This is a genomic window from Pseudomonas sp. LF020 (genome assembly GCF_053456425.1).
This window is the reverse complement of the sequence record NZ_JBRFIX010000008.1, coordinates 55,068-112,738: the sequence shown is the minus strand read 5'-3', so window position 1 is coordinate 112,738 and position 57,671 is coordinate 55,068. Positions and strand designations below refer to the sequence as shown.

General features: G+C 60.8%; 50 protein-coding genes (1 of these 50 only partly in view). 35 read left to right on the top strand and 15 right to left on the bottom strand.

Annotated elements, in window-relative coordinates; translation table 11 throughout:
• Positions 1 to 87 precede the first annotated feature (87 nt).
• On the top strand, positions 88 to 1,143 hold the full coding sequence (locus ACU680_RS19420) for an AraC family transcriptional regulator (protein WP_448180279.1): 1,056 nt from the start codon (positions 88 to 90) through the stop codon (positions 1,141 to 1,143).
• Here the strand turns inward: ACU680_RS19420 and ACU680_RS19415 are convergent.
• On the bottom strand, positions 1,100 to 2,554 hold the full coding sequence (locus ACU680_RS19415) for a TrkH family potassium uptake protein (protein WP_123589074.1): 1,455 nt from the start codon (positions 2,552 to 2,554) through the stop codon (positions 1,100 to 1,102). The genes ACU680_RS19420 and ACU680_RS19415 overlap by 44 nt on opposite strands.
• 121 nt (positions 2,555 to 2,675) lie before the next feature.
• On the opposite strand from ACU680_RS19415, the gene ACU680_RS19410 reads away from it, so the two are divergent.
• The gene (locus tag ACU680_RS19410; RefSeq protein WP_448180278.1) at positions 2,676 to 3,242 is read left to right on the top strand and encodes a nitroreductase family protein; all 567 of its coding nucleotides are present in this window, start codon (positions 2,676 to 2,678) and stop codon (positions 3,240 to 3,242) included.
• A gap of 191 nt (positions 3,243 to 3,433) precedes the next feature.
• Here ACU680_RS19410 and ACU680_RS19405 read toward each other — a convergent pair whose 3' ends face one another.
• The 6 genes from ACU680_RS19405 to ACU680_RS19380 all read right to left on the bottom strand — a co-directional run bounded on the left by ACU680_RS19405 (position 3,434) and on the right by ACU680_RS19380 (position 7,943).
• On the bottom strand, positions 3,434 to 4,774 hold the full coding sequence (locus ACU680_RS19405) for a sensor histidine kinase (protein ID WP_448180277.1): 1,341 nt from the start codon (positions 4,772 to 4,774) through the stop codon (positions 3,434 to 3,436).
• 170 nt (positions 4,775 to 4,944) lie between these two features.
• Positions 4,945 to 5,394, bottom strand: coding sequence for a hypothetical protein (locus tag ACU680_RS19400; RefSeq protein WP_007966022.1), 450 nt, complete (start codon positions 5,392 to 5,394; stop codon positions 4,945 to 4,947).
• Positions 5,395 to 5,670: 276 nt separating this feature from the next.
• Positions 5,671 to 6,348 carry a response regulator transcription factor gene (locus tag ACU680_RS19395; protein WP_007966021.1) on the bottom strand — a complete coding sequence of 226 codons (678 nt, stop codon included), beginning with the start codon at positions 6,346 to 6,348 and terminating at the stop codon, positions 5,671 to 5,673.
• A gap of 7 nt (positions 6,349 to 6,355) precedes the next feature.
• Positions 6,356 to 6,766 (bottom strand): SH3 domain-containing protein, encoded by a 411-nt coding sequence (locus tag ACU680_RS19390; RefSeq protein ID WP_041073068.1) that lies wholly within the window; start codon positions 6,764 to 6,766, stop codon positions 6,356 to 6,358.
• Between the two features lie 279 nt (positions 6,767 to 7,045).
• Positions 7,046 to 7,345: a YciI family protein gene (locus ACU680_RS19385; protein ID WP_367083773.1), complete on the bottom strand. Its 300-nt coding sequence runs from the start codon at positions 7,343 to 7,345 to the stop codon at positions 7,046 to 7,048.
• Position 7,346: 1 nt separating this feature from the next.
• The gene (locus ACU680_RS19380; protein WP_027613975.1) at positions 7,347 to 7,943 is read right to left on the bottom strand and encodes a septation protein A; all 597 of its coding nucleotides are present in this window, start codon (positions 7,941 to 7,943) and stop codon (positions 7,347 to 7,349) included.
• Between the two features lie 87 nt (positions 7,944 to 8,030).
• Between ACU680_RS19380 and ACU680_RS19375 the strand changes: the two genes are divergently transcribed.
• From ACU680_RS19375 to rluB, 6 genes are all read left to right on the top strand, one after another.
• The gene (locus tag ACU680_RS19375) at positions 8,031 to 8,894 is read left to right on the top strand and encodes a PHP domain-containing protein (RefSeq protein ID WP_448180276.1); all 864 of its coding nucleotides are present in this window, start codon (positions 8,031 to 8,033) and stop codon (positions 8,892 to 8,894) included.
• Between the two features lie 13 nt (positions 8,895 to 8,907).
• Positions 8,908 to 9,537: an L-threonylcarbamoyladenylate synthase gene (locus tag ACU680_RS19370; RefSeq protein WP_007966016.1), complete on the top strand. Its 630-nt coding sequence runs from the start codon at positions 8,908 to 8,910 to the stop codon at positions 9,535 to 9,537.
• Positions 9,538 to 10,359 (top strand): segregation and condensation protein A, encoded by an 822-nt coding sequence (locus ACU680_RS19365; protein WP_007966015.1) that lies wholly within the window; start codon positions 9,538 to 9,540, stop codon positions 10,357 to 10,359.
• A gap of 11 nt (positions 10,360 to 10,370) precedes the next feature.
• Entirely contained in the window at positions 10,371 to 11,342 is a 972-nt protein-coding gene (scpB, locus tag ACU680_RS19360; protein WP_448180275.1) for an SMC-Scp complex subunit ScpB, read from the top strand.
• Between the two features lie 145 nt (positions 11,343 to 11,487).
• Entirely contained in the window at positions 11,488 to 11,679 is a 192-nt protein-coding gene (locus tag ACU680_RS19355) for a DUF1289 domain-containing protein (protein WP_448180274.1), read from the top strand.
• A gap of 142 nt (positions 11,680 to 11,821) precedes the next feature.
• Positions 11,822 to 13,042 (top strand): 23S rRNA pseudouridine(2605) synthase RluB, encoded by a 1,221-nt coding sequence (gene rluB / locus ACU680_RS19350; protein WP_007966012.1) that lies wholly within the window; start codon positions 11,822 to 11,824, stop codon positions 13,040 to 13,042.
• Positions 13,043 to 13,274: 232 nt separating this feature from the next.
• Here rluB and ACU680_RS19345 read toward each other — a convergent pair whose 3' ends face one another.
• Together ACU680_RS19345 and ACU680_RS19340 are read right to left on the bottom strand one after the other, a co-directional pair.
• Positions 13,275 to 14,240 (bottom strand): M29 family metallopeptidase, encoded by a 966-nt coding sequence (locus tag ACU680_RS19345; RefSeq protein ID WP_027613969.1) that lies wholly within the window; start codon positions 14,238 to 14,240, stop codon positions 13,275 to 13,277.
• 71 nt (positions 14,241 to 14,311) lie between these two features.
• Positions 14,312 to 14,449, bottom strand: a complete 138-nt coding sequence (locus ACU680_RS19340) for a hypothetical protein (protein WP_003222780.1) — start codon at positions 14,447 to 14,449, stop codon at positions 14,312 to 14,314.
• Positions 14,450 to 15,341: 892 nt separating this feature from the next.
• Between ACU680_RS19340 and ACU680_RS19335 the strand changes: the two genes are divergently transcribed.
• From ACU680_RS19335 to ACU680_RS19325, 3 genes are all read left to right on the top strand, one after another.
• Complete coding sequence (locus tag ACU680_RS19335; protein WP_448180273.1) at positions 15,342 to 16,760, top strand: amino acid permease; 1,419 nt, start codon at positions 15,342 to 15,344, stop codon at positions 16,758 to 16,760.
• A gap of 183 nt (positions 16,761 to 16,943) precedes the next feature.
• Complete coding sequence (gene arfB, locus ACU680_RS19330) at positions 16,944 to 17,357, top strand: alternative ribosome rescue aminoacyl-tRNA hydrolase ArfB (protein ID WP_007965520.1); 414 nt, start codon at positions 16,944 to 16,946, stop codon at positions 17,355 to 17,357.
• Between the two features lie 231 nt (positions 17,358 to 17,588).
• Positions 17,589 to 18,890, top strand: coding sequence for a hypothetical protein (locus tag ACU680_RS19325; RefSeq protein WP_448180272.1), 1,302 nt, complete (start codon positions 17,589 to 17,591; stop codon positions 18,888 to 18,890).
• A gap of 63 nt (positions 18,891 to 18,953) precedes the next feature.
• Here ACU680_RS19325 and ACU680_RS19320 read toward each other — a convergent pair whose 3' ends face one another.
• The 6 genes from ACU680_RS19320 to phhA form a co-directional block, all read right to left on the bottom strand.
• The gene (locus ACU680_RS19320; protein WP_448180271.1) at positions 18,954 to 20,153 is read right to left on the bottom strand and encodes an MFS transporter; all 1,200 of its coding nucleotides are present in this window, start codon (positions 20,151 to 20,153) and stop codon (positions 18,954 to 18,956) included.
• Positions 20,154 to 20,255: 102 nt separating this feature from the next.
• Positions 20,256 to 20,438 (bottom strand): hypothetical protein, encoded by a 183-nt coding sequence (locus ACU680_RS19315; RefSeq protein ID WP_007965516.1) that lies wholly within the window; start codon positions 20,436 to 20,438, stop codon positions 20,256 to 20,258.
• A 69-nt stretch (positions 20,439 to 20,507) separates the two neighbouring features.
• On the bottom strand, positions 20,508 to 20,639 hold the full coding sequence (locus ACU680_RS19310) for a hypothetical protein (protein ID WP_367083791.1): 132 nt from the start codon (positions 20,637 to 20,639) through the stop codon (positions 20,508 to 20,510).
• Positions 20,640 to 20,890: 251 nt separating this feature from the next.
• Positions 20,891 to 22,084, bottom strand: a complete 1,194-nt coding sequence (locus tag ACU680_RS19305; RefSeq protein ID WP_448180270.1) for an amino acid aminotransferase — start codon at positions 22,082 to 22,084, stop codon at positions 20,891 to 20,893.
• On the bottom strand, positions 22,084 to 22,440 hold the full coding sequence (locus tag ACU680_RS19300) for a 4a-hydroxytetrahydrobiopterin dehydratase (protein WP_003222798.1): 357 nt from the start codon (positions 22,438 to 22,440) through the stop codon (positions 22,084 to 22,086). The genes ACU680_RS19305 and ACU680_RS19300 overlap by 1 nt, the downstream gene beginning before the upstream one ends.
• Before the next feature lie 118 nt (positions 22,441 to 22,558).
• Positions 22,559 to 23,350 carry a phenylalanine 4-monooxygenase gene (gene phhA / locus ACU680_RS19295; protein ID WP_007965510.1) on the bottom strand — a complete coding sequence of 264 codons (792 nt, stop codon included), beginning with the start codon at positions 23,348 to 23,350 and terminating at the stop codon, positions 22,559 to 22,561.
• A 390-nt stretch (positions 23,351 to 23,740) separates the two neighbouring features.
• On the opposite strand from phhA, the gene ACU680_RS19290 reads away from it, so the two are divergent.
• From ACU680_RS19290 to ACU680_RS19175, 24 genes are all read left to right on the top strand, one after another.
• Positions 23,741 to 25,303 (top strand): sigma-54-dependent transcriptional regulator, encoded by a 1,563-nt coding sequence (locus ACU680_RS19290; protein WP_448180269.1) that lies wholly within the window; start codon positions 23,741 to 23,743, stop codon positions 25,301 to 25,303.
• Positions 25,304 to 25,654: 351 nt separating this feature from the next.
• Positions 25,655 to 26,395, top strand: a complete 741-nt coding sequence (locus tag ACU680_RS19285; RefSeq protein WP_007965507.1) for a flagellar basal body rod protein FlgF — start codon at positions 25,655 to 25,657, stop codon at positions 26,393 to 26,395.
• A 45-nt stretch (positions 26,396 to 26,440) separates the two neighbouring features.
• Complete coding sequence (gene flgG / locus ACU680_RS19280; RefSeq protein WP_003222804.1) at positions 26,441 to 27,226, top strand: flagellar basal-body rod protein FlgG; 786 nt, start codon at positions 26,441 to 26,443, stop codon at positions 27,224 to 27,226.
• 51 nt (positions 27,227 to 27,277) lie between these two features.
• Entirely contained in the window at positions 27,278 to 27,973 is a 696-nt protein-coding gene (gene flgH / locus ACU680_RS19275; protein ID WP_007965503.1) for a flagellar basal body L-ring protein FlgH, read from the top strand.
• 27 nt (positions 27,974 to 28,000) lie between these two features.
• Positions 28,001 to 29,089: a flagellar basal body P-ring protein FlgI gene (locus tag ACU680_RS19270; RefSeq protein WP_150113624.1), complete on the top strand. Its 1,089-nt coding sequence runs from the start codon at positions 28,001 to 28,003 to the stop codon at positions 29,087 to 29,089.
• A gap of 11 nt (positions 29,090 to 29,100) precedes the next feature.
• Positions 29,101 to 30,387, top strand: coding sequence for a flagellar assembly peptidoglycan hydrolase FlgJ (flgJ, locus tag ACU680_RS19265; RefSeq protein WP_007965499.1), 1,287 nt, complete (start codon positions 29,101 to 29,103; stop codon positions 30,385 to 30,387).
• Positions 30,388 to 30,408: 21 nt separating this feature from the next.
• Positions 30,409 to 32,454 carry a flagellar hook-associated protein FlgK gene (gene flgK / locus ACU680_RS19260; RefSeq protein WP_367083802.1) on the top strand — a complete coding sequence of 682 codons (2,046 nt, stop codon included), beginning with the start codon at positions 30,409 to 30,411 and terminating at the stop codon, positions 32,452 to 32,454.
• 13 nt (positions 32,455 to 32,467) lie between these two features.
• On the top strand, positions 32,468 to 34,039 hold the full coding sequence (locus ACU680_RS19255; RefSeq protein WP_367083804.1) for a flagellar hook-associated protein 3: 1,572 nt from the start codon (positions 32,468 to 32,470) through the stop codon (positions 34,037 to 34,039).
• Positions 34,040 to 34,147: 108 nt separating this feature from the next.
• Positions 34,148 to 37,750 (top strand): glycosyltransferase, encoded by a 3,603-nt coding sequence (locus ACU680_RS19250; RefSeq protein ID WP_448180268.1) that lies wholly within the window; start codon positions 34,148 to 34,150, stop codon positions 37,748 to 37,750.
• 231 nt (positions 37,751 to 37,981) lie between these two features.
• Entirely contained in the window at positions 37,982 to 42,271 is a 4,290-nt protein-coding gene (locus tag ACU680_RS19245; protein WP_448180267.1) for a beta strand repeat-containing protein, read from the top strand.
• A gap of 255 nt (positions 42,272 to 42,526) precedes the next feature.
• Positions 42,527 to 43,300: a glucose-1-phosphate cytidylyltransferase gene (gene rfbF / locus ACU680_RS19240; RefSeq protein ID WP_007966191.1), complete on the top strand. Its 774-nt coding sequence runs from the start codon at positions 42,527 to 42,529 to the stop codon at positions 43,298 to 43,300.
• Positions 43,282 to 44,364, top strand: a complete 1,083-nt coding sequence (gene rfbG / locus ACU680_RS19235; protein WP_400762114.1) for a CDP-glucose 4,6-dehydratase — start codon at positions 43,282 to 43,284, stop codon at positions 44,362 to 44,364. The genes rfbF and rfbG overlap by 19 nt, the downstream gene beginning before the upstream one ends.
• Positions 44,361 to 44,921, top strand: coding sequence for a dTDP-4-dehydrorhamnose 3,5-epimerase (gene rfbC, locus ACU680_RS19230; protein ID WP_448180266.1), 561 nt, complete (start codon positions 44,361 to 44,363; stop codon positions 44,919 to 44,921). Before rfbG ends, rfbC begins: the two co-directional genes overlap by 4 nt.
• Entirely contained in the window at positions 44,918 to 46,144 is a 1,227-nt protein-coding gene (locus ACU680_RS19225; RefSeq protein WP_448180265.1) for a methyltransferase domain-containing protein, read from the top strand. The genes rfbC and ACU680_RS19225 overlap by 4 nt, the downstream gene beginning before the upstream one ends.
• A complete protein-coding gene (locus ACU680_RS19220) occupies positions 46,141 to 46,998 on the top strand; it encodes an NAD-dependent epimerase/dehydratase family protein (protein WP_448180264.1) in 858 nt (285 codons plus the stop codon). Before ACU680_RS19225 ends, ACU680_RS19220 begins: the two co-directional genes overlap by 4 nt.
• 65 nt (positions 46,999 to 47,063) lie before the next feature.
• A complete protein-coding gene (locus ACU680_RS19215) occupies positions 47,064 to 47,798 on the top strand; it encodes a cephalosporin hydroxylase family protein (protein WP_448180263.1) in 735 nt (244 codons plus the stop codon).
• Between the two features lie 55 nt (positions 47,799 to 47,853).
• Positions 47,854 to 50,769 (top strand): glycosyltransferase family 2 protein, encoded by a 2,916-nt coding sequence (locus ACU680_RS19210; protein ID WP_367083818.1) that lies wholly within the window; start codon positions 47,854 to 47,856, stop codon positions 50,767 to 50,769.
• A 30-nt stretch (positions 50,770 to 50,799) separates the two neighbouring features.
• On the top strand, positions 50,800 to 51,801 hold the full coding sequence (gene pseB / locus ACU680_RS19205; RefSeq protein WP_367083820.1) for a UDP-N-acetylglucosamine 4,6-dehydratase (inverting): 1,002 nt from the start codon (positions 50,800 to 50,802) through the stop codon (positions 51,799 to 51,801).
• Positions 51,798 to 52,955: a UDP-4-amino-4,6-dideoxy-N-acetyl-beta-L-altrosamine transaminase gene (pseC, locus tag ACU680_RS19200; RefSeq protein ID WP_448180262.1), complete on the top strand. Its 1,158-nt coding sequence runs from the start codon at positions 51,798 to 51,800 to the stop codon at positions 52,953 to 52,955. The genes pseB and pseC overlap by 4 nt, the downstream gene beginning before the upstream one ends.
• A gap of 31 nt (positions 52,956 to 52,986) precedes the next feature.
• Complete coding sequence (locus ACU680_RS19195; RefSeq protein WP_367083823.1) at positions 52,987 to 53,607, top strand: pseudaminic acid biosynthesis-associated methylase; 621 nt, start codon at positions 52,987 to 52,989, stop codon at positions 53,605 to 53,607.
• Positions 53,604 to 54,299: a pseudaminic acid cytidylyltransferase gene (pseF, locus tag ACU680_RS19190; RefSeq protein WP_448180261.1), complete on the top strand. Its 696-nt coding sequence runs from the start codon at positions 53,604 to 53,606 to the stop codon at positions 54,297 to 54,299. Before ACU680_RS19195 ends, pseF begins: the two co-directional genes overlap by 4 nt.
• Positions 54,296 to 55,801, top strand: coding sequence for a UDP-2,4-diacetamido-2,4,6-trideoxy-beta-L-altropyranose hydrolase (gene pseG / locus ACU680_RS19185; protein ID WP_448180260.1), 1,506 nt, complete (start codon positions 54,296 to 54,298; stop codon positions 55,799 to 55,801). The genes pseF and pseG overlap by 4 nt, the downstream gene beginning before the upstream one ends.
• Complete coding sequence (gene pseI, locus ACU680_RS19180) at positions 55,794 to 56,846, top strand: pseudaminic acid synthase (RefSeq protein ID WP_448180259.1); 1,053 nt, start codon at positions 55,794 to 55,796, stop codon at positions 56,844 to 56,846. Before pseG ends, pseI begins: the two co-directional genes overlap by 8 nt.
• A 226-nt stretch (positions 56,847 to 57,072) precedes the next feature.
• On the top strand, positions 57,073 to 57,671 hold the 5' portion of the coding sequence (locus tag ACU680_RS19175) for a ketoacyl-ACP synthase III (protein ID WP_400762094.1). 328 nt of this gene lie beyond the right edge of the window; the window shows 599 of its 927 coding nt (coding positions 1-599); the start codon lies at positions 57,073 to 57,075; the stop codon falls past the right edge of the window.

The following is a 57,671-nucleotide window of genomic DNA, read 5'->3' as shown; positions in this document are numbered from 1 at the left end:
GCATCAGCCAGTGACAATGGGCGCCACTTTAGTATCCTTCGCAAATCGGGTCGTAACATGCGATCCATCATGTAAAAGAATAACGCCATGAGCGAACGAACGACTTCTGCAAGCTGGGCGATGGGGATTGTCAAAGCATTGGAGATGGACGGCCTGGATTGCCGGGTACTGTTCAAGCAACTGGGGCTCGATTACGCCGCCCTGGATGATCCGGATGCGCGCTTCCCGCAAGATTCCATGACCCGGCTCTGGCAACGGGCGGTCGAGCTGTCCGGCAACCCGGCGATCGGCCTGAACATGGGCAAAGTAGTGCGTCCGGCCTCATTCCACGTTGCCGGCTACGCCTTGATGTCGAGCAACACCCTGGCCGAAGGCTTTCAACGCCTGGTGCGTTATCAGCGGATCATCGCCGAGAGCGCCGACCTGAGTTTTCGTCTGCTCGAAGAAGGCTACGCACTGATTCTGACCGTGCATGGCGATCACCTGCCGCCGACCCGGCAGAGCGCCGAAGCCTCGCTGGCCTGCGCGCTGGGTCTGTGCGGCTGGCTCACCGGACGCACCCTGCATCCGGTCAAAGTGCTGTTTCAGGGTGACGAGCCCGCCGATCTGCAACCTTACCGACAAGCCTTCCACGCGCCGCTGATGTTCAACGCGCCGTACGATGCGCTGATTTTCGAACGGGCCGACATGGAAGCACCGCTCCCCACCGCCAACGAAGCGATGGCGCTGCTGCACGACCGGTTTGCCGGGGAATACCTGGCGCGCTTTTCCGAAAGCCGCGTGACCCACAAGGCGCGCCAGGTGTTGTGCCGTTTACTGCCGCAGGGCGAGCCCAAGCGCGATACGGTGGCGCAGACCCTGCATCTGTCGCAGCGCACCTTGCAGCGCCGGTTGCAGGAGGAGGGCACCAGTTTTCAGCAGTTGCTCGACGACACTCGCCGCGAACTGGCCGAGCAGTACCTGGCGCAGCCGAGCATGACCTTGCTGGAGATTGCCTATCTGTTGGGTTTTGCCGATCCGAGCAACTTCTTCCGCGCGTTCCGTCGCTGGTTCGACACCACGCCCGGCGATTACCGGGCGCGACTGTTGCAGGCGCCGATCAATGACGCCAAAAGGCCGGAATACACAGCACAAACACCGTAATGATCTCCAGTCGGCCAAGCAGCATGCCGAACGACAGGATCCACTTGGCCGCATCCGGCAGGGTGGCGAAGTTGCCTGCCGGGCCGATGGTTTCGCCCAGACCCGGGCCGACGCCGGACACGGTGCTGGCGGCGCCGGTCAGTGCGGTCATCCAGTCCACGCCGAGCAGCGACAGCAGCAAGGCGATCACGCAAATCGTGATGGCGAAGAAGAACGAAAAGGTCAGGATCGAACGCACGATCTCCTCATCGAGACGGTGACCGTTGTACTTCTGCTTGATCACCGCGCGCGGGTGAATCAGCTGGTTAAGGTTGGCCTTGAGCAGGATGTAGGCGACCTGGAAACGGAAGATCTTGATCCCGCCCGCCGTCGAGCCGGAGCAGCCGCCGACAAAGCCCAGATAGAAAAACAGCATCAGCGAGAAGTTGCCCCACAGGCTGTAGTCGCCGAGGGCAAAACCGGTGGTGGTGACCACCGAGGTCACGTTCAGCGCCACGTGCCGCAGCGCTTCCAGCCAATGCAGTTTGGTGGTCCACCAATACCAGGTGCCGAGCACCAGCCAGGTCACCAGCAACATGCCGAGCAAACCCTGCACCTGCTGATCCTTGATCAGCGCCTTGCGATTGCCGCGCATGGTCGCGACGTACAGGGTGAACGGCAGGCTGCCGAGGATCATGATCACCACCGCCACCCAGTGCACCGCCGGTTGCGTCCACTTCGCCAGCGACTGGTCGGAGGTGGAGAAACCGCCGGTGGAGATCGCCGACATCGCGTGGTTGATCGCATCGAACGGGCTCATCCCGGCCCACCAGAACGCCAGGCTGCCGAGGATGGTGATGCCGACGTAGGCCGCCACGATCAGACGCGCCACCATGTGCGAGCGCGGCATGACCTTTTCCGAGCGGTCGGACGATTCGGTCTGGAACAGGCGCATGCCACCGATGCGCAGCAACGGCAGAATCGCCACCGCCATGCCGATGAAGCCGATCCCGCCGAGCCAGTGCAGCAGCGAGCGCCACATCAGAATCCCCGGCGACATGGTGTCGAGCCCGCTGAGCACGGTCGAGCCGGTGGCGGTGATACCGGACATGCTTTCGAAGAATGAATCGGTGTAGCTGATGTGCTGGGTCAGCAAAAACGGCAGTGCGGCGAAAATACACACCACCAGCCAGCTGCTGACGGTTAGCAGATACATGTCGCGCGGGCGCAGGTGGATGTGTTCGGGGCGGCCGGGGATTACCAGTGCAAGGCCGGCGACGAAGGTAATCATGCTCGCCCAGAGAAACGACGGCAAATCGCCGGTGCGCTCGAAAATCACCAGGGTGGCCATGGGCACAACCATGGCGATGGCCAGGGTGATCAGGAAGATGCCGATGATGAAACCAATGATCCGTAAGGTCGGCAACGCCATGAAGTCCGCTCGGGCTGATGTAGGAAGGGCGCCATTCTACCCGTGGGGCAGGGCATGTAAACCGGCACCCTGTTGCCGGATACCGCTAGAATAGCCGCACATTTTTCTCAGGAGGTGGCCGATGCAGGCTCTCGACGCTTTGCTCAACCGTGTTTCCGTTCCACGCCTGGTCGAACCGGCCCCTACTGCCGAGCAGCGCGAAGCTCTGTTTGGTGCAGCCCTGCGCGCCCCTGATCACGGCCACTTGCAGCCGTACCGTTTCCTCACCGTCGAAGGCGCGGCGCGCGAGCAAATGGGCGAGTTGCTGGCCGAAGCGGCGCAGATGCAGGAAGGCGAAGTCACTGAAGCGATGATCGACAAGGCGCGCAACGGCCCGCTGCGGGCACCGCTAGTGGTGGTGGTGATCGCGAAACTGCAGGAGCACGTCAAATATCCGAAGGCCGAGCAGTTGCTGGCGGCGGGGTGTGCGGCCCACGGGATTCTGCTGGCGGCGTATGCGCAGGGGATTGGTGCGGTGTGGCGTACTGGTGAACTGGCGTATTCGAAACATGTGGCCCAAGGGTTGGGGCTGGCGGAAGGCGAAGAGGTGATCGCGTTCCTGTACCTCGGCACGCCACAGAAGGAGCCGCGTGTGGCCGAGAAGGTTGATCTGGCCGAATTCGTCAGCGCCTGGCCGTCCAAGGCTTGAAGATCAAAAGCCCCTCACCCTAACCCTCTCCCGGAGGGAGAGGGGACTGATTGGGGAATGCTCCAGGGATGCGCCGAGCGGAGCGATCTTCGCTGAATCCATAGTCGACACGGCTTGCCAGGTCGATGCAATTCGCATAACACCTCGGTCGGCTCCCTCTCCCTCCGGGAGAGGGCTGGGGTGAGGGGCCTTTAAGGCTGGACAATTGCCCCAGGTACCAACGGCAATTCCAGACTGGCGACAAACCCGCCCTCGGGATGATTGGCCAGCAGCAGACTCCCGCCATGCCGCTCCGCCGCGCGTCTGGCAATCGCCAGGCCCAACCCATGTCCCGCCGCCGTCTGCCCCGGCGCCCGGTAGAACGGCTCGCCCAACTGGCTCAGATGCTCGGCCTGCACGCCCGGCCCATGGTCGCGCACACTCACCACAATCCGCTCGCCCTGACGTGTGGCCTGCATTTCGATTGCCTGCCCCACCGGGTTGAAGCGTTGGGCGTTGCGCAAAAGGTTATCGACGGCGCGCTCGATCATGGTCGGCCAGCCGGTCAGATTCAGCTGCGGCTCGGCATTCAGTTGCACGGTCTGCTCCGGTGAGCCGAGCTGGGCGTCCTTTTGCAAGGTGCCGAGCAGGGCGTTCAGGTCTACTTCTTCCGCACTGGCGTTGTCGGCATCGACCCGCGCCAGCACCAGAATCTCGCTGATCAGCGCTTCCAGGCGATCACATTCGCGGGTCAGGCGCGGCCAGAGTTTTTCGCGTTCCTGCGGGCTGGCGCGCTCGGCCAGTGCCAGAGCAATGCGCAGTCGCGCCAGCGGTGAGCGCAACTCGTGGGACACATCGCGCAGCAACTGACGCTGGCTGCCGATCAGGCTTTGCAGGCGCGCGCCCATGCGGTTGAAGTCGTTGGCCAGCACGCCGAACTCATCGCGGCGGTTGGCCAGTTTCGCCAGGCTGTTCTGTTGATAGGTGGTCTGCCCCAGATCATGCACCGCGCCGCGCAAACGGCTGAGCGGGCGGGTGATGGAGAAGGTCACCAACAGGCTGAACAGGGTCAGCACCACCAGCGCGATGCCCAGCGCACTCAGCGGCCAGAGCAGACTTTCGCGGTGCCAGGCGTCGAGTTCCGGGTGCGGGATGCGGAAGATGAACAGGTAGGTGTCGCCGGTTTTGTCGCTGGTGAACTCGTCGGTCAGGCGCCGCCAGGGCAGGCGTCGGTCATCGTTGTTCTGCCGGGCCTCAAACGCCGCGGCGCGGCGCGGGAAGGTGCCGCGCACCACCGGGTCGCCGCTTTCGTTCAGCACCTGGACGTCAATGTGATATTGGCGCTTGCGCTGTTCGAGGATGTCCTGCGCGGCGTCTTCGCCCTGGGCTTCGTAGGTTTGTGTCCATTCGGCGGCCAGGGTGTTGAGGCCCGGATGGCGGCTGAGGATCCACGCGTCCTGATTGAGCATGTGCCCGAGCAAGATCGACAGCCCCGCCACCAGAGCGATGGCCAGCCAGAAGCTCGCGAGAATACGCCAGAACAATGAACGCACAGAAAATCCTCAATCAAACGCGTAACCCCTGTAGGAGCTGCGGCACGCTGCGATCTTTTGATCTTATTTTTCAGAAGCAAAATCAAAAGATCGCAGCGTGCCGCGGCTCCTACAGAGGGCGGATGTGAACAGGCCCGACGGGGTTAGCCGTCGGGCCTGTGATTAGAACATTATTGCGCCTTTTGCGGCTGCTGCGCTTTCCACGCCTTGAACTCGGCCCATTCGGCGCGGCGTTCAGCCTGTTTTTTCTGGATCTCGTCGAATTTCTTCTGTTGATCCGGTTTCAGCAGGTTACGTACGTCAGCTTCGGCTTTCTTGTGGTTGGCGGCCATCTCGTCTTTCATGGCTTTCTGGTCAGCCGGCGAGAGTTTTTCCAGGTACTTCTCGACTACCTGGCGACGCTCGTGCATCTGCTCGCCCATGATCTTGCGGATCTGATCGCGCTGTTCGCGGGACAGGTCGAGTTGGCTGTACGGGCCTTTGCCGTGCATGCCGTGCATCTGACCGCCGTGGCGTGCACCGTCCATCGGGCCACCCATCGGGCCGCCATCCTGTGGCACAGCCATGGCGACGGTTGGCAGAGCGGCAGCGAACATCAGAGCGATAAGAGTCTTGCGCATGGTGTATCTCCTTGTCTCGTTCCCGGTACGTTCCGGATGAGTTCAGATTACGGAGATCAAGGTCAGCGGCGGTCAGCCCAAAGTAAAGCTTGGGTAAAGACGCTTCGGTCCTGACCTGACAAATATCACTGGCACTCCACCTGTGGCGAGGGAGCTTGCTCCCGCTGGACTGCGCAGCAGTCTCTCTTTTTTGATTTGAAAAACGAGGGCCGCTTCGCTGCCCAGCGGGAGCAAGCTCCCTCGCCACATATAGCATTCAGGCAGGTCTTTCCCGATTTACAGGCTGTAGTAGTAACCACGGCTGCGCAGGGCGACAATTCGTGGGCGGCCGTCGGGGTGGGGGCCGATCTTCTTGCGCAGGTTGCTGACGTGCATGTCGAGGCTGCGGTCGTACAGGGTCAGCTTGCGGCCGAGGGCCAATTGCGCCAGTTCCTGTTTGTCCAACGGCTCGCCGGGCTGCTTGAGCAGTGCTTCGAGCAGGCGGCTTTCGGAAACGGTGAGGGTCAGTTCTTTCTCGTCGATGCTGACCACGCCACGCACCGGGCTGAAGCTCAGGTCGCCGAGTTCGAGCTGGGTCGACACAGCGGCCGGATGGCTGCGGCGCAGCACGGCGCGCAGGCGCGCGGTGAGTTCACGCGGATCGCAGGGTTTGGCCAGGTAATCGTCGGCGCCCAATTCCAGACCGAGAATGCGATCCAGCGGTTCGCCGCGTGCCGAGAGCATCAGCACCGGCAGATCGGCGTGTTCGCTGCGCAATTGCTTGAGCAGTTCCAGACCGCTGCCATCGGGCAGCATCACGTCCAGCACCACCGCCGCCGGGGCGGATTCGGCCAGCGCTTTGCGCGCGCTCTGGCCATCGTGGCAGGCGCGTACCTGGAAGCCTTCCTGGCTCAACCAGCTACTCAGGAGTTCGCACAACTCCTGGTCATCATCAATCAGTAACAGCTCGCTCATGACTCACTCAATTTAGCCATTGCCGACGTTTTCGGCTTGCTCCACTGGCAAAGATACCGCACAGCAGCGCCAATAGCGCTACCCCGGCGCCGGTGACGAACCATTGCTGCTGTTCGGTCAACAGTCGTGGCAAGGGACTTGCCTGGGCTTCCTTGAGTTGCAGCTTCAGGCGCTGGTTCTCCTGACGCAACCGGGCGAGCTGGGCGCTTTCGCGGGTGTTGTCGGCATTTTGCAGTTGTTTGCTCAGTTCTTCCCGCTGCTGCTCGCTGGCCTTCAGGCGCTGCTGCAGTTCGGTAATCTGACTGCCGGCACTTAACGACAATGGCGTGGAGCTGCCGCTTTCGGTGGTTTCCTCACCATGGGCGGGTGCCATGATCGTCAACGTGACCCACATCAGACACAACGGACCTTTGCGCATTGCGATTCCTGCTTGCAAATGGATATTGGGCAGGTTGTCGGCAGGCAAACGAGAATAATGAGCGATTGAGAGTGGGGAGAAGCGGGAAGGTTCAGTGTCAGAGGCAATGTCGAGCGTGGTGAGTTGAACAATTTGAGCTTGGGGAGTCATTGTGGCGAGGGAGCTTGCTCCCGCTGGGGCGCGAAGCGCCCCCCGCTTTCCAGCTCATAGGCAATGAGACTGCTGCGCAGTCCAGCGGGAGCAAGCTCCCTCGCCACAAAGTCCCTCGATATTCCTTGGTTACGGCAAGACTTGCTTGAACGGCTTGACGGTCACATTGGCGTACACGCCGGCGGCGATGTACGGATCGGCGTCGGCCCAGGCTTGGGCGGCGCTCAGGGAGTCGAATTCGGCGACGATCAGGCTGCCGGTGAAACCCGCAGCGCCCGGATCATTGCTGTCGACCGCCGGGTGCGGGCCGGCCAGTACGATGCGGCCTTCGCCCTTGAGCACTTGCAGGCGTTCGAGGTGGGCCGGGCGCGCGGCGAGGCGGGCTTCGAGCGAGTTGGCGACGTCGGTGGCAATGATTGCGTAGAGCATGTCAGTCCTCGGTTTTTGGCGTTGTGGTATCGGCGTCATGCAGATGGCGAGACAGGTAGATGCCCTGACCGACCAGGAACAGCACGGTCATGCCCAGGCTGCCGAACACCTTGAAGTCGACCCAGATGCTCTGGAAGGTGAAGGCCACGAACAGGTTGGCGGCGCCGCAGAACAGGAAGAAGGCGATCCAGGCGATGTTCAGGCGGGTCCAGACCGGATCCGGCAGGGTCAGCGCGTGGCCCATGATGCGTTTGATCAGCAGGCGGTCACCGATGAAGTGGCTGCCGATGAAGGCCAGGGCGAACAGCCAGTTGACCACCGGGGCTTTCCATTTGAGGAAGGTCTCGCTGTGGAAGGCCAAGGTCAGGCTGCCGAACACCAGGCAGGCGATCAGGGTCAGCCATTGGCTCTTTTCCAGCTTGCGCTGTTTGATGAACAACGCGCCGTAGACCACCAGGGAGCTGATGATCAGCATCGCCGTGGCGCTGTAAATACCGCCTACAGTGACCTCGTGGCCGGCGATGTCGACAACCCGTGGATCAAGTTTGTAAACGATGAAGAACAGCAGAAGCGGGATGAAATCGATGAATTGTTTCACAGTGAGAGCCAGAAGCTGGATGTGGCGGCATAATAACAAACATATGGGCGCGCGATAGCGCCAGCTGATTTGAGGTTACAACTCCCCGTGAATGTTGATTTGCACTGCCACAGCACGGCCTCCGATGGCGCCCTGGCGCCGGCGGTTCTGGTTGCGCGTGCGTTTGAAAACGGCGTGCGAGTCCTGGCGTTGACCGATCATGACACCCTTGAAGGTCTCGCCGAAGCACGCACGGCTGCCGAGGCGCTGGGCATGCAACTGGTCAATGGCGTCGAGCTGTCCTGCACCTGGGGCGGCGCGACCATTCATGTGCTGGGCTATGGTTTCGACGTCAACGCCGCGCCATTGGTCGAAGCCATCGCCAAATTGCACGATGGTCGCTGGCTGCGGTCGGAAGAAATAAGCCGCAAGCTTGGCCTCAAAGGTATGCCCGGTGCCCTCGAAGGCGCCCGGCAGATCCAGCAGGAACTGGGCGACAGCGGCAACGCCCCGGCCCGTCCGCATTTCGCCGACTGGATGGTGCGTGAAGGTTTTGTAAAGGATCGCGCCGAAGCATTCCGCAAATGGCTCGGCGCCGGCAAGCTGGGTGACGTCAAACAGCACTGGCCGACCCTGGAAGACACCGTCGGCACCCTGCGTGCCGCCGGGGCGTGGGTCAGTCTGGCGCATCCATGGCACTACGATTTCACCCGCAGCAAGCGCCGAAAGCTGATTGCCGACTATATTCAAGCGGGCGGGCATGCAATCGAAGTGGTCAATGGCCATCAGCCCGCGGAACAGGTCGGCAGCCTGGCAATCCTTGCCCGCGAGTTCGGTCTGCTGGTCAGCGCCGGCAGTGATTTCCATGGCCCTGGAGGCTGGTCCGAGATTGGCCAGTACCGGCCGGTTCCCGAGGACCTTCCACCCCTGTGGTGTCGGTTCAAACATGACACAGTTATTGCCGCCGTCTGAACAGGTAGAAAACGTGAGTCAATTTTTCCAGATCCATCCGGAAAACCCGCAAGCGCGCCTGATCAAACAGGCGGTCGAGATCATCCGCAAAGGCGGGGTGGTGATTTATCCCACGGACTCTTCCTACGCCATCGGTTGCCAGATCGGCGACAAGACTGCGATCGAGCGCGTGCGCCGTCTGCGTCAGCTCGACGAGAAGCACAATTTTGCGCTGATCTGCAGCGACCTGTCGCAACTGGGCAACTACGCCAAGATCGACACCGGCACCTTCCGCATTCTCAAGGCGCATCTGCCGGGGCCTTACACTTTTATCCTCAACGCCACCCGTGAAGTGCCGCGCCTGTTGCTGCATCCGAAGAAACGCACCATCGGCCTGCGGGTGCCGAGCCATCCGATTGCCCTGGCGTTGCTGGCCGAACTCGGCGAGCCGCTGATGAGCGTGACCCTGATCATGCCCGGCGATGAAGATCCGCTCAGTGACCCGTACGAAATGCGTCAATTGCTTGAACATCAGGTGGACCTGATCATCGACGGCGGTTTCGGCGGGATCAAGGCGTCCACCGTGATTGACCTGACCGGCGACGACCCGGAAGTGATCCGCGTCGGTTGCGGCGACCCCGCGCCGTTCATGGTCGAGGCCTGAATGTCCGCAGTGGAAACCGTTGTCGATCCCCAGGCCGGCGCCCAGCAGGAACTGCCGTTTGCCATGGTCTATGGCCAGGCGGTCACGGAAATGCCGCTGGACCTGTACATCCCGCCGGATGCGCTGGAAGTGTTTCTCGAAGCCTTCGAAGGCCCGCTTGACCTGCTGCTGTACCTGATCCGCAAACAGAACATCAACATCCTCGACATCCCGGTAGCGGAAATCACCCGCCAGTACATGGGCTATGTCGAGTTGATGCAGTCGGTGCGCCTGGAACTGGCCGCCGAATACCTGGTAATGGCCGCGATGCTGGCCGAGATCAAGTCACGGATGCTCCTGCCGCGCGCCGAAACCGTCGAAGACGAAGAGGACGACCCGCGCGCCGAACTGATCCGCCGCCTGCAGGAATACGAGCGCTTCAAGGCTGCCGCCGAAGGCATCGACGGCCTGAGCCGGGTCGGTCGCGACGTCGTGGTGCCCAAGCTTGACGCCCCGGAAGCCCGGGCGCGCAAGCTGCTGCCGGACGTGGCGCTGGAAGAGATTTTGATGTCCATGGCCGAAGTGCTGCGCCGGGGCGATATGTTCGAGAGCCATCAGGTCAGCCGCGAGGCACTGTCGACTCGCGAGCGCATGAGCGATGTGCTGGAACGGCTCAAGGGCGGTGGTTTTGTGCCGTTCGTCGAGCTGTTCACCGCCGAGGAAGGTCGCCTCGGCGTGGTGGTGACCTTTATGGCAATCCTTGAGCTGGTCAAGGAATCCTTGGTCGAGCTGGTGCAGAATGAGCCGTTCGCCGCGATCCACGTGCGAGCCCGAGCCGAATAACGAGTCGAAACATGAACCTGACTGAACCCCGCGAGCTGGCGCCCCTGCTTGAAGCCTTTCTGTTGGCCTCGGGAAAACCGCAATCGCTTGAACGTCTCTACGAACTGTTCGAAGAGGGCGAGCGCCCCGAACCGCCGGTCTTCAAGAAAGCCCTGAGCCTGCTGGCCAAGTCCTGCGAGGGCCGCGCGTTCGAGCTCAAGGAAGTCGCCTCCGGCTACCGCTTGCAGATCCGCGAGAAGTTTTCGCCGTGGGTCGGGCGTTTGTGGGAAGAACGCCCGCAGCGCTATTCCCGTGCGCTGCTGGAAACCATGGCGCTGATCGCCTATCGCCAGCCGATCACTCGCGGCGAGATCGAAGACGTGCGGGGCGTGGCGGTCAACACCAACATCGTCAAGACGCTGATCGAGCGCGAGTGGATCCGCATCGTCGGTTACCGCGACGTGCCGGGCAAACCGGCGATGTTCGCCACCACCAAGGCGTTTCTCGATCATTTCAACCTGAAGAACCTCGAAGACCTGCCGCCGCTGGCCGAACTGCGCGAGATGGAAACCGAGCCAGTCCTCGATTTCGACGACGCGCCAGTGCCGCAGGGCCTGCAGGAACAGGCCGACGCCAGTGCCGAACCGGAAGAGCCGAAGGAGGAAACCAGTTTCCATACGCTGTTGCTGGAACTGGACAGCATGGAGGAGGGGATCAAGACCGACTTCGATGACTTGCTGCGGGATGCTGCTGATGGCGAAGCGCAGCCGCCTGAGCCTGAAACCGAGACCGTCGAGCCGACGAGTGAACTTGAACCTGAGGCCGAGCCTGAAGCCGAACCTGAAGAAGACCTTCTTGGCGTCGCCGAAGCCCGGGCAAAACTCCTGGCCGCTGTCGCCGCGCTCGAACAACCGGCGCCCGAGCCCGAGCTGAGCGAAGAAGAAGCCGAAGCCCGCGCGCTGGCGGAAGCCATCGAAGCCGAACGCCGCGAGTTCGAGGACTGACAATCAAATTTTCTGAACACTGACAAACCCTGTGGGAGCGGGCTTGCCCGCGATTGCGGTGCATCAGACACAAATATGCTGGCTGACGCTCCGTCATCGCGGGCAAGCCCGCTCCCACAGGGATCAATGTGTTCTGGAGAAAGGTATGAGCTCGACAAAAGCCCCCTGCATCAGCCTCTGCAAATTCACCGACGACATCTGCCTCGGCTGTGGCCGCAGCAAGCGCGAGATCCGTGCCTGGAAGAAACTCGACAAGGACGACAAGCGCACGGTACTGGCCGAAGCTGCGCTGCGCCTGATCAAACTCGGTGGCGCCGGTCGGCGGAAAAAGAAATAAGTCGCCCACCATCAGCTAGTCTCTGATGCGCGATGGCGCACATCCGCGTATGATTCGCGACCCTTCGGCGATCCCTTCGCCCGAAAACCAGATTTCAATGCTTCAGGCGCCGCCTGAACAGACCACACCGGGAGGTGCCCAGATGAGTGACATCAATCAGCAAGACGACCAGGAAATCGGCCCAGCAGGCGAAAAACTGCAGAAAGTCCTCGCCCGTATCGGCGTCGGCTCGCGCCGTGACGTCGAAGCCTGGATCAGCCAGGGCCGGATCAAGGTCAATGGCAAAGACGCCACCCTCGGCCTGCGCGTCGACATGCACGACGCCATCACCATCGATGGCAAGGTGATCAAGCGCGAAGAGGCTGCCGAGTCGGTGCGGCGCGTGATCATGTACAACAAGCCCGATGGCGAGATCTGCACCCGTGACGACCCGGAAGGCCGTCCGACCGTGTTCGACAAGCTGCCGCGTCCGAAAGAAGGTCGCTGGATCAACATCGGTCGTCTCGACATCAACACCACCGGTCTGCTGATGTTCACCACCGACGGTGAGCTGGCCAACCGCCTGATGCACCCGTCCTACGAGATGGACCGTGAGTACGCCGTGCGTGTACGCGGTGAAGTCGACGACGAAATGATCGAGCGCCTGAAGGCCGGCGTGGTACTGGAAGACGGCCCGGCGCGTTTCACCGATATTCAGCAGGCGCCGGGTGGCGAAGGCTTCAACCACTGGTATCACTGCGTGGTGATGGAAGGCCGTAACCGTGAGGTTCGTCGTCTGTGGGAATCCCAGGGCCTGGTGGTCAGCCGTCTGAAGCGCGTGCGTTTCGGTCCGGTGTTCCTCAACTCCGACCTGCCGATGGGCCGCTGGCGCGAAATGAGCCAGTACGAAGTCGACGTGCTCAGCGCCGAAGTCGGTCTGACCCCGGTGGCGATGCCGCAACTCAACGCCAAGAGCAAGGACAAGCTGGAGCGCATGCAGCGCAAATCGTCGCGGCCGATGGCCAAGACCGAGCGCGTGCGTACCCTGCGTCCAGCCGCTGGCGCGCCGACCGGCCCACGCCCGAGCCGTGAGCCGCAGATCGAAGGCGAGCGTCCTGGCCGCAAGCCGGTTGCCCGTGATGGCGAACGCGCACCGCGTCCGGCCAACGGTCGTACCGAGCGTGGCGAAGGTCGTGCGCCTGCCGGTCGTGGTACGCCAGTGGCGGATCGTCCTGCCGACACCAGCAACAAGCGTCCGGCCAAGCCTGCAGCCAAGCGCCCAGGTATCAAACTGGTCGACGGTGACAAGCCATCGGGCAAGCGCCGTGGCGCCCCGGCCGGCTCCGGTCAGCGCCCGGGTTTTGGTCGCAAGAAGCCGGAATAAGGCAGCTGTGAGCTTTGAGCGGCAAGCTTCGAGCTAACACAAAAACGCCAACCGCAGGGTTGGCGTTTTTTTTCGTCTGGCGAAAGGTATGTGGTGCTTTTGAGGGCCTCATCGCTGGCAAGCCAGCTCCCACATGGATCTGCGGTGTTCACAGGATTTATGCAGCGCAACAAAAACCTGTGGGAGCTGGCTTGCCAGCGATGACGCCAATGCAGCCACCTAATATGCAGGATCAGAACACAAACCGCCCGTCAAACACCGGCTTGTCATCCAGCGCCAAAACGCCGCCAGAAAAGATCAGGTCCAGGTGATGACTGCCTTTCGCGCCACCGCCGAGGCCCAGGTGCAGGCCGCAATGGCGCTCCTCGAAGCCGGCGTTGCGCGCGTACAGATCTTTCACCCCTTCGTTGGTACCAATCCCCAGCTCCTCAATGCGCCGGTTCGACGGGTTGGCGTCCAGGTACTTGTTGAAATCATGCTCCAGCCCCGGCACGTCGGTGGCGATGCGGCTGATGGTCGAGTTCTCGATCCACAGTTCCAGTGGCGATTCGAGCACACCGTACTTGCGCGCAAACGGGATGGTGCTGAGGAACGTACCCTTGAATTTCACATGGCCGTTGATGGCTTCGCTGTGGGTGGCGATTTCGCCGGGGGCCAGGTCGAAGTTGCCGACGCCGTTGATGTCGGTCCACTTCTTGATGCTGCTCAGCGGTGTTTCGAACCGCGAACCATGTTCGTCGGTAAAGCTTAGTGTGGTGGCCTGGGACATGCGCTGGATCAGGTGACTGTTGAGCCCGGCGATACGCTGCGGGGTGACGCTGAAGGTGTCGTAGAAATAGTCGCCGTAATCCTTGAACAGCAGCGACTTCTTCCAGTTTTCCGCCATCACGCCTTGCAAGGCGCGAACGAACTCCGGGCCGTCGGGGCGCGGGTTGGGCAGGGTGGAAGAGTCGTAGAAGAAAATGTACAGATCGCTGTCGGCAATCGCTGCGGTCAGCGTGGCGGTGCTTTCCAGGTCCAGGCGACGGGCACTGAACGTGAAGCGGGGATGATCGCCGGCCTGTTCGGCGATGGCGCCGGTCAGGGCTTCGTAATCGGCAGTGTGGCCGAGCAGTACCTTCGCCGAGTCGAGCCCGGCAAGGGCAGGGTGATGTTCGAGGTAGTAAAGGAAATGCGAGATCGCGCGGGGCTTATCCATGAGTCCTCCCTGACTGACCGTGAAGAAAGCGGCAGGCACGACCGGCCGGATCGTGCCTGCCCGGGGATGTCTTACAGAGGCCACATCGCCGTGCCGAACGGAACCACCGCGTCGGCTTGCATCATTTCCACGGCGGCCTCATGGGTCGGTGCTTCGAACCATTCGTCCAGTTGCAGTTCGGTGTCCAGGTCTTTTTCCAGTGCTTGCATGGTCGATCTCCTAGATGACTTTCACGGTTATGACTGGCCGGTCGAGTTGGCCGGCAAGACGTGAAGAACCTAGTTCAGGGTGTTTTGTAATGCAAAAAATTATTTATTTAAAATTTAAATAAACTTTTTATTCTGTTTTTAAGCGGCGGATTTCTTATTTGAAAACAAAAAACTAAGCGGCAACTTTCATTAGCAAGCTTGCTACCGTCAATTTGCAGACGTCCTACAGAATTTTCCGAAATGGAAAATCTGCGTTACGCCTCGTAAAGAAAAGTTTACGAAAATCACGATGAAGCCCAGTGGATTTACCCCCTTGCCGACGCTGTAAGGAAAACCTGCCGAAGCCCGGCTGCAAAGGCGTCGCGCAGGGCTCTGGCGCGCTTGTTTCAGCGCCGTTTGCAAGGTGAGATGCGCCTCATGCCTGTCGTGCAGGTACATAACAAGAAGGAGGCGCAATGAACGCCGAGATTGATCTTCACTTCTCTCCGTGGGGCGGTTTTTCGCACGTCCCCGTCGATGGCCTGCAAAGGCCTGACTCAATTTTTGCAGCCGCCCGGACATCTCGAGGCGGACCCACGCAATCCCGGCAAGCGCCACGCTGATCCAGCGGGGTCTGGCAGCAGGGGGTTAGCGGTGTACAATGCGCCGCGTTTTAACTGTGACCCTCTGCGTAATCGCAAAACCTCAAGGCCATCCGCCTTGTTCACTCCGCCGCGTCACAAGCGTGTCGGGTTCGATTTCGTCACAGATAAAAACAAACAGGTGACGCATGACCGTTGTAAGAAAGCTGAATTCCTGGTGCTTGCGCTGGGGTTTGATCGGGGTTGTCTGAAATCGCAACCTTGCAGCAACGTCTACTGAACATCATCAAACCTTGCGTGAGACCTTTTTCATGAGTGGACAACCCTCGCAATCAGGCGAGCTGAAACGCGGCCTGAAAAATCGCCACATTCAACTGATCGCCCTCGGTGGCGCGATCGGTACCGGATTGTTCCTCGGCTCGGCCGGGGTGCTGAAATCCGCCGGCCCGTCGATGATCCTCGGCTATGCCATCTGCGGCTTCATCGCCTTCATGATCATGCGCCAGCTCGGCGAGATGATCGTCGAAGAGCCGGTGGCCGGTTCCTTCAGCCATTTCGCGCACAAGTACTGGGGCGGTTTTGCCGGTTTCCTGTCGGGCTGGAACTGCTGGATTCTGTACATTCTGGTGGGCATGTCAGAGCTGACCGCGGTCGGCAAGTACATCCACTACTGGGCGCCGGACATCCCGACCTGGGTCACCGCTGCCGCCTTCTTCGTGCTGATCAACGCGATCAACCTGGCCAACGTCAAAGTCTTCGGTGAAGCCGAGTTCTGGTTCGCGATCATCAAGGTCGTGGCGATCGTCGGCATGATTGCGCTGGGCAGCTACCTGCTGGTCAGCGGCCATGGCGGCCCGCAGGCCTCGGTCAGCAACCTGTGGTCGCACGGCGGGTTCTTCCCCAACGGCGTCAGCGGTCTGGTGATGGCGATGGCGATCATCATGTTTTCCTTCGGTGGCCTGGAAATGCTCGGTTTCACCGCCGCTGAAGCCGACAAGCCGAAGACCGTGATCCCGAAAGCGATCAATCAGGTGATCTACCGCATCCTGATTTTCTACATCGGCGCGCTGGTGATCCTGCTGTCGCTGACCCCATGGGACAGCCTGCTGGCGACGCTCAACGCGTCCGGCGATTCGTACAGCGGCAGCCCGTTCGTGCAGGTGTTCTCGATGCTCGGCAGCAACACCGCCGCGCACATCCTCAACTTCGTGGTGCTGACCGCGGCGCTGTCGGTGTACAACAGCGGCACTTACTGCAACAGCCGCATGCTGCTGGGCATGGCCGAGCAGGGCGATGCGCCGAAAGGTCTGGCGAAGATCGACAAGCGCGGCGTGCCGGTGCGTTCGATCCTGGCGTCGGCAGCGGTCACGCTGGTGGCGGTGCTGCTCAACTATCTGATCCCGCAGCAGGCGCTGGAACTGCTGATGTCGCTGGTGGTTGCAACGCTGGTAATCAACTGGGCGATGATCAGCTTCTCGCACTTCAAGTTCCGTCAGCACATGAACAGGACGCAGCAGACGCCACTGTTCAAGGCGCTGTGGTACCCGTACGGCAACTACATCTGTCTGGCGTTCGTCGCGTTCATCCTTGGTGTGATGCTGCTGATCCCGGGCATCCAGATCTCGGTGTACGCGATTCCGGTGTGGGTCGTGTTCATGTGGGTCTGCTACGTGATCAAGAACAAGCGCGGTGCGCAGCAGGCGCTGCACGCGGCGAGTGCCTCCAAGTAAGCGCTGAGGCAACAAACGACAAACCCGGCCAATGTGCCGGGTTTTTTATTGCCCCTGTAGGAGCTGCCGAAGGCTGCGATCTTTTGATCTTGATCTTTAAAACAGATCAAAAGATCGCAGCCTTCGGCAGCTCCTACAGGGTTGATGGCGTATCCTGCGGGTTCTGATTACGGATGCTTTTCCATGCTGGTGATTTCCAACAACGTGCATCTGCCGGATGCCGAGATCGAATTGACGGCCATTCGCGCGCAAGGCGCCGGTGGACAGAACGTCAACAAGGTCTCCAGCGCCGTGCACCTGCGCTTCGACATTCCGGCCTCGTCCTTGCCCGAGTTCTACAAGGAGCGGCTGCTGGCGCTGCGTGACAGTCGCATCACCAGCGATGGCGTGCTGATCATCAAGGCTCAGCAATACCGCACGCAGGAAGCCAACCGTGCCGATGCGCTGGAGCGTCTGGTCGAGCTGATCCTCAGCGCCACCAAGGTCGAAAAGAAGCGCCGCCCGACCAAGCCGACCCTCGGCTCGAAGAAGCGCCGGCTCGAATCCAAGACCAAGCGCGGCAACATCAAGGCTGGTCGTGGCAAGGTGGATTTTTAAGGTTTGGCGTCCTGAAAGTGTTCCATTCCATCAGGAGCGGGCATTGTATCCATTGCGCACCACTCAACTTAAATGAGTTCCCGAATGTTGAAGTACACGTGCACATAAGAAAATCAATCAACTTTTGTTTTCTTATAACTAATCGGTCTACCAGACTGTCATATCTGACAGGTGTGCCGGATTGCTATTGCACGTTTACTGAGCTCTCTTTTCTTGATTGAGCAAAAGCAAATGAGCAACTTAATTGATGGGCGTGGTGCTCCTGATACTGATTTTGGTGTGCGCAGCGAGGTTGTTTTATATGGAGAACAAGGTCAGAGGCTTCAAGCTCGGGTCGTCACTCTCCTCTCAAATCCGAACAGGATTCTCTGCGGCGCAACTGACGAGGCGCGGCAAGAAACTTACCTGTCCATGCTTGATGAGGAAGGACGTATCGACAAAAGCTTCGGCAATTCGGGTAGTGTTGTTTTTAAACTCTCGGAATTTTTTCCTGGGTGGGATTTGGCGCAGCCCTATAGCGTGAAATTTGATAGTGTTCATAGTAAGTATGTGTTGGGGTTCTTCGCTCGTAAAGACGGCTTTAATCGTGCTACCGGCCTGGCTCGATTCGATTTGAATGGGGAGTTCGATGAAGGGTTTGGCAGCAAAGGCATCATGCTGTGGTTTCCAGATTTGAAGGAGGTTGTTCCTGCAAGTTCAGATGTTCCGAAGGTGAAGCAACTTCTGGCGGATAAGGGGCGCGACTACCACGGAACTATGGAATTATTGGACGATGGCGGCGTTTTGCTTCTGACCACGCTTGACTACAGAGGATCTTTTGATAGAGCTTATGTGGTCAAGTTAAAAAATAACGGTAGTTTGGACGTAGTGTTCGGTAATCGCGGGTATGTACTTGTTTTTCGAGGTTCATCTGCTTCGGTCATAGGGCAGGATATGTTTCGTCAAGGTGTTGGTTATGTTGTCGCCGCTTCAGAAGGCCTTCGTGATAAAAGTTGGTTTGTTGGTCGGTATGATGCCCGTGGTGATCTTGACTCCAGTTTTGGGGTCGAAGGATATTATGATGGAGTCCCTTCGGTTAAAAACGTCATTCTGAAACGCGACGATCGTTCTCAGTTTTATATTGTAGGTACTTCGGATAATGGAGTTCCGCAGTATCTATATCTCCAGCTTCAACGTCGCGGGCTCGAAGGCGAGGAAGATCCACTTTTTGGCAAACAAGGATGGGGAGGATATATCAAAGATTATTTCAGCGATATCTATATAACCAAAGCAGCCCTCTATAATTTGAAATCAACCGCCGTGGTAGCAGGTTATGCTTATTTGAGTGGCGGGTCGGATAGCCAGGCATTTATTGCCAGTCTTGAACAAGACATGGGGTGGGATGAGGGGTTTGGTGATGGTGGAAAGATTGTATTTCCAGAAAAAGATCAGATTATTCACGATCTCGCGGTCCAGGAAGATCGAAAAATTGTGTTTGTTTCCAGTAAAAATAGAGAGCGCGGTAGCTTCGCCATCTTCCGTTTGCATGGTTAGCGTATAAAAGCTGCAGGTGTTTATTGGCCATTCGGAACCACCTGAATGGCCAATATTGGGCGATTACTGAAAGTGGTGTTTTGCTGTAATGCGGTACAAATACACACTCAGGATCAGGCCGCTCAGTGAGGCGACAGCGGCAAACAGGAAGATCGAAGCAAAACCGAAGCCCGACGCAATGGCCCCAGCCAACGGCCCGGTGATCCCCAGTGACAAATCGATGAACAGCGAATAGGCGCCGACTGCCGCGCCGCGGCTGGAGGCCGGTACCAGATTCACCGCCTCCACGCCCAGCGCCGGGAACACCAGCGAGAAACCGAAACCGCTGAGTGCTGCCCCGGCCAGCGCCCAATGCGCATCCGGTGCCAGCCACAGCAGCAACAGCCCAAGGGTTTCCACCGACAGGCAGGCAATCGCCACGCGAAAGCCGCCGAGACGGTTGATCAGGTTGCCGAACAGCAGGCGCGCGCCGATGAAGCTGGCGCCGAACAGGCTCAGGCACAGCACCGCGTTATCCCAGTGCCGGGTGGCGTAATACAGGGTGATGAAGGTGGCGATGGTACCGAACCCGATCGAGCCTAGCGCCAGGCCGCAGCCGTGCGGAAAGACGCGACCGAGCACATGCATGAACGGCAAGCGCTCGCCGGCGACAATCGGCGCCGCGGTTTTCGGCCACGCCAGCAGCAGGCCCAGCGCTGCCAGCAGAATGATGCTGACGCCCATGCTCCACAATCCCAGCTGGCCGACCAGCCACACGCCGAACGGCGCGCCCACCGCCAGCGCGCCGTAACTGGCGATGCCGTTCCACGAGATGACTTTGGCGGTGTTCGCCGCGCCAACGCGGCCGATGCCCCAGCCGATCGAGCCGGAGCCGACCAGGCTTTCCGCGCTGCCCAGCACCAGACGACCGATCAACAGGCTGATCAGACTGAGCATCGGCAGGTTCGGTGTCCAGGCCGAAATCAGCATGAACACGCCGCTCAAGCCGCAACCGGCCAGCCCGATCATCACTGCGCGTTTACTGCCCTGGTTGTCGATGATTTTGCCGGCGTACGGGCGGCTGAGCAGGGTGGCGAGGTATTGCACGCTGATCACCAGACCGGCGATCACTGCGCCAAAGCCTAGGTCACTGTGGACGTAACCCGGCAGCACCGCGAGCGGAATGCCGATGTTCAGATAGCCGATAAAGGTGAAGAGAACAATAGAGACGACTTGCAGCGTGACCGCCAGGGGGCGCTGCGGTTCGGGTATAGAGGACGACATGGGGAACGATCCACGGCAAAGCAGGATTAGATAGGCTGCTTATGATACCGGCGCGGACGTGTCAGGGGCGGGGAAAAGTAAAACTATTTCCGGGCGCTGGCTTCAGGGTTTGGCCGGGGCGACCAATTGTGTGGTGACCAGAGCGGCGAGAGCGTTTTCTTCGCTGCCGAAACGGGCGAGCAGGGCGGCCTGCTTTTCCGGGGAGAGGCGCTGCCAGATCTCGATCATTTTCTCGGTGGCGCCGATCAGGACGGCGGCTTGGCTTTCAGAGAATTCGTCGGTCATGGCGGGCTCGGTTTCAGGCAGTGTGGAAAGCGCATCTTAGCGCTTTCCACACGGTCTGTACGGCGGGTTTTACTCTTCGCTGTCGGCCTGGCGGCTCTCAACGGCTTCTTTCTGCTCGGGCTGCTCCGCGCCGGCTTGTTGCGTGGTCGTCTGCTCAGGTACGTGCAGGCTTGGGAAGGGGAGATTAGGAATCTCGTGCATGGTTGCGCTCCTCGCTAAGTCTGTTGATAGATCTGGTAGATCCGCGCTTCTTGAAAGCCTGCGCAGGATACAGCAGGAAAAATGACAAACAGACTTTTAATTCAAAATAATGCGACAGATGGCCGCAGGGGGAGGCGCCGCGAACAAATGCAGGAGCTGCCGAAGGCTGCGATCTTTTGACTTTGATTTTAAAAACAAAGATCAAAAGATCGCAGCCTTCGGCAGCTCCTACAGGGTTTGTGTGGCTGGATCTATTTGCTGACGTCAGCGATGGCTTGTGCCAGCAATGCAAGGCGGGTGGCATCGATCCCGGCGACGTTGGCGCGGCCTGAGCTGACCATGTACACGCTGTGCTGCTCACGCAGCTGTTTGACCTGCTCCGGTGACAGCCCGGTGTAGGAGAACATGCCGCGTTGCACGCCAATGTGCGCAAAGCGCTCGCGCAAGCCGTGCGGTTCCAGCGCTTCGACCAGACCGCTGCGCAACTGGGCAATGCGCAGGCGCATGGCTTCCACTTCGTCGGCCCAGCGGGCTTTCAGCTCCGGATCGGCGAGGATGGTCGCGACCACGGCCGCACCGTGATCCGGTGGCGTTGACCACAGGTTGCGGGCGATGTTGGCCAGTTGACTGCGAATGTCGGTCAGCTTGTCGGCGGTTTTCGCGCAGACAATCAATGCGCCGGTGCGGTCGCGATACAGGCCGAAGTTCTTCGAGCAGGAACTGGTAATCAGCAGCTCGGGTACTTCGGCGGCGAACAGCCGGGTCGACCACGCGTCCTGCTCCAGACCATCGCCAAAGCCCTGGTAGGCAAAGTCGATCAGCGGCAGCAGGTCACGGCGACGCACGACGTCGAGCACGCGCTGCCAGTCGTCATGGTTCAGGTCGAAACCGGTCGGGTTGTGGCAGCACGCATGCAGCAGCACCACGTCGCCTTGCGGCACTTCGTTGAGCACGGCAAGCATGGCATTGACGTCGAGTCGGTTGTCGCTGCCCACGTAGGGGTAGTGACTGACCTTGACCCCGGCCGCAGCAAAGATAGTTTCGTGGATCGGCCAGGTCGGGTTGCTCAGCCACACGCCCTTGCCCGGCAGGCACTGGGCAATGAAGTCGGCCGCCAGACGCAGCGCGCCAGTGCCGCCCGGGGTCTGGGTGGCGCCGGCGCGCTGTTCGGCGATCAGCTTCGAGTCGGCGCCGAGCACCAGCTCATTGACGACCTTGCCGAACAATGGATTGCCGTGCCCGCCGATGTAGGTCTTGGTGTCCTGGCTTTCGACCAGTCGCGCCTCGGCGATTTTCACCGCTTCGGGGATCGGCGTCAGGCCCTGGGCATCCTTGTAGACGCCAACGCCGAGGTCGAACTTGCGCGGGTTAGTGTCCTGCGCATAGGCCTCCATCAAACCGAGGATCGGGTCGCCGGGTACCCGGCCGATGGCGTCGAAGTGCATTACTTGCGTCCTTCTGCGGTCTTGGCCACTTCGTCAGTGCGTGCGGCCATGATGAAGTCGTTGCGGTGCAGGCCTTTGATCGAGTGGCTCCACCAGGTCACAGTGACTTTGCCCCACTCGGTCAGCAGACCCGGGTGGTGACCTTCGGCCTCGGAGATCTCGCCGACGGCGTTGGTGAAGGCCAGTGCGTGTTTGAAGTTCTTGAACAGGAAGACCTTCTCCAGCTGCATGATGCTGTCGCGTACTTCGATGTTCCAGTCCGGGATCTGCTTGATCAGGATCGGCAGTTCTTCGTCGCTGACTTGTGGTGCATCGGCACGGCAGGCTTCGCAGTGGGCTTGGTTCAAAGTGGACATGGTGTGATTCCTGAAATCGAGTATGTTTTTTTTATAGAAACTATCGGCCCGTCAATGCCGTCACGCTAAACCAAAGTGGCGGCGACTGACAGACTCAATTGTCAGCAAAAGTCGCGGATCACGCGGCTTTCGGTTTTGGCGGAAATTTCGGTGCGTGCAACCCCAGCTGCATGCCCTGGCGGACCATGGCCATGATGTCTTCATGGGCAACGTCGAACAGGCGCTTGAGGTTTGGCAGGACGAAGTACAGCGGCTGCAGGATGTCGATGCGATACGGCGTGCGCATGGCTTCAAGCGGATCGAAGGCCTGATGCTCGGGCTCGTCCGACAGCGAGTAAACGGTCTCCTTGGGCGAGGACAGGATGCCGCCGCCGTAGATGCGTTTGCCTTGCGGGGTATCGACCAGACCGAACTCGATGGTCATCCAGTACAGGCGCGCCAGGTACACGCGCTCTTCCTTGGTGGCCTGCAGGCCGAGCTTGCCGTAGGTGTGCGTGAATTCGGCGAACCAGGGGTTGGTCAGCAGCGGGCAGTGGCCGAAGATCTCGTGAAAAATGTCCGGCTCTTGCAGGTAATCCAGTTCTTCGCGGGTACGAATGAACGTGGCCACCGGAAACTGTTTGCTGGCGAGCAATTCGAAGAAGGTCTGGAAGGGGATCAGTGCCGGGACGCGGGCAACCTGCCAACCGGTGGTCTCACCGAGCACCTTGTTGATCTCGCCCAGCTGCGGAATGCGGTCGTGGGGCAGGCCGAGTTTTTCGATACCGTCCAGGTATTCCTGGCACGCGCGACCCTCGATCACTTTCAACTGGCGGGTGATCAGCGTGTTCCACACCGCGTGTTCTTCGGCGGGGTAGTCGATAAAACCTTGCGCATCGGGCTCGCGGGCCACGTATTGCGTCTGCTTCATACTGCTCTCCTGCTAGGGGAATTCGTTCTTGTTATGTCCAGCGATGGATTCAGAATTACCTGAGAGCGGGGTGGGATGCAGCAGGTTGAATGTGCTTCTTGTAGGAAAAGCCGCTGGATTTCGTAAAAAAATCGTTACGCTTTGGCGCGTATCTCGCGTTTGCGGTGATTTTCAGGTTTGAAAGCGGCAGTGGCTGTCACATAATCTTGACAACAATCTGCGCGCCTCGACAGAAAAATGGGTTCCGGGCGCACCGCAATACCCTGTGGGAGCGAGCTTGCTCGCGAAAGCGTTAGGTCTGACACATCAATGTTGGATGTGCTGACGCCTTCGCGAGCAAGCTCGCTCCCACAGGAGTTGTGTTCAATCCCAATTTTTCGGGTCATTCATATGCGTATCAAAGTCCACTGCCAAAACCGCATCGGCATCCTGCGCGACATCCTCAACTTGTTGGTGGAGTACGGGATCAACGTGGCGCGCGGCGAGGTCGGTGGTGAGCACGGCAATGCGATCTACCTGCACTGCCCGAACCTCATCAACATCCAGTTCCAGGCGCTGCGGCCCAAATTCGAGGCGATTGCCGGGGTGTTTGGCGTCAAGCGCGTCGGGCTGATGCCCAGCGAGCGTCGGCACATGGAGCTGAACGCGTTGCTCGGCGCGCTGGAATTCCCGGTGCTGTCGATCGACATGGGCGGCTCGATCGTTGCTGCCAACCGCGCGGCGGCGCAGTTGCTCGGAGTGCGCGTGGATGAAGTGCCGGGGATTCCGCTGTCGCGCTATGCCGAGGATTTCGACCTGCCGGAACTGGTGCGCGCCAACAAATCGCGAATCAACGGCATGCGCGTCAAGGTCAAGGGCGACATCTTTCTCGCCGACATCGCGCCGCTGCAATCGGAACATGACGACAGTGAGGCCATGGCCGGTGCGGTACTGACCTTGCACCGCGCCGATCGCGTCGGCGAGCGCATCTATAACGTGCGTAAACAGGAGCTGCGCGGCTTCGACAGTATTTTCCAGAGTTCGAAGGTAATGGCCGCTGTCGTGCGTGAAGCGCGGCGCATGGCGCCGCTGGATGCGCCGCTATTGATCGAAGGCGAAACCGGCACCGGCAAAGAATTGCTCGCCCGCGCCTGTCACCTCGCCAGTCCGCGCGGGCAGTCGCCGCTGATGGCGCTTAACTGCGCAGGACTTCCGGAGTCGATGGCCGAGACCGAACTGTTCGGCTACGGCCCCGGCGCGTTCGAAGGGGCGCGCGCCGAAGGCAAGCTTGGCCTGCTGGAGCTGACGGCAGGCGGCACCCTGTTCCTCGATGGCGTCGGCGAAATGAGCCCGCGCTTGCAGGTGAAGCTGCTGCGCTTTCTGCAGGACGGCTGCTTCCGCCGGGTCGGCAGTGATGAAGAGGTGTATCTGGATGTGCGGGTGATCTGCGCGACCCAGGTCGACCTGTCCGAATTGTGCGCGCGCGGCGAGTTTCGTCAGGATCTGTATCACCGCTTGAACGTGCTGTCGCTGCACATCCCGCCGCTGCGCGAATGCCTCGACGGTTTGACTCCGCTGGTGGAGCACTTCCTCGATCAGGCCAGCCGACAGATCGGCTGCTCGCTGCCGAAACTGGCGCCGGCGGCGATGGATCGCCTCAGTCATTATCACTGGCCGGGCAACGTGCGGCAGCTGGAGAACGTGCTGTTCCAGGCGGTTTCGCTGTGCGAGGGTGGCACGGTCAAGGTCGAACACATCCGCCTGCCGGACTACGGCGTGCGTCAGCCGCTTGGCGATTTCTCGCTGGAGGGTGGGCTGGACGAGATCGTCGGGCGCTTTGAAAAAGCGGTGCTGGAGCACTTGTATTCCGAGCACCCGAGCAGTCGGCAACTGGGGAAGCGGTTGGGGGTTTCGCACACCACCATTGCCAACAAGCTGCGTGAATACGAAGTCGGTAAAGATTCTGCCGAGTAACCATTGTGGCGAGGGAGCTTGCTCCCGCTCGGCTGCGCAGCAGTCGTAAACCGGATCAATGCGGTTTGTCTGATACACCGTATTGAATGGGTTTGGGGTTGCTACGCAACCCAGCGGAAGCAAGCTCCCTCGCCACAGGTTCTTTTTCCATCTGCAAAAATCGGGATTGCCGCCTAGCGGCATAACACCGCCGGTTTTTCGACTTCGATACATTTCCAGTTCCCCCGCAAAACCCCGCAAGTCCTTTGTTTACCGGGCCGCAAGCCGCCAGAAAAAAGTTGGTCTGCAAATTGCTTATGGCTCAGCAGTACAGCGGTGGGCGGCAAACGTCCGGCATGCAGAGGAAAGAGTGTGGACAAGTACCTTTATGTGGCAATGACCGGCGCCAGTCAGAACGCACTGGCGCAAAAGGCCCATGCCAACAACCTGGCGAACATCTCCACCAATGGTTTTCAGCGCGACCTGGAGCAGGCGCGTTCGATGCCGGTGTTCGGTGACAGCTTTCCGGCGCGTGCGTTTGCCATGAGCGAACGGCCCGCCACCGACTTCACCGCCGGTTCGCTGGTGCAGACCGGCCGTGACCTCGACGTGGCCGTGACCGGCAACGGTTTTATTGCCGTGCAGAACCCCAACGGTGGTGAAAGCTACGTGCGCACCGGCAGCCTGAATATCGACGCCCTCGGCGTATTGCGCGCCGGCAACGGCATGCCGGTATTGGGCAATGGCGGTCCGATCGCCGTGCCGCCGGAGCAGCAGGTCGAAGTCGGTGAAGACGGCACCATCAGTATTCGTGCGATGGGCGAAGGCCCGCGCGTCATGGCGGAAGTCGACCGGATCAAGCTGGTCAACCCGGACATCAAGAACCTCAACAAAGGCCTCGATGGCTCGATCTACACCAAGGACGGCCAGCCGGCGCCGGCCGATGCCAACGTCAAACTGGTGTCGGGTTTCCTTGAGTCGAGCAACGTCAATGCCGTGGAAGAAATGACCTCGGTGCTGGCTCTGGCCAAGCAGTTCGAGTTGCACGTCAAGATGATGAACACCGCCAAAGACGACGACCAGGCCATGGCTCGGGTCTTGCAGATCAGCTAATTATCAGAACGTCGCGCCGTAAAACAGGCGCACGAGGAGAATCGAATGCTTCCGGCTCTATGGGTTGCCAAAACCGGTCTGTCCGCCCAGGACACCAACCTGACCACCATTTCCAACAACCTGGCGAACGTCTCGACCACGGGTTTCAAACGTGACCGTGCCGAGTTCCAGGACCTGCTGTACCAGATCAAGCGTCAGCCAGGCGCCCAGTCGACCCAGGACAGCGAACTGCCGTCGGGTCTGCAACTGGGTACCGGTGTGCGCATCGTCGGCACCCAGAAAAACTTCACCGCCGGCAGCCTGCAAACCACCGAGCAGCCGCTGGACATGGCCATCGACGGTCGCGGTTTCTTCCAGATCCTGCAGCCGGACGGCACCACGTCCTACACCCGTGACGGCACCTTCCACCTCGACTCCAATGGCCAGATCGTCAACGCCAGCGGTTTCGCCCTGGAGCCGGCCATCGTCATCCCGAACAACGCGCAGAGCTTCACCGTCGGCACCGACGGCACCGTGTCGATCACGGTGCCAGGCAACCCGGCCGCTCAGGTGATCGGCAACCTGCAAACCGCCGACTTCATCAACCCGGCCGGTCTGCAGGCAGTGGGCAACAACCTGTTCCTGGAAACCGCTGCTTCCGGCGCGCCGCAAATCGGCACCCCGGGCCTGAACGGTTTTGGTACCACGCTGCAGAACACCCTGGAAGGTTCCAACGTCAGCACCGTTGAAGAGATGGTCAACATGATCACCACTCAGCGCGCCTACGAGATGAACTCCAAGGTGATCTCCACCGCCGACCAGATGCTCTCGTTCGTAACGCAGAATCTGTAATCAAGTCTATGGGGCGGCCTGAGGCCGCCAGCAACACCGTGAGGTAGGGTCATGAAACGCTTCGTATCTGTTCTGGCATTGGGTGGGGTCGTCTCGCTCGCGGGCTGCGTCGCACCGACGCCCAAGCCCAATGACCCTTACTACGCTCCGGTGTTGCCGCGCACGCCATTGCCGGCGGCGGCCAACAACGGCTCGATCTATCAGGCCGGTTTCGAACAGAACCTGTACAGCGACCGCAAGGCGTTCCGGGTCGGTGACATCATCACCATCACCCTCAACGAGAAGACTCAGGCGAGCAAGAACGCCAACTCCCAGGTGGCCAAGAACAGCAAGACCGGCATCGGCCTGACTTCGCTGTTCGGCGGCAGTGGCACCACCAACAACCCGTTGGGTGGCAATGACCTGAGCCTGGACGTCGGCTACAGCGGCGACCGTGCGACCAAGGGCGACAGCAAGGCGGCGCAGGGCAACACCCTGACCGGTTCGATCACCGTGACCGTGGCCGATGTGCTGCCCAACGGCATCATCGCCGTGCGCGGTGAGAAGTGGATGACCCTCAATACCGGCGACGAGCTGGTGCGGATCGCAGGTCTGGTGCGTGCCGATGACATCGCCACCGACAACACCGTGTCGTCGACCCGCGTCGCCGATGCGCGCATCACCTACTCGGGCACCGGTTCGTTTGCCGATGCGAGTCAGCCAGGCTGGTTCGACCGTTTCTTCCTCAGCCCGCTGTTCCCTTTCTAGGTGGCTACGTTGAATCTGAAAAGCTTCATGCTGGCGGCGGCCATGATGTCCGCAGCCTTTGGTGCCCACGCCGAGCGGCTGAAAGATATCGCCAGCATTTCCGGCGTGCGTTCCAACCAGTTGATCGGTTACGGCCTGGTGGTCGGGCTTAACGGCACCGGCGACCAGACGACGCAAACCCCGTTTACCCTGCAGACCTTCAACAACATGCTCTCGCAGTTCGGCATCAAGGTGCCGCCAGGGTCGGGCAACGTGCAGTTGAAAAACGTCGCGGCGGTGTCGGTGAGTGCCGATCTGCCGGCGTTCGCCAAACCGGGGCAGCAGGTCGACATCACCGTGTCTTCGATCGGTAACTCCAAGAGCCTGCGCGGCGGCACCCTGTTGCTGACCCCGCTCAAGGGTATCGACGGCAACGTCTACGCCATCGCTCAGGGCAACCTGGTGGTCGGTGGTTTCGATGCCGAAGGTCGTGATGGTTCGAAGATCACCGTCAACGTTCCGTCGGCCGGTCGTATTCCGGGTGGTGCGTCGGTCGAGCGTTCGGTGCCGAGCGGTTTCAACCAGGGCAACAGCCTGACGCTGAACCTCAACCGTTCCGACTTCACCACTGCCAAGCGCATCGTCGACAAGATCAACGACATGCTCGGCCCTGGCGTGGCGCAAGCCATCGACGGTGGCTCGATCCGGGTGACGGCGCCGCTGGATCCGAGCCAGCGCGTCGACTATCTGTCGATCCTCGAAAACCTTGAAGTCGACCCGGGTCAGGCGGTGGCGAAAGTCATCATCAACTCGCGTACCGGCACCATCGTGATCGGCCAGAACGTGAAAGTTTCGCCGGCGGCCGTGACCCACGGCAGCCTGACCGTGACCATCACCGAAGACCCGATCGTCAGCCAGCCGGGCCCGTTGTCCAATGGGCAGACCGCCGTGGTGCCACGCTCGCGGGTCAATGCCCAGCAGGAAGCCAAGCCGATGTTCAAGTTCGGCCCGGGCACCACCCTCGACGAAATCGTGCGGGCGGTGAACCAGGTTGGCGCGGCACCGGGTGACCTGATGGCCATTCTCGAAGCACTGAAGCAGGCCGGCGCGTTGCAAGCCGACCTGATCGTGATCTGAGGACGGCGACCATGGATATGCGCAAAGGCAGTCTGGTGGGCACGGGCGATTCGGGGTCGTACTCCGACCTCAATCGTCTGAACCAGCTCAAGGTCGGCGACAAGAACAGCGACGCGAACATGCGCAAGGTGGCGCAGGAGTTCGAATCGCTGTTCCTCGGCGAAATGCTCAAGTCGATGCGTTCGGCCACCGAGGCGCTGGGTAAAGACAACCCGATGAACACCCCGGCGGCCAAGCAATATCAGGAAATGTACGACCAGCAACTGGCGGTGTCGCTGTCCCGCGAGGGCGGTGGTATCGGTCTGGCCGACGTGCTGATGAAGCAGATGTCGAGGAACAAGCCGCTGGCGCCGGGTGAGGCTGCAGCCGCGTCCGCCGCCAAGCAAGAGGCGGCGAAAGCCGCTGCGGTGCAGACCCCGATTGCTGCCGGCACCACCGCCACCAGCGGGCCGTTATCGCGGCTCAATGGCGAGCGTCCGTTGTGGGCCTCGCGTTCCGGGCGTGTCGCCAATACCGAAGCCTCGCACAGCAATGACATGGCGATGATCAACAAGCGTCGCCTGGCGCTGCCACCAAAGCTGGCCGATCGTTTGCTCGCCGGTCTGGTGCCGTCGGCCACGCCGGCCGCCGCCAATGCGTTGCCGCAACGCACCGCGACCACGGCCGCCACCGGCGCCGGCCCGCTGTACAACGGCGACTGGCTGAGCCGTGCCGAAGACGCCAAGGCGTCCGGCGGGCAGATGCAGATTTACGGCCGGGCAATGGCGCAGATTCCGCTGGCGCCGGCCAAGCGCGCCTTCAGCTCCGCCGACGAATTCGTCAACACCATGCTGCCGATGGCCAAAGAAGCCGCCGCGCGTATTGGCGTCGATCCGCGTTATCTGGTGGCGCAAGCCGCACTGGAAACCGGCTGGGGCAAATCGGTCATGCGCGCCCAGGATGGCAGCAGCAGTCACAACCTGTTCGGGATCAAGGCCAGCAGCAACTGGACCGGCGATTCGGCCCGGGCGATCACCAGCGAGTTCCGCAACGGGCAGATGGTCAAGGAGACGGCGCAGTTCCGTTCCTACGCCTCGTACAAGGACAGTTTCCACGATCTGGTGACTTTGCTGCAGACCAACAATCGCTATCAAGATGTGGTGAAGTCGGCCGATAACCCAGAACAGTTTGTACGCGAGTTGCAAAAGGCCGGTTACGCGACCGACCCGAACTACGCGACGAAGATTTCGCAGATAGCCAAGCAGATGAACAGTTTCGAAAACTACGCTGCGGCCGGCGTTTCCACGACGCCTCTATAAACATACGGTAAGGTTTGAATCATGAGTTTGCTCAATATCGGGATGTCGGGGTTGGCCGCGAGCTCTTCCTCTCTGGCGACGACAGGTAACAACATTGCCAACGTCGACACCGCCGGTTATTCACGCCAGCAAACCGTGCAGGGCACCAAGGCCTCGCAGCAGTTCGGCAACGTCTTCATCGGTACCGGTACCACCCTGGCTGACGTGCGCCGGGTCTACAACTCTTACCTCGAAAACCAGCTGCATACCGCCACCTCGCTCAACAGCGAAGCGGCTGCGTACGGTGCCCAGGCCACTGCGCTGGATGCCTCGATGTCCGATACCAACACTGGCCTGACCGGTGTGCTGCAGAAGTTCTTCACCACAATGCAGGGCGTGGCGACCTCGGCCACTGACGACACTTCTCGTCAGTCGGTGCTGACGGGTGCGCAGGCGCTGACCAGCCGTTTCAATGCGCTGGCCAAACAGCTGAACGATCAGAACACCACGATCAACGGCAACCTGGGCGACATGACCTCCCAGGTCAACAAACTGGCGACTTCGATTGCCAACCTGAACCAGAAGATCGGCGAGATTTCCACCAGCGGCGGCCAGCCGAACGACCTGCTCGACACCCGTAACGAAGCGGTGCGCCAGCTCTCCGAGCTGACCGGTGCACAGGTCGTCGAACGTGGCACCAGTTTTGACGTGTATATCGGCACCGGCCAGCCGCTGGTGATCGGCAACACCACCAACACCCTGAGCACCGTGCCGAGCAAGGACGATCCGACGCGCATGGCCATTCAGATGGACCGTGGCTCAAGCGTCATCGACATCACGTCGGCCATGAGCGGCGGCGAAATCGGCGGCCTGCTGACCTATCGCAAGGAAGTGCTCGATCCGTCGCTCAATGAGCTGGGGCGTGTCGCGCTGGTCGTCGCCGATCAGATCAACAGCCAGCAAGCCCAGGGCATCGACAAGAACGGTGACTTCGGCGCAGCGCTCTTCAACAACATCAACAGTGCCGCGCTGGTCAGTCAGCGCAGCATTGCGCAGTCGGGCAACAGCGCAGGCTCGGGCAACCTCGATGTCACCATCAAGGACACCGGCAAGCTGACCACCAGCGATTATCAGGTGACCTTCACCAGCGCCACCAACTATTCGGTCAAGCGCTCCGATGGCACCGACATGGGCTCGTTCAGCACCACGACGACGCCACCGCCGGTGATCGACGGCTTCACCCTGGCCCTCAACGGCGGCGCCCTGAGCGCTGGCGACACCTTCAAGGTGACGCCGACCCGTAACGCGGCCAGTTCCATCCAGACCGTGCTGACCGATCCGAAGAAAATCGCTGCGGCAGCACCGCTGACCGGGGTGGCCAGTGCCAACAACTCCGGTACCTACACCCAGCCGACGCTGACCGATTCGATCGACATCTACAACCCGGCGTCGCAGACCGAGTTGCAGAATGCGCTCAAATATTCGACGCCGGTCAAACTGGTGTTCGGTGCGGTCGCCAGCGGCAGCCAGTCGTACAACATGGTCGACGCCAAGGGCAACACCATCGGTTCGGGCACCATCGTGCCGGGGCAGGCCAACACCTTGAACCTCAAGGTCGGCATGGTCGACTCCACCGGTGCGCCGGTGATGGACACCACTGTCACGCCGAACGTGCAGAAGACCTTCACCGTGCAGACCACCGTGGGCGCGACGCCGAAGTCCGGCGAGACCTTCACCATCAACCTGACCGGCGCAGCCTCTTCGGACAACCGCAACGCCCAGGCGCTGGTTGGCCTGCAGACCAAGCAGACCGTGGACACCGGCAGCGGCAGCAAAGGCATCAGCTTGACCGACGCCTACAACAAACTGGTGACCAACGTCGGTACCAAGGCTGCGCAGAGCAAGTCCGACAGCGACGCCACTTCGGTGATCCTCGATCAGGCCAAGGGCGCGCGCGATTCGCTGTCCCAGGTCAACCTCGATGAAGAGACCGGCAACCTGGTCAAGTATCAGCAGTACTACACAGCGTCTTCGCAGATCATCAAAGCTGCGCAGGAAACTTTCGCCACGCTGATCAACAGTCTTTAAGGAGTCGTAATTCATGCGCATTTCCACCGCCCAGTATTACGCGACGCAAGCTGCTCAATATCAGCGCAACTACAGCAAGACGGTCGCGACCGCCAACGAAGCGAGCAGCCTGCAGCGCATCAACACCGCTGCCGACGATCCGATCGGCGCCGGTCGTCTGCTCAAGCTGGGTCAGCAAAGTGCGATGCTCGACCAGTATCAGGGCAACATCGACACCACCAAGAGCGCGCTGACCGTGCAGGAGTCCACATTGAACTCCATCACCACGGCACTGCAGCGCGCCAAGGAAATCGGCCTGGCGGCCAACAACGGCATCGCCACCGATGCTGACCGCAAGGCGTACGCGGCGGAACTGGGCCAGATCCAGCAACAGGTGCTGGGCCTGATGAATTCCAAGGACGCCAACGGCAACTATCTGTTCTCCGGTTCCAAGACCGATACCGCGCCGTACTCGCAGAACGTCGACGGCACCTACACCTACAACGGTGACCAGACTCAGATCAACCTGGGCATTGGTGACGGCATGTCGGTCGCGACCAACACCACCGGTTGGGATGCGTTCCAGCAGACCATCAACACCAGCCGCACCCAGACCAACATGACCGCTCCGGCGGTGGATGACGGTCGTGTGGTGCTGTCCAACGGTACGGTCGGCACAGCGGCGACATACAACGCCAAATTCTCCGGCGGACAGCCATACACTGTCAGTTTTGTCAGCAGCACCCAGTTGAAGATCACCGATGCCCTGGGCAACGACGTGACGTCCGAAGCCAGCCAGAACGGCGTGATCAGCAACAGCAACGGCACCAACCAGGCCGTCAGCTTCCGCGGCGTCGACTTGAAGTTGAACATCAACCTCAAGGCCGGTGACACCAATCCGGACGCGGTCATCGCCGGTCACAGCTTCCAGCTGTCGGCCACGCCTGACTCTTTCACCACCGCGCGCAGCCCCGGCAACCCGTCGACCGCAGTGATCACCGGCGCCAGCGTGACCGACCAAGCGGCCTACAGTGGGGCTTTCCCGTCGGGCGGCGGTGCGGTGCTGAAGTTCACCAGCGCCACCGACTTCGATCTGTACGCGGCCCCCGTGACCGCTGACAGCAAACCGGTGTCCTCGGGCACCATGGTCGGTGGCAACGCCACGGCTGCCGGTGTGACTTTCGCCATCGGCGGTACGCCGGGCGCGGGCGATCAGTTCTCGATCCAGTCCAACAACCACCAGACCCAGAACGTGCTCGACACCCTGGGCCAGATGGTCACGGCGCTGAACCTGCCGGTCGATGGTGATCCGGTGGTCAAGCAGAAATTCCAGGGGGCCATGGAATCGGCGTTGGGCAATCTCGACAGCGCTTCCAACCAGATTGGCGCTGCGGTGACCTCGATCGGTGCTCGCGGGCAGTCGCTCGACGACCAGGACACGACTAACCAGAGTCTGATCCAGGCCAATACCATGACCCAGGGTTCGATCCGTGACTCGGATCCGGCCGAGGTGATGACCCGCCTGACGTTGCAGCAGACCATGCTGCAAGCCTCGCAATTGGCCTTCAGCAAAATCAGTCAGTTGGGTCTGTTCAACAAGATCTGACACTGAACGGGCGCGCGAGCGCCCGTTTGCCCAGTTCCTCAGTTAATGTTTTTTGCGGTTTCATGGGCTCGCTTTACCGAGCGGGCTCGTACCGCCTGCGAGCCCGCCGTGAATTCACTTCCCCTCGTCAGCCTTGTCATTCCTGCCTTCAACCCGCGCTTCTTCGAGCGCGCATTGCGCAGCGCCGTCAGCCAGGGCTATGGCCATCTCGAAATCATCGTGTGTGATGACAGTCGTGGTCCTGAAATAGAAGCCATCGTCGCGGCGATAACCGAGCAGAGCGGGGTTGTCGTGCATTACGTGCGTAACCCGCGCACCCTGGGCATGGTCGGCAATCTGCAAGCCTGCCTGGATCTGGCCCAGGGCGAATTCATCAAGTTTTTGTGTGACGACGATCAGCTGTTCGCCAGCTGTATCGAGCGTCAGGCTGATGTCTTGGCCAATCGTGACGAAGTCAATCTGGTGCTGGCCCAGCGTCTGTTCTGGGACGCCGACGACATGGTCCTGCCTTCACGCCTGGAAAATACGCCACTGTCGCCGGTCAGTGGGTTGTTCAAGGGGGAGGACCTGCTGGCGCTCTTCGAGACGTTCCCGTCGAACCTTCTCGGTGGTTTCAGTAATGCCCTGTTCCGCCGCGCCGACGTTGTCGAATTGCTGCCGGCGTTGACGCAGCCGGGCCACTGTTTTGTGGCGAGCCTGGATTTCGCATTGTTCGTGTGTCTGCTGCGACGCGGCAACGCGGTGATCTCCAACCATGTCTTGAGTATCGAACGCCTGTATCCGGATCGCCTGAGTGGCCAGCAAGTGATGAAGGATGCTCTGGCCGTCGAGCAGCAATGGCTGCTGCAAATGCTCAAGGCGCGCAGCGGCGAATCGGCGCCCGCCAAGGGCTGGGTGCGTTATGTGCCCATGCCCAAGGCAGATGAGTCGCCCCGGGTCTGGGTGGAGCTGCCGCTGAGCCGCACGCTGGGCACCAAACAAAGTGCGCAGATCTGGCAGGTCGGCGCGGACAGCCAGAGTTTTGCCGAACTCTATGCGCAATGGCTGGAGTGCCGCAGGCTCAGCGACGTGCAGAACAGACTGCTGCCGGACACGCTGGCGAGCTGGCCGTCCACGCCGCGAATCGTGCCAGTCGTGGTGGATGAGCAGGGCAGTTCGGCGGCGCTGGAACGCACCCTGGAGAGTCTCGCCGCGCAGGTCTATCCACCCGAGTTGACGCTGGTACTGTCCACCGATTGTTCCGAGCCGGTACTGGACGGTCGGGTGTTCCATTTGCCGTTGCAGGACGATTACCTGCAACAGATCAATCAACTGCTGCCGCAGCTGGAAGGTGCTGACTGGTTTTATCTGCTGCGCGCCGGTGATCGTCTGGTGCCCCCGGCCCTGCTGATGATGGCCGAGCGCATCGCCTTCAACAGCGCCCTGCATTGTCTGTACAGCGATGAAGGCAGCTTGCGCGCAGGGGAATCGGTGGAGCCGGCATTCAAGCCCGACTTCAACCTGGATCTGCTGCGCAGCTACCCTTATGTCGGCCGCGCGCTGGCTTTCCGGCGCGAGGTTTTTCTGACGCTCGGCGGTTTCGATTCGACCTTCACTGAGCTTGCGCCTCACGACATGCTCTGGCGCATGGTTGAGGATCACGGCACCCAGGCGGTCGGACACCTGGCCGAGATTGCCATCGAGTCGACATTCGACCTGACCCAGTGGCTGTCGCTGCCGGCCGTGACGCAAAACAATTCACGATTGCTGTCGGCTCATCTTGACCGTCTGGGTATCTCCCACGACCTGCGCCGAGGCAGTGTCGACCTGCTCAATCGAGTCGATTATCGGCATGCGCATCGGCCGCTGGTCTCGATCATCATTTCGACCCGCGACCAGATTGCGGCGCTGCAACGCTGCGTCGAGAGCCTGCTGGAAAAAACCGCTTACAGCGAATATGAGCTGCTGCTGGTCGACAATGGCAGTCAGACCGCCGAGGCCCGTGCCTGGCTGGACGGCATGGCGCAATTGGGCAGCGAGCGTGTACGCGTGCTGAGTTACCCACAGCAGGGCAATGTCGCCGCATTGCGCAACTTTGCCGTGAGTCAGGCAAGGGGCGAATACGTCCTGCTGCTCAATCCTTATACGGTGATCACTCAGGCTGACTGGCTCGACGAACTGCTCAATCACGCGCAGCGCCCGGAAGTCGGCATCGTCGGTGCCAAGCTTTTCAATCCTGATGGCTATGTTTTGCATGCGGGTCTGGTGCTCGGTTTGCAGGGGCCGGCCGGCTTGCCGTTCTATGGCCAGTCGATGCAATCCTCCGGCTACATGTTCCGTTTGCAGGTGGTTCAGGATCTGAGCGCCGTTGGCGCCGATTGCCTGATGGTGCGCAAGTCAGTGTTCGATGCAGTGGGCGGCCTGGATGAGCAGAGCCTGCCGCGCATGCTGTATGAAGTGGATCTGGCGCTGCGCGTAGCCCGCCAGGGTTATCTGGTGGTGTGGACACCCTATGCGGCGCTGGCGCTGGGCGCGCAGCCAGTCGATGCGGTCAACGATGAGGAAGGGGTCTCGCACAATCAGCAAGAAGAAACGTTCTTCAAGCGCTGGCTGCCGGTCGTTGCCCGTGACCCTGCCTACAATCCCAATCTGTCTTTGCACAAGCACACGGGCTCAAGCTTCACGCTCGAACCGGGCCTGCGCACCGGCTGGAGTCCTTTCAGCACTGGCACCCAGCCGAAGATTCTCGGGTTGCCGATCAATGCCTCGGCGATCGGTCACTATCGTGTCACGCAACCGCTGATCGAACTCGAAGCGGCAGGGCGGGTGCAAGGGCAGATTCGCTATAGCGTGAACCTGCCGCCGATCGTTGAAATCGAGCGCATGTCGCCTGATGTAATCGTTCTGCAAGGGCGTTACACAGAGGCGTCGGTCAACGAAATGCCGGTGCTGCGCAACTACTTCAATGCGCGTCGCATCTACGAGCTGGATGACTACGTCATTGATGTGCCGCATCGCAATGCGCATATCCGCAACATGCCGGACAAGTATGAAATGGAACGCATTGTTCGCCGGGCAATCGGCATGTGCGACCGTGTCGTGGTTTCGACTCAGCCACTGGCCAACGCATTGTCGGACATGCATCACGACATTCGCGTCGTACCGAACATGTTGGCGAAAGAGTTCTGGTGCAACCTGCGCAGCCAGCGCCGCACTTCGAAAAAGCCTCGTGTCGGCTGGGGCGGCGGCACCAGTCACCATGGTGACCTGGCGGTGATCGCCGATGTCGTGCGCGAACTGGCCGATGAGGTCGACTGGGTGTTTTTCGGCATGTGCCCGGACGACCTGCGTCCCTACATGCATGAGTTCCACGGGGTGATTCCCCTTGATGCGTACCCCGCGAAACTGGCCAGCCTCAATCTCGATCTGGCCCTGGCACCGCTGGAGTTCCACATCTTCAACGACTGCAAGAGCAACCTGCGTCTGCTGGAGTACGGCGCCTGCGGCTATCCGGTGATCTGCACCGACACCGAGGCCTATCGCGGTTACCTGCCGTGCACACGGATCAAGACCAACACCACGGATGAATGGCTGCAGGCAATCCGCATGCACCTGGCCGACCCGGATGCGAGCTACCGCATGGGCGACGAGTTGCGCGAGGTGGTGCTGCGCGACTACATCTTGCGCGGCGACAATCTGCGTTACTGGGAGAATGGCTGGCTGGCGGATTGATCGGTTCGTCCGGGCAGTAGCGAAAAACAGGCGACTTTCACAGTCGCCTGTTTTTTTTTGCCTGCCTGTTCGTCTTTATTTCATTCTCGATACATTTCTTTTCGGCGGGCTCAAGGATTGGGTATTTCCTGTCGATATCAACACAATCGCTGTTCCAGAAAATTTCGCCGCGATGACGTGTGATCGCCACGCTGGCCTGTACCGGTTCACAAACAAGGCAAGGAAGAAGTAATGGCAGTTATAAACGGGACAAACGGCGCGGATACGCTGAACGGTACCAGTGACGATGATCAGATCAATGGTCTGGATGGCAACGACCTGATCAAGGGCAGTGCCGGTGCGGACAAGATCGATGGTGGGGCCGGTTTTGATACGGTGGATTACTCGGCTTCCACAGCGGGGGTCAATATCGACATCCGGCCGGGTACCGGTCTGGCCGGTGTTGGCGGCGACTCGCAGGGCGACACCCTGACCAACGTCGAAAAAGTCATCGGCTCGGCGTTCAACGATAGCTTCACTACTGACGCCTACCTCTTCGCCACTTACGAAGGTGGTGCGGGGGACGATATCTACTACGTCAACGGCGGTGGCGTAACCGTCATCGAGCAGGCCGGCGGCGGCAACGATGAAGTACGTGTCAGCTACAAGGATCATATGCTGGCGGCCAACGTCGAGCGCCTGACCTATACCGGCACCGGTTCGTTCACCGGCTGGGGCAATGCCAGCGACAACATCATCACCGGCGGCAACGGCAACGACGTGTTCTATGGCGGTGGCGGTGCCGACCAGTTCTTCGGTGGCGCCGGTCGCGACACCGTGTCGTATCTGGACAGCACGGTGGCCATGAACATCAACCTGAAAACCGGGGTCATCTCGGGGATCGGCGCGGGCGATACGTTCAACGACATCGAAGTCATCGCGGGCTCCAAATACAACGACACCTTCGTGGTCGACAGCCGGATTTCGGGCGTCGATGGCGGTGAAGGTTTTGACACCGTCGATTATTCGACGTCGGCTGCCGGCGTGAACGTCGACATCCGTCCGGGCACCGGTTTGCCAGGTGTCGGCGGCGATTCGCAGGGCGTGACCCTGACCAACGTCGAGAAAGTCATCGGTTCGGCGTTCAACGATAGCTTCACTACTGACGCTTATCTCTTCGCAACCTACGAAGGTGGTGCAGGGGACGACATCTACTACGTCAACGGCGGTGGCGTAACCGTCATCGAGCAGGCCGGCGGCGGCAACGATGAAGTACGCGTCAGCTACAAGGACCATACGCTGGCGGCCAACGTCGAGCGCCTTACCTACACCGGCACTGGCTCGTTTACCGGTTGGGGCAATGCCAGTGACAACATCATCACTGGCGGCAGCGGCAACGACGTGTTCTATGGCGGTGGTGGTGCCGACCAGTTCATTGGTGGCGCCGGTCGCGACACCGTGTCGTACCTGGACAGCACCGTGGCAGTCAACATCAACCTGAAAACCGGGGTCAACTCGGGGATCGGCGCAGGCGATACCTACAACAGTATCGAAGTGATCGCCGGTTCCAAATACAACGACACCTTCGTGGTCGATAGCCGGATTTCGGGCGTCGATGGCGGTGAAGGTTTCGATACCGTCGATTATTCGACGTCGGCTGCCGGCGTGAACGTCGACATCCGTCCGGGCACCGGTTTGCCAGGTGTCGGCGGCGATTCGCAGGGCGTGACCCTGACCAACGTCGAGAAAGTCATCGGCTCTGCTTTCAACGATAGCTTCACCACTGACGCTTATCTCTTCGCAACCTACGAAGGTGGTGCAGGGGACGATATCTACTACGTCAACGGCGGTGGCGTAACCGTCATCGAGCAGGCTGGCGGCGGTAACGATGAAGTGCGCGTCAGCTACAAGGACCATACGCTGGCGGCCAACGTCGAGCGTCTGACCTACACCGGCACTGGCTCGTTTACCGGCTGGGGGAATGCCAGCGACAACATCATCACCGGCGGCAGCGGCAACGACATGCTGTACGGCGGTGGCGGTGCCGACCAGTTCTTCGGCGGTGCCGGTCGCGACACCGTGTCGTATCTGGACAGCACGGTGGCGGTCAACATCAACCTGAAAACCGGGGTCAACTCGGGGATCGGTGCAGGCGACACCTACAACAGTATCGAAGTGATTGCCGGTTCCAAATTCAACGACACCTTTGTGGTCGATAGCCGGATTTCGGCTGTTGATGGCGGTGAAGGTTTCGACACCGTGGACTACTCGACTTCGAGCGCGGCCGTGAATATCGATATCCGTCCGGGCACCAGCCTGCCGGGCGTCGGTGGCGACTCGCAGGGCGTGACCCTGACCAACGTCGAGAAAGTCATCGGCTCGGCATTCAACGATACCTTCACCACGGATGCCTACCTCTTCGCCACTTACGACGGGGGAGCGGGCGACGATATCTATTACGTCAACGGCGGTGGCGTAACGGTCATCGAGCAGGTCGGTGGCGGCAACGATGAAGTGCGCGTCAGCTACAAGGAACACACACTGGCGGCTAACGTCGAGCGCCTGACTTACACCGGTACGGCTGCGTTTACCGGCTGGGGCAATGCCAGCGACAACATCATCACCGGGGGTAACGGCAACGACATGCTGTACGGCGGTGGCGGTGCCGACCAGTTCTTCGGCGGTGCCGGTCGCGACACCGTGTCGTATCTGGACAGCACGGTGGCAGTCAACATCAACCTGAAAACCGGGGTCAACTCGGGGATCGGTGCAGGCGACACCTACAACAGCATCGAAGTCATCGCCGGCTCCAAATTCAACGACACCTTCGTGGTCGATAGCCGGATTTCGGGTGTTGATGGCGGTGAAGGTTTCGACACCGTGGACTACTCGACTTCCAGCGCGGCCGTGAATATCGACATCCGACCGGGCACCAGCCTGCCGGGCGTCGGTGGCGATTCGCAGGGCGTGACCCTGACCAATATCGAGAAAGTCATCGGTACGGCGTTCAACGATACCTTCACCACGGATGCCTACCTCTTCGCCACTTACGACGGTGGTGCGGGCGATGACATCTACTACGTCAACGGCGGTGGCGTAACGGTCATCGAGCAGGCTGGTGGCGGCAACGATGAAGTGCGCGTCAGCTACAAGGACCATACGCTGGCGGCCAACGTCGAGCGCCTGACTTACACCGGTACCGGCTCGTTCACCGGTGTGGGTAATGCGATTGACAACATCATCACCGGCGGCAATGGCAATGACCTGCTTTACGGTGGCGGTGGTGCCGACCAGTTCATTGGTGGTGGAGGCATGGACACGGTGTCCTACGACGACAGCACTGTAGGCGTCAGCATCAACTTGAAAACCGGTGTCAGTACCGGGATCGCGACGGGCGACACCTACAACAGCATCGAGGCATTCACAGGCTCGAAGTACAACGACATCTTCGTTGGCAGCTCCGTAGCGCTGGCAATCAACGGCGGTACCGGCCTGGATATGGTCAGCTACGAGTCGTCAGACAGTGCCGTCACCATCGACCTGAAAACCAACGTCAATGCCGGCGATGCTGCTGGCGATACCTTCACCAATATCGAGATCTTCCAGGGCAGCAGCTTTGCCGACACCTTGTCCGGAACGGCGATCAACGACAATTTCATCGGTGGCGGCGGCGCCGACGTGATTGACGGGCGTGAAGGGATCGACACGGTCTGGTACATCAACAACACCACGGCGGTGAACATCAACCTGCAGACCGGCGTCAATCAGGGCGGTGATGCACAAGGCGATGTGCTCATCAATGTCGAAAGCATCATCGGTACCAACTTCAACGACACGCTGACCGGCAACGCACTGGCCAACGGCCTTGAAGGCGGTCTGGGCAACGACACCATTTACGGTGGCGATGGCAACGATGTCATTTACGGCAGTTTCTACACCCAGCTCGGGCCGTTCGCGGTCGACGTCGCTGCCGCTGGGCCGCAAGCCGACATGCTGTACGGCGGCAATGGCAATGACCTCATCATCAGCGCTCCGGATGACCGTGGAACGTTCGCCTTTGGTGAAGCCGGCAATGACACGATCCAGGTTGTCAGCGGTACTGCTGATGGTGGCGACGGTAGCGATGATTTGCTCGGTACCGGCGAAAACTTCGTGCTGCTTGGTGGCGCGGGCAATGACGCGCTGACTTTAGGCGGTAAAGTTACTTACCCTTGGCAAATGAAAGCCACCGGTTTTGCCAACGGCGGCGAAGGCGGCGATACCTATATCGTCAATACCGGCCTGCTGGTAACCATCCGTGATGATGGCACTAGCGGTACGGACACGCTGATCCTGAACAACATCCGTTCGGCTGATACGTTGCAACTGGAACGGGTGGGCAACGACCTGTACCTCAATGACGGCAGTTTCCCACCGTCTGATCCAACCGCCCAAGGCGTAAAACTGCAGGACTGGTTCGCTGGCTACAACACCATCGAGCACTTCATGGCAGCCAACGGTGATGTTCTGCCGATCAATGACGGATTCAGCATGTTTGGCTGATCCGTTCCAATCGTTGTAACAGCTCGATGAAAGGGATGAATCCGATGACGGATTCATCCCTTTTTTCAAGGCCGCACGTCCTGCCACACACTGCGCACCGAGCTGGCGCGTTTCCTGCAAGTCCCCCTCAAATCGCCATAAAACGAGCGCTTGCGGTCATCGCCGCGGCGCCGCCAGCGGCAAAAGGTTTGGCCAGAAGGCGCGCGCCGCTCAAGAAAGCTCTGCGCAGCCCGGTGAAGAACAAGAGGGGAGACGATGAAGGCAGTAATTTTGGCGGGTGGCCTCGGCACGCGCATCAGTGAAGAGTCGCACCTCAAGCCCAAGCCGATGATCGAGATCGGCGGCAAGCCAATTCTCTGGCACATCATGAAGCAGTATTCCGCTCACGGAATCCACGACTTCGTGATCTGCCTGGGCTACAAGGGCTACGCGATCAAGGACTTCTTCGCCAATTACTTCCTGCACACTTCCGACGTCACGTTCAACATGCGCGAGAACCGCATGGACGTGCATCAGAATTACAGCGAGCCATGGAGTGTCACCCTCATCGACACCGGCGAGGAAACCATGACCGGTGGCCGTCTGCTGCGTGCCGGCCGTTATCTGAAGGATGAAGAGGCGTTCTGCTTCACTTACGGCGACGGCGTTTCCGATCTGAACATTCGCCAGTTGGTCGAGTACCACAAGGCCCATGGCCGCCTGGCGACCGTGACGGCGGTGCAACCACCGGGTCGTTACGGCGCCCTGGAGCGCCAGGGTGATCAGGTCCTCGGTTTCACTGAAAAACCACGCGGTGACGGCGGCTGGATCAATGGCGGGTTTTTTGTCCTGTCGCCAAAAGTGTTGCCGTATATCGCGGGTGATGAAACCACCTGGGAGGCTGAGCCATTGGCACGGCTGGCCCAGGATGAACAGCTCAAGGCGTTCGAGCACGACGGCTTCTGGCAACCCATGGACACCCTGCGCGACAAAAACCACCTCGAAGCGCTGTGGCAGAGCGGGGAGGCCCCATGGAAGCAATGGGCCTGAGTGCGGATTTCTGGCGCGGCAAGCGCGTCCTGATTACCGGCCACACCGGTTTCAAGGGCAGCTGGCTGACCCTGTGGCTGCAAAGCCTCGGCGCGCACGTCAGCGGTTTCTCGCTGGATCCTTCGACCGAACCGAGCCTGTATGACCTGGCGCGGGTTCACGAAGGGATCAACGATCAACGCGGTGATCTGCGCGATCTCGGCGCGTTGCTGGAGATCATCGCCGACACCGAGCCGGAGATCGTCCTGCACCTGGCTGCGCAGCCACTGGTGCGTGAAGGCTATCGCGACCCGCTGGGCACTTATTCCAGCAACGTCATGGGCACGCTGAACCTGCTCGAAGCGATCCGTCAGGTCGGTTGCGTGCGCGCCTGCGTGCTGGTGACCACCGACAAGGTCTACGCCAATAAGGAATGGCTGTGGCCGTACCGCGAAGACGAAGCCCTCGGCGGGCACGATCCTTACAGCAGCAGCAAGGCTTGCTGCGAACTGTTAGCGCAGTCTTATGCGGCGTCGTTTTTCCCGGCTGACAAGTACGCCGAGCACGGTCTGGCCCTGGCCACCGCGCGCGCCGGCAACGTGCTGGGTGGCGGCGACTTCGCCCCTGAACGGCTGATTCCCGACGTGCTCAAAGCCTGGACTGCCGACGAGCCGGTGACCCTGCGTTATCCGCAAGCCGTGCGCCCTTGGCAGCACGCGCTGGAACCGCTGGCCGGTTATCTGCAACTGGCGGCGGGGCTCTACGAACAAGGCCCGGAATACGCCGGGGCGTGGAACTTCGGACCGGGCGAGGCCGACATGTGCAGCGTCGGCGAAGTGGTCGAGCTGCTCGCCAGTCGCTGGCCGCAGGCACGCGGTCTGCGCATCGAAAAAAGTGAATTGCACGAAGCTGGCCTGCTGCGCCTCGACAGTAGTCGCGCCCGTCAGGTGCTCGGCTGGCAGCCACGCTGGACCTTGCAGCAATGCCTGACCCAGACCCTCGACTGGCATCTGGCGTGGCAGAACGGCGATGACATGCGCACCGTGACCCTCGGCCAACTGAACCTGTACCGGGGCGCGCTGTGAGCGAGTTTTCCTTGAAACAATTGCCGCTGGCCGGGCTGTTCAGCGTGCAGCACAAACGCTTCGAAGATCAGCGCGGGCATTTCGCCCGGCTGTTCTGCGAGGGCAGCCTGAGTGCGTTCGGCGCCGAGTTTCACATCCGCCAGATCAACCACTCCTGCACCCGCGAGAAGGGCAGTGTGCGCGGTCTGCATTACCAGAACGCCAACGCTCCGGAAGCCAAGCTGATCACTTGCCTGCGCGGTGAAGTGTGGGACGTGGCGGTGGATCTGCGTCCTGATTCCGAGACCTTTCTGCACTGGCACGCCGAGCACCTCAAGGCCGGCGACGGTCGCAGCCTGTTGATTCCGGCCGGGTTCGCCCACGGCTTCCAGACCCTCACCGACGACGCCGAACTGCTTTACCTGCACAGCGCCGATTACGCGCCGGAACATGAGGGCGGCTTGTCGGTGAATGATCCACGGCTGGCGATTGCCTGGCCGTTGTCTGTCAATAATTTGTCAGCGCGTGATTCCAGCCATCCCGCGCTCGATCAACACTTTGCTGGAGTGCGTCTATGAACTGCCGTGGGTGCGCCGCACCGCTGAGTCTGCCGCTGATCGACCTCGGCACCTCGCCGCCGTCCAACGCCTACGTGCACGCCGATCGGCTGGAACAGGCCGAGCAATGGGTGCCGCTCAAGGTCGCCGTGTGCCAGCAGTGCTGGCTGGTGCAGACCGAGGACTACACCCGTGCCGACAGCCTGTTCGATGCCGAATACGCCTACTTCAGTTCGTTCTCCAGCACCTGGCTGGCCCACGCCGAGCGCTATGTCGCCGAGATGGTCGAGCGCTTTGCGCTGAACGCCGACAGCCGCGTGGTCGAAGTGGCGGCCAACGACGGTTATCTGCTGCAGTACGTCGCCGCTCGCGGCATTCCGTGCCTGGGCGTCGAGCCGACCCGCAGCACCGCGCAAGCGGCGCGGGAAAAAGGCCTGCAGATTCGTGAAGTGTTCTTCGGTCGCGACAGCGCAGCACAGCTGAAAAGCGAAGGCTGGGGCGCCGACCTGATGGCCGCCAACAACGTGCTCGCGCATGTGCCGGACATCAATGATTTCCTTGGTGGTTTCGCCACGCTGCTCAAGCCGACCGGCGTCGCTACCTTCGAATTTCCGCAACTGCTGACGCTGATGGCCGGCGCGCAGTTCGACACCCTGTACCACGAGCACTATTCCTATCTGTCGCTGACTGCCGTGCAGACCCTGTGCGAGCGCAATGGTCTGGAAGTGTTCGATGTCAGTCAGTTGAGCACCCACGGCGGTTCGCTGCGGGTGTTCGTGCAACGCCAGGACGGTGAGCGTCGTGCGGTGCAGCCGGCGGTGCAGCAACAACTGCAGGCCGAACTCGATGCCGGGGTGAAAACCCCTGAGTACTACGCGACCCTCGCGCCGGCAGCCGAACGCATCAAGCATGAACTGCTGCGCTTCCTGTTGCAGGCCAAGGCCGACGGCAAGCGTGTGGTCGGTTACGGCGCGGCGGCCAAGGGCAACACCTTGCTCAACTACGCCGGGGTCAAACCGGATCTGCTGGCCTGGGTGGCCGATGCCAACCCGCACAAGCAGGGCAAGTTTATGCCGGGCAGTCGTATCCCGATTGTCGCGCCGGCGCAGATCGATATTGAACGACCGGATTACGTACTGGTGCTGCCGTGGAACCTGCTGCACGAAGTCAGTCAGCAACTGGCGCAGGTGCGCCAATGGGACGGGCGCTTCGTGATCGCCGTGCCTGAGATGAAAGTCCTGTGAACGTCCTGGTCACCGGGGCCACGGGTTTCGTCGGCCGGCATCTGGTCGCGGCGTTGCTCGCGCGTGGCTGCGCCGTGCGCGCGGTGGCACGCAATACAGATACGGCTGCGAGCATGCCATGGATCAATGACGTCGAATTCGTCGCGGCGGATATTCACGCGGCGGATCTGGACATTGCGGCGCTCACCGACGGCATCGACGTCCTCGTGCACCTGGCCTGGCCGGGGCTGCCGAACTATCGGGCGCTGTTCCATTTCGAGCACAACCTGATGGCCGACTACCGCTTTATCAAAGGCGCGGTCGAGGCGGGCGTGCAGCAAGTGTTGGTGACCGGCACTTGCTTCGAATACGGCATGCAAAGCGGCCCGCTCAGCGAAAGCACCGCGCCCCAGCCGAGTAATCCTTACGGGTTGGCCAAGCACAGCCTGCACCTGTTTTTGCAGAACCTTGCGCAAGAACATCCGTTCACTCTGCAGTGGGCGCGCCTGTTCTATTTGCATGGCGAAGGGCAGAACCCCAACAGTCTGCTGGCAGCGCTGGATCGGGCGATCGATAGCGGCGACACGTCATTCAACATGTCTGGCGGCGAGCAGTTGCGCGACTTTTTGCCGATCGCCAGCGCCGCCGATTACCTCGCCGCGATCGTCCATCAGCGCGATTTCAACGGCGTGATCAATTGCGCCAGCGGCCAGGCGGTTTCGGTAAGAACCCTGGTCGAGCAACGCCTGCGTGAACGCGGCGCTTCGATCGATTTGAATCTGGGGCATTACCCCTATCCGACACACGAACCCATGGCGTTCTGGGCGGTGGTCGACCGTTTGCAACAGTTGCTCGAGGTGCAGCGAACCCATTGATGCGCTTCGACGCGAATGCCTTTTGGCAGCGCGACTAACAAATGACTTTTCAGTGAGACCGGACAATGAGCGATAACGTAATCAAAGCTTTCGAGGCGGAGTGCCACGCCGAAGTCAATGCCCAGGGCCAGGACAAGAACCTGAAGGCGCTGGCCCAGGAGTTCTACAACCAGTCGGCCAGACACAAGTACACCTATCACTTCTCGTGGATGGGCCGTCCGATCATTCAATTGCCACAAGACATGATGGCGATGCAGGAACTGATCTGGCGCATCAAGCCTGACCTGGTGATCGAGTGTGGCATTGCCCATGGCGGTTCGATCATTTATTACGCCTCGCTGCTGGAGCTGCAGGGCCACGGCGAAGTGCTGGGTATTGATCGCGACATTCGTGCGCACAACCGCGAAGCCATCGAAAGCCACCCGATGATCAAGCGCATCAGCATGATCGAAGGCTCCAGCCTGGATCCGGCAGTGGTGGAGCAAGTGCGTCAGGCCGCCGCCGGCAAGAAGGTGATCGTGGTGCTCGACTCCAACCATACCCACGAACACGTCCTCGAAGAGCTGCGTTTGTATGCGCCACTGGTTTCGCTGGACAGCTACTGCGTGGTCATGGACACCGTGGTTGAAGACATGCCGGCCGATGCCTTCCCGGATCGTCCATGGGGCCCGGGTGACAACCCGAAAACAGCGGTCTGGGCCTACCTCAAGGAGAACGCTGATTTCGAGATCGACCAGCACATGCAGGACAAGCTGCTGATCACCGTTGCTGCGGATGGCTATCTGCGTCGGGTTCGTTAATCGGTTCCATCATCAAAGCGTTTTTCGGGCGGTTTCGCCGATTGTGGGAGAAGTTATGCAAGGCAAGTACGGTACTGAAAACAGGCTGCCATTGAGCGAGTTGCTGACGGTGGTTCTGATCACCCACAACCGCCCGGCTTTTTTGCGTCGAGCGCTGCAGTACTACAGCAGCCTGCCTTGCAAGGTGCTGGTGCTGGACTCTTCTCCCGAGCGCCCGGAAGGTGACTTTTCCTCGGTCGATTATCAGCACCTGCCGCAATTCGCCTATTGGGGCATGCAGGCCAAACTGACCTATGGCGTCGAGCAGTTGACCACGCCGTATATGGTGTTCGCTGCCGACGACGATTTCATCCTGCATGAGTCACTGGCCGAGTCGGTGAGCTTCCTTGAAGCCAACCGCGACTACGGTTTGTGCCACGGCTATTGCCTGATGTACCTGGCGCTGGCCGGGAGTGTCAGTTACTACCGCCGCGACAAGAAAATCTGTGAAGACTACGCCTCGGAACGTGCCGAGGATCGCGTCCTCGACTTCATGCATCAGTACGTACCGCCGTTCTATGGTGTGTGCCGAACCTCGATCATCCAGGACTGGTATGCGGCATTGCCGGCGGGCACCAGTTTCGAATGGCAGGAGATTGGTCACAGCTACTACCTGCTGGCGAACGCCAAGGCGCGGGTGCTGCCAATCCCGTATGTCGTACGCGAAATCAACGTCGGTTTCTCCGACCACAACACCGAGGTGTATCACGCGCTGTCGTACACCGATGCCAAATCGGTGGCCGAGCGTGAAGCCTTCGCCGAATTCCTCGCCTCGCTGCCGACGGGCATCACCGACCTCGACCAGGCGCAGCGCAAGGCGTTCGCCCTGGAAAGCTTCGCGGCGATGACCGATAGCCTGGTGACCGGTCGCGCACTGACGGCCGAGCTGATTTTCCAGTCCATCTGGAACAACGTATCCAAAACCCCGGAGCGCCGCTTCGGGCCACTGCAGTACGTCGAGATGCCGTTCTACAACCAGCGCTTTTTTGATTTGCTGGCCGAGTTTGAATTCCTGTTGCACGCGATGCCGGCTGGCCGTGTGCAACTGGAACAGCTCGAGGGTGTCTGGACCCGCCAGGAATACCTGCAGCAGGCCCGCAATAACGACACGCCGGAAAGCGTGCTCGATCGGTTGTGGCAGGCCCATGACAGCAATGCGTTCAACCGTCGTGTGGTCAAGCGTCTGGTCGAGCAACTGCAGGCGTCCGGCGATGACACACAAGCTCAGGAAATGGCTGCCTGGGACGCGCGTCTCGAGACGGTGTCGAAGGCCGATCACTACCCGGTCTTCAGCAAGATGCGTTCGGGTCGTCTGCTCGAATGGCTGGCGTGCCGTACGCCGGACGCCGAGCAGCGAGCGTTGGTTGCCGCGCACCTGGCGGCGAACAACGGCGGGCCACAGTTCGGCATTTTCCTGCTGGACCTGGACAACGACGTCGACCAGTTGCAAGTGACCCTCGACAGCCTGGTTGAAGGCCACAGTAAAGCCTTCAAGATCGTGGTCTTCACCACGGGCGAACCGCAGGCTGCGACCACGGCGCAGAACACCTTGCACTTTGTCCGCGTCACCCCGGGCAATTTCGTCGACAAGCTCAACCTGAGTGCGGCCCAGTCGCCATGCGACTGGCTGCTGTTGGCACAAGTGGGCGATGAGTTCACGGCGGGTGGCCTGCTGCGTGCCGGCCTGGAATTGATGTCGGCCACTGGCCTTCGCGCGGTCGCCACCGATGAAATCCAGCGCAATGATGAGGGCGCGCTGATCGACGTGTTCCGCCCCGGCTTCAATCTCGACTTGCTGCAGAGCAACCCGTCGTTGATGGCCCGCCATTGGCTGATTCGTCGTGACGTGTTCCTTGAGGCGGGCGGTTACCAGGCTGATTTCAGCAAGGCGTTGGAGTTCGACCTGCTCTTGCGTCTGATTGAGCAGGGCGGTCTTGAGGGGCTGGCGCATCTTGACGAGCCACTGCTGATTACCCAGGTTCCGGTGCAAGAAGAGGTGGCCCACGAGCGTCAGGCGCTGCTGCGTCATTTGACCCATCGCGGCTACAAGGCCAAGGTCACGTCGTCGCTGCCGGGGACCTGGCAAGTCGATTATCGCCATACCGAACAGCCGCTGGTGTCGATCATTGTACCGGCCATCGACGATCTGCCGGCACTGCGTCGCTGCGTGGAAGGCGTGTTGCTCAGAACCCGTTACAGCCGTTATGAAGTGCTGATTGCGGCCAATCCGAATCAGTCGGCCGAGGTCAATGACTGGCTGGGCGCGCTGCGTAACCCTAAAGTCAATGTGCTGCGTGCCGATCAGCCGCTCGGCGAGACGGCGTTGTACAACGCCGCCAGCGAACAGGCGCAGGGTGAATACCTGGTACTGCTGGCCACTGACAGCGAAATCGTCAATCCGAACTGGATCGATTCGTTGCTCAACCATGCCCAGCGTCCCGAGGTCGGTATCGTCGGTGCCAAACTGGTCGACCGCGACGGCAAGGTTTCTCAGGCCGGTTTGATTCTCGGGATGAACGGCGGCGTCGGCTCGGCCTTCATCGGCGAAAAACATGCGGCTGCGGGTTACATGCAGCGTCTGGCGGTCGAGCAGAACTACTCGGCGGTGTCGAAGGTGTGTCTGATGGTGCGCAAAGAGTTGTTCGACGCACTGGGCGGTCTGGACGAAGTCGATTTCGCCAGCGGTTTCAGCGATGTCGACCTGTGCCTCAAGGCCGGGCAGGCGGGCTACCTCATCGTATGGACGCCGTCGGTGCAGGTACTGCATACCGGCGAGCTGCCGCAAGCACCCGAGGCGCTGCAGGTTTTGCGGGAGAAATGGAGCGGCGCCTTCGCGCAGGATCCGGCTTACAACGCGAACCTGGCCCTCACCGGCAAAGGTTTTACGCTGGCTGAAAATACCTCGATCGACTGGTCGCAGTTACTCGCTTGAGTCCGTCGGACAAGGAACAGGAATCAGCACATGTTCAACGGTAAATCGATCTTCATCTCCGGCGGCACCGGCTCGTTCGGGCGCAAGTTCATCGCCCGTCTGCTTGAGCAATACCAGCCCAAGCGCGTGGTGGTGTTCTCCCGCGATGAGCTCAAGCAGTACGAAATGCAGCAGACGTTCAACGCGCCGTGCATGCGTTACTTCCTTGGTGACGTGCGCGACGCCGACCGTCTGCGGCAGGCCATGCGCGGCATCGACTACGTGGTGCACGCGGCGGCGCTCAAGCAGGTGCCGGCGGCGGAGTACAACCCGACCGAGTGCATCCGCACCAACGTCAATGGCGCGGAGAACATCATCGCCGCCGCCATCGACAACGGTGTGAAAAAGGTCGTGGCGCTGTCCACCGACAAGGCCGCCAGCCCGATCAACCTGTACGGCGCGACCAAGCTGCTGTCGGACAAGTTGTTCGTCGCCGCCAACAACATTGCCGGCGAACAACAAACGCGTTTTGCCGTGGTGCGCTACGGCAACGTGGCGGGCTCGCGGGGTTCGGTGGTGCCGTTCTTCAGCACGCTGATCGCCGACGGCGCGCAGGAATTGCCGATCACCGACGAGCGCATGACCCGCTTCTGGATCACCCTCGATCACGGCGTACAGTTTGTTCTCGACAGCTTTGCGCGGATGCACGGCGGCGAAGTGTTCGTGCCGAAGATCCCGTCGATTCGCATCGTCGATCTGGCGCGGGGCATGGCCGAACATCTGCCGCACAAGAACGTCGGTATTCGTCCCGGTGAAAAACTGCATGAACTGATGGTGCCGCTGGACGATGCGCGGATGACCCTGGAATTCGCAGACCACTACACCATCCAGCCTTCCATCCGCTTTACCAGCGTCGATGTCGATTTCTCCGTGGACAAGCTCGGCGAACGTGGCCGGCCGGTAAGTGAGGATTTCGAATACCGCTCCGACACCAATCCGCACTACCTCTCGGTCGGGCAGATCGCCGAGCTGCATGCGAAGTTGTCGGCATGATTCCCTACGGTCGGCAGAGCGTTGATCAGGCGGACATCGATGCAGTGGTCGAGGTGCTGCAATCGGACTGGCTGACCCAGGGCCCGACCATCGAGCGCTTCGAGCAGGCGATGGCCGAGCGTTGCCAGGCCGACTTCGCGGTGGCGGTGTGCAACGCCACCGCGGCGCTGCACATTGCCTGCCTCGCGGCCGGCCTAGGCCCGGGCGATCGCTTGTGGACCACGCCGAACACCTTTCTGGCCTCGGCCAACTGCGGGCGCTATTGCGGCGCCGACGTCGATTTCGTCGACATCGATCCGCTGACCTGGAACCTCGATGCCTTCGCCCTCGCGGCGAAACTCGATCAGGCCGAGCAGGACGGCACGTTGCCGAAAGTACTGGTGGCGGTGGCGTTCTCCGGGCAGAGCTGCGACCTGCGCAAGATTGCCGAACTCGCCGAGCGCTACAACTTCACCGTGATCGAAGATGCCTCGCACGCAGTGGGCGCCAGCTACGCCGGGCGCCCGGTGGGTTGCGGGGAATTTGCGGCGATGACCGTGTTCAGTTTTCACCCGGTGAAGATCATCACCAGCGCCGAAGGCGGCATGGTCCTGACCAATCGCCCGCAACTGGCGGAGCGTCTGCAACGCCTGCGCAGCCACGGCATGACCCGCGATCCGCAGCAGATGAGCGAACCCAGCCACGGCCCGTGGTATTACCAGCAGATCGAGCTGGGCTTCAATTACCGGATCACCGATTTGCAGGCGGCGCTCGGTCTGTCGCAATTGGCCAAACTGGACGGCTTCATCGCCCGTCGCCGCGAACTGGCGGCGCGCTACGAGCGGTTGCTGGCGTATCTGCCGCTGACCTTGCCCAGCGCGCAGCCGGAGGCAGAATCGGCGTGGCATCTGTATGTGGTGCGCCTGCAGACCGAGCGCATCGGCCTGAGCCACCGTCAGATGTTCGAAGGCTTGCGTGCCGCCGGTATCGGCGTGAACCTGCACTATATTCCTGTGCATTTGCAGCCGTACTATCGCGACCTGGGTTTTGCCGAAGGCGATTTCCCCGAAGCCGAACGTTATTACGCCGAGGCGATCAGCCTGCCGCTGTATCCGCTGCTCAGTGATGAGCAGCAGGATCATGTGGTCGAGCAATTGCGCCGGCTGACCGAATAAATCCCGCTGCGGCGGCGAATGAGACTGTGCAATGCGTGATCTGAGTGAGCAGGAAAAATTCTGGCAGGGCGATTTCGGCAACCAGTACGTCGATCGCAACATCGGTCAGCCGCTGGTCGCGGCCAACCTGGCGTTGTTCGCCAAGGCCCTGAGCCGCGCCGGGCGCATCGACAGTGTGGTTGAGCTGGGCACCAATGCCGGCAACAACCTGCAGGCGCTGCATCAGTTGCTGCCGCACAGTGAATTGTTCGGCGTCGAGATCAATGAAAGCGCTTGCGCGCAGGCGCGGGCACTGGGCATCGCGCAGATCTGGCACGGCTCGCTGTTCGACTTCCCCCGCGAGCGCAGCTACGACCTGACCCTGAGCAAAGGCGTGCTGATCCATCTGGCGCCGGAGCTGCTGCCGACTGCCTACGCGCAGTTGTATGCGTTGAGCCAGCGCTACATTCTGATCGCCGAATACTACAATCCGGCGCCGGTGGAAGTGTCCTATCGCGGCAACAGCGGCAAGCTGTTCAAGCGCGATTTCGCCGGAGAAATGCTCGACCGGTATACCGATCTGCGCTTGCTCGATTACGGCTTTGGTTATCACCGTGATCCGCAGTTTCCGGTGGACGACATCACCTGGTTCCTGCTGGAAAAACGTCCTTGAACAGCGTCGCAATCATCCCGGCCCGTGGCGGCAGCAAGCGCATCCCGCGCAAGAACCTGTTGCCGTTCGACGGCGTGCCGATGATCGTTCGCTCGATCCGTACGGCGCTCGACAGTGGCCTGTTCGAACAGGTCGTGGTCAGTACCGACGATGCCGAAATTGCCGAACTGGCGTTGGCCCATGGTGCGCAAGTGCCATTCCTGCGCCCGGCTGAACTGGCGGATGATTTCACCGGCACCGCGGCGGTGATCGAGCATGCCTTGCAGCAACTGCCGGCCTTCGATTACGCCTGCTGCGTGTACGCCACCGCACCGTTGTTGCAGGCGCGCTTTCTGCGGCAAGGATTTGAGCTGCTGCAGCAGCACCCGGACAAAGCCTTTGCGTTCTCCGTGTGCAGCTTTGGTTTCCCGGCGCAGCGGGCGCTGACGCTGGACGGGCAGGGCGCATTGACGGCGTTGTACCCGGAGTTTCGCCAAACCCGCTCGCAGGATCTGCCCGAAGCCTTTCAGGACGCCGGCCAGTTCTACTGGGGCCGTAGCGAAGCGTGGTTGCGCGGTGAAGTGTTGTATTCAAGCGCCAGCCTGCCGGTGATACTGCCGCGGCATCTGGTGCAGGACATCGACACGTTGCAAGACTGGAAACGCGCCGAATACCTGTACGCCGCGCTCAAGGCCGGCGGAGAACTGCAATGAGAGTGCTGATCCGCGCTGACGCTTCGCCGACCATCGGCAGTGGCCACATCGCCCGCTGCCTGACGCTGGCGCGAGTGCTGCGCAAACAGGGCAGTCATGTCGCGTTCGCCTGCCGGCGGTTGCCGGGGCATCGGCTCGATGCCTTGGCCGCCGAAGGTTTCGAGACTTTCGCATTGCCGGACGTCTACCCTGACGAAGACCCGCAGCAAGCCATTGAATCGATGCTGCCGTGGCAGGCGGACATCGAGGCGCTGGACGCCTTGCTGGCAGGTCACGCTGCATTCGACTGGATCATTGCCGACCACTACGGCCTCGATCATCAGTGGCAGACCGCAGCGCGCCGCTGGGCGCCTCGGATCGCGGCGGTGGACGATCTTGCCACCCGCCGTTACAGCGTTGATCTGCTGCTCAATCAGAACCTGTCCGGTCTCAGCGCAAACTATGCGCCGCTGCTGCCCGAAGGCTGCCGCACCTTGCTCGGCCCGCGCTACGCCATGTTGCGCGAAGAATTCGTCTGCCCGGCCATCGAGATCAAACCAAGGGCCCGCCGGGTGCTGGTGAATTTCGGTGGTTTCGACGCGGCGATGCAGACCCATCATGCGATGTTGGCACTGCAGGACTTCACAGAGCTGGAAGTGGATTTCGTCGCTGGTGCAGACAATCCTGCGTGGGCGCAAATGCAAGCACTGGCCGCAACACGGCCGCATTGGCGCCTGCACAGTTTCGTCAGCGATTTCCAGCAACGCATGACCGCGGCGGACCTGTTTATCGGCGCCGGTGGCGGCACCAGTTGGGAGCGCGCGGCGCTGGGCCTGCCGACGATCTGCATCGCGGTCTCGAACAATCAGCAGGCCAATGGCGAAGTCATGGCGGCGGCGGGGGCGCATGTGTTCATGGGCGCCCGCGAGCAGGTCAGCGTCGAACAACTGCGCGACGCCATCGGTTTTGTCGTCGACAATGTCTATCTGCGCCAGAGTCTGGCCGAGCGCTCACGGCAACTGGTCGACGGGCGCGGTGCGTTGCGCGTGGCGGCGGCGCTGGCCGGCGCGGTGCTCACGTTGCGTCCGGCGACCCTCGATGATGCGCAATTACTGTTCGACGGGCGCAATGCCGAGGCTGTGCGGCGCTGGTCACTGGACACCGCTGCAATCGAGTGGCCGCAGCACCTGAACTGGCTCAATGCGAGCCTGCGCAACCCGCAGCGTCTGCTGTTGATTGCCGAGGCCGATGACGGCGCGGTCGGCGTCTTGCGTTATGACTTGCGTGGATTCGAGGCTGAAGTGTCGCTGTATCTGCTGGACGGGCGTTTCGGTCTGGGTTGGGGCAGGGCGCTGCTGGCGCGAGGTGAGGCGTTCGTTCGCGCGCACTGGCCGCAGTTGAGCGCGATTAGCGCTCAGGTTCTGCCGGATAATCGTCCCTCTTTGAATGTATTTCGTGACGCCGGATTCACCCAGAGTGCCTGCGCGTTCACCCAGGTTTTGAAGGATCACCGCGATGAGTAGTTTCAAGATTGGCGAGCGCCAGATCGGTGCCGATGCGCCGCCGTTCATCATTGCCGAAATGAGCGGCAACCATAACCAGTCGCTGGAGGTGGCCCTGCAGATTGTCGAGGCCGCCGCCAAGGCTGGCGCGCATGCCTTGAAGCTGCAGACCTACACCGCGCAGACCATGACCCTGGATCTGGCCGAGGGCGAGTTTTTCATCAAGGACCCGAACAGCCTGTGGGCCGGCACGTCGTTGTACGACTTGTATGAGAAGGCTCACACGCCGTGGGAGTGGCACGCGCCGATTTTCGCCCGGGCCAAAGAACTGGGCATGCTCGCGTTCTCGACGCCGTTCGATGACACGGCGGTGGACTTTCTCGAAAGCCTCGACGTCCCGGCCTACAAGATCGCCAGTTTCGAAAACACCGACCTGCCGTTGATCCGCCGTGTGGCCGCGACCGGCAAACCGCTGATCATCTCCACCGGCATGGCGAGCATCGCCGAGCTCGACGAAACCGTGCGCGCCGCCCGTGAGGCGGGGTGCAAGGATCTGGTACTGCTCAAATGCACCAGCACTTACCCGGCAACCCCGCTCAACAGCAATGTGCGCACGATCCCGCACCTGCGTGAACTGTTCGGTTGCGAGGTGGGGCTGTCCGATCACTCCATGGGGGTTGGCGTGTCCGTGGCCGCTGTGGCACTCGGCGCGACGGTGGTGGAAAAGCACTTTACCCTCGACCGTTCGGCGGGCGGGGTCGATGCCAGTTTCTCGCTGGAGCCTGCGGAGCTGGCCAGTCTGGTGGTGGAAACCGAACGCGCCTGGCAGGCCATGGGCCAGGTGCATTACGGCGTCACCGAGGCCGAGCGCAAGTCGCTGGTCTATCGCCGTTCGCTGTACGTCACTGCCGACATGGCGGCCGGTGAGCCCTTTTCCGGGGACAATCTGCGCGCCATTCGCCCGGGTCTCGGTCTGCCGCCCAAGCACACCGATGCCGTCCTCGGTCGCCGCGCTCGTCAGGCGATCAAACGTGGCACGCCGCTGGACTGGTCGTTGGTCGAATAACCCGATCTGCAACCGATTCGGCAAAATAGCGTGACCTGCGAGTCATAACGCGCATCTTCACTGTATTGTATTGACCGGGGAGATGGCGCCTGGCCGTGTATCGGTTCCAGTGATAGCCCTTTGCGCTCCCCGTGGCTGCCCTTTGTGGCGGCCGTTTTCTGTTTGTCGGCGCCCCTCGAATCCTTGCGAGCGGTGGTTTTGGGCTGTTTTTTATTGGGAAGCCGTAATGATTGGCATAAAAAGCATTGCGAGCTACGTTCCTGTAGCCGGCGTGGACAATTACGCACAAGGTGCAAAATTCGAGAAGGATGAAGAATTCATCCTCGGCAAAATCGGTTCGGCCTTCCTGCCGCGCAAAGACGCTGAACAGGAAACCTCCGATCTGTGCGTGGAAGCGGCCAATGCGCTGTTTGCCAGCAACCCTGAACTGAAGCGTGAATCGATCGACGCACTGATCGTCGTCACCCAGAACGGTGACGAAGAAGGCCTGCCGCACACCGCTGCCATCGTTCAGGACAAACTCGGTCTGCCGACCAATGTCGCGGCGTTCGATATTTCCCTGGGCTGCTCCGGTTACGTCTACGGCATCTACGCGATCAAGGGCTTCATGGAAGCCGCCGGCCTGAAGAACGGCCTGCTGATCACCGCTGACCCGTATTCGAAAATCGTCGACCCGGAAGACCGCAACACCACAATGCTCTTCGGCGATGCCGCCACCGCCACCTGGATGGGCGAAGACCCGGCCTGGGCACTGGGCAAGGCCAAGTTCGGCACCGACGGTTCCGGCGCACCGCACCTGAAAGTCACCGATGGCGTGTTCTTCAT

Excerpts from the sequence above, each read along its gene's own strand:
- ACU680_RS19215 (WP_448180263.1), top strand. The coding sequence starts at position 47,064 with ATGAGCGATAACGTAATCAAAGCTTTCGAGGCGGAGTGCCACGCCGAA.
- ACU680_RS19310 (WP_367083791.1), bottom strand. The coding sequence starts at position 20,639 with ATGCACGAGATTCCTAATCTCCCCTTCCCAAGCCTGCACGTACCTGAG.
- ACU680_RS19365 (WP_007966015.1), top strand. The coding sequence starts at position 9,538 with ATGTCCGCAGTGGAAACCGTTGTCGATCCCCAGGCCGGCGCCCAGCAG.
- rfbF (WP_007966191.1), top strand. The coding sequence starts at position 42,527 with ATGAAGGCAGTAATTTTGGCGGGTGGCCTCGGCACGCGCATCAGTGAA.
- flgJ (WP_007965499.1), top strand. The coding sequence starts at position 29,101 with ATGGATATGCGCAAAGGCAGTCTGGTGGGCACGGGCGATTCGGGGTCG.
- ACU680_RS19410 (WP_448180278.1), top strand. The coding sequence starts at position 2,676 with ATGCAGGCTCTCGACGCTTTGCTCAACCGTGTTTCCGTTCCACGCCTG.
- scpB (WP_448180275.1), top strand. The coding sequence starts at position 10,371 with ATGAACCTGACTGAACCCCGCGAGCTGGCGCCCCTGCTTGAAGCCTTT.
- ACU680_RS19415 (WP_123589074.1), bottom strand. The coding sequence starts at position 2,554 with ATGGCGTTGCCGACCTTACGGATCATTGGTTTCATCATCGGCATCTTC.
- pseB (WP_367083820.1), top strand. The coding sequence starts at position 50,800 with ATGTTCAACGGTAAATCGATCTTCATCTCCGGCGGCACCGGCTCGTTC.
- ACU680_RS19290 (WP_448180269.1), top strand. The coding sequence starts at position 23,741 with ATGCGTATCAAAGTCCACTGCCAAAACCGCATCGGCATCCTGCGCGAC.
- pseC (WP_448180262.1), top strand. The coding sequence starts at position 51,798 with ATGATTCCCTACGGTCGGCAGAGCGTTGATCAGGCGGACATCGATGCA.
- pseG (WP_448180260.1), top strand. The coding sequence starts at position 54,296 with ATGAGAGTGCTGATCCGCGCTGACGCTTCGCCGACCATCGGCAGTGGC.
- flgH (WP_007965503.1), top strand. The coding sequence starts at position 27,278 with ATGAAACGCTTCGTATCTGTTCTGGCATTGGGTGGGGTCGTCTCGCTC.
- flgK (WP_367083802.1), top strand. The coding sequence starts at position 30,409 with ATGAGTTTGCTCAATATCGGGATGTCGGGGTTGGCCGCGAGCTCTTCC.
- ACU680_RS19400 (WP_007966022.1), bottom strand. The coding sequence starts at position 5,394 with ATGCGCAAGACTCTTATCGCTCTGATGTTCGCTGCCGCTCTGCCAACC.
- ACU680_RS19245 (WP_448180267.1), top strand. The coding sequence starts at position 37,982 with ATGGCAGTTATAAACGGGACAAACGGCGCGGATACGCTGAACGGTACC.
- ACU680_RS19225 (WP_448180265.1), top strand. The coding sequence starts at position 44,918 with ATGAACTGCCGTGGGTGCGCCGCACCGCTGAGTCTGCCGCTGATCGAC.
- ACU680_RS19420 (WP_448180279.1), top strand. The coding sequence starts at position 88 with ATGAGCGAACGAACGACTTCTGCAAGCTGGGCGATGGGGATTGTCAAA.
- ACU680_RS19255 (WP_367083804.1), top strand. The coding sequence starts at position 32,468 with ATGCGCATTTCCACCGCCCAGTATTACGCGACGCAAGCTGCTCAATAT.
- flgG (WP_003222804.1), top strand. The coding sequence starts at position 26,441 with ATGCTTCCGGCTCTATGGGTTGCCAAAACCGGTCTGTCCGCCCAGGAC.
- rluB (WP_007966012.1), top strand. The coding sequence starts at position 11,822 with ATGAGTGACATCAATCAGCAAGACGACCAGGAAATCGGCCCAGCAGGC.
- ACU680_RS19395 (WP_007966021.1), bottom strand. The coding sequence starts at position 6,348 with ATGAGCGAGCTGTTACTGATTGATGATGACCAGGAGTTGTGCGAACTC.
- phhA (WP_007965510.1), bottom strand. The coding sequence starts at position 23,350 with ATGAAGCAGACGCAATACGTGGCCCGCGAGCCCGATGCGCAAGGTTTT.
- ACU680_RS19210 (WP_367083818.1), top strand. The coding sequence starts at position 47,854 with ATGCAAGGCAAGTACGGTACTGAAAACAGGCTGCCATTGAGCGAGTTG.
- ACU680_RS19315 (WP_007965516.1), bottom strand. The coding sequence starts at position 20,438 with ATGACCGACGAATTCTCTGAAAGCCAAGCCGCCGTCCTGATCGGCGCC.
- ACU680_RS19390 (WP_041073068.1), bottom strand. The coding sequence starts at position 6,766 with ATGCGCAAAGGTCCGTTGTGTCTGATGTGGGTCACGTTGACGATCATG.
- ACU680_RS19345 (WP_027613969.1), bottom strand. The coding sequence starts at position 14,240 with ATGGATAAGCCCCGCGCGATCTCGCATTTCCTTTACTACCTCGAACAT.
- arfB (WP_007965520.1), top strand. The coding sequence starts at position 16,944 with ATGCTGGTGATTTCCAACAACGTGCATCTGCCGGATGCCGAGATCGAA.
- ACU680_RS19300 (WP_003222798.1), bottom strand. The coding sequence starts at position 22,440 with ATGTCCACTTTGAACCAAGCCCACTGCGAAGCCTGCCGTGCCGATGCA.
- ACU680_RS19305 (WP_448180270.1), bottom strand. The coding sequence starts at position 22,084 with ATGCACTTCGACGCCATCGGCCGGGTACCCGGCGACCCGATCCTCGGT.
- ACU680_RS19270 (WP_150113624.1), top strand. The coding sequence starts at position 28,001 with ATGCTGGCGGCGGCCATGATGTCCGCAGCCTTTGGTGCCCACGCCGAG.
- ACU680_RS19355 (WP_448180274.1), top strand. The coding sequence starts at position 11,488 with ATGAGCTCGACAAAAGCCCCCTGCATCAGCCTCTGCAAATTCACCGAC.
- ACU680_RS19325 (WP_448180272.1), top strand. The coding sequence starts at position 17,589 with ATGAGCAACTTAATTGATGGGCGTGGTGCTCCTGATACTGATTTTGGT.
- ACU680_RS19320 (WP_448180271.1), bottom strand. The coding sequence starts at position 20,153 with ATGTCGTCCTCTATACCCGAACCGCAGCGCCCCCTGGCGGTCACGCTG.
- ACU680_RS19385 (WP_367083773.1), bottom strand. The coding sequence starts at position 7,345 with ATGCTCTACGCAATCATTGCCACCGACGTCGCCAACTCGCTCGAAGCC.
- ACU680_RS19195 (WP_367083823.1), top strand. The coding sequence starts at position 52,987 with ATGCGTGATCTGAGTGAGCAGGAAAAATTCTGGCAGGGCGATTTCGGC.
- ACU680_RS19340 (WP_003222780.1), bottom strand. The coding sequence starts at position 14,449 with ATGCAAGCACTGGAAAAAGACCTGGACACCGAACTGCAACTGGACGAA.
- rfbG (WP_400762114.1), top strand. The coding sequence starts at position 43,282 with ATGGAAGCAATGGGCCTGAGTGCGGATTTCTGGCGCGGCAAGCGCGTC.
- ACU680_RS19335 (WP_448180273.1), top strand. The coding sequence starts at position 15,342 with ATGAGTGGACAACCCTCGCAATCAGGCGAGCTGAAACGCGGCCTGAAA.
- pseI (WP_448180259.1), top strand. The coding sequence starts at position 55,794 with ATGAGTAGTTTCAAGATTGGCGAGCGCCAGATCGGTGCCGATGCGCCG.